Here is a 55,713-nt window from a genome sequence, read left to right as displayed (position 1 = left end):
ACGTACGGTGGTGTGAGAGGACGGCGGATGTGAATCCGCCTCCTACTCTATGCCTGACCGGTTCATCGGAAAAGTCCTGAGCCCCGGCGGGTAACGCACTGACATACATTGGGACGGAACGCGATGTTTAGCCCTGCCACTGAACAGGCCAGAGCCAGTCGGCTCGCTGAACCAGGGGTGAGGATATGTTGAGTTCACGATTACTGGCGCCGGGTGGCGCCATTGCGTACAGCGCGGTGGGGCAGGAACCACAGCCTGTCGAGGCGGTGTCTGGCAGCGCGGCCATCAAGCGGCTGCTTGAGGACTTGTTCGAGGCCCACCGGGACAACAAGCCCCAGACGGCCCGCGACCTGCGTGACACGTTGAATGGCCGCCGGGAAAACCAGGGCGATAGAGCCATCAAGGACGTCCTGGGTGAAATGATCGAAAACGCGGACACACCGCAAGCCCTGCGCGATTTTCTGCGCTGGTTGCTCACGCAGTTGTTCCCCGAGGATGATCCTGCCCCATCACCTTCGCCTGGCCTGGGGCCGCGGGCCAACCGAAGCGATTTCCCGCCAGGTGAGGTGATGAGCAACAAGCCCATCACCGAAGGGGCGAAGCATTTCAATTACACGCCCGATACCCGCAACCCTGGAAAGAAACCGGACAACATCTGGAGTGGCTTCAGCCAGGGCCCGGACGGCAATTGCGTGACCGTGTCGGCCATCAAGGCGGCCATGATGCGCTTTGGCCAGAAACCGACCGACGTGTTCCAGGAGGTCAAGGAAAACGGCAGCGGTTTTGACGTGACCCAGCGCGACGGTTTCAAGCTGCACCTGTCGGCCAACGAGCTGCAAATGGCCGCCCGTGAAGCGCGTTTCAAGGGCGATGACCCGGGCATGATGACCGACGCCAACTTCATGTACGCCGTCAGCGCCAAGCGGGCGCAACTGGAAAACAACGATGGCGTGGCCGGCCGCAGTTACAGCGCAGCGTTACGCAGCCTGAACGACGGCGAACACAGCCGCGAAGGCCTGGACCGCTTGGGGTTGCGCAACCATTACCGCGCCGCAACCCGTGCCGACTTGGCCAATGGAAGGTTGGGCACCGTGGAATACGGTGGTCACTCGATGGCGGTGATTGGCGGGCGCGTCGAGCTGTGGGGCACACGTGGCGGTGTGCCTGAGGAGGGGATCGCGACGGTGCTGTTTTAAGCGCGGGTTTTTTGCGGGCAAAAGAAAACCCCCGTTAAATCCGACGGTACGCCGGGTTTAACGGGGGTTTTTCGATCCCGGGCAATCAGGCCCGGGACCGGTTCAGCTTATTGGCACGCTTCGCAATCCGGCTCGTCGATCGCGCAGGCCTTTGGCACGGGGGCCGGGCCGGCCGGTGCGGCGAGCACCGAATCGTCACCGTGGTTGCCGCCAGCAGACACCGCGTTCAGCTTGCCGGTGTTGATGGTCGACTTCTCGGTGCTGGTCGCGGCCAGGGCACGGAGGTAGTACGTGGTTTTCAGGCCACGGTACCAGGCCATGCGGTAGGTCACGTCCAGTTTCTTGCCCGAAGCGCCCGCGATGTACAGGTTCAGCGACTGAGCCTGGTCGATCCACTTCTGGCGACGGCTGGCCGCGTCGACGATCCACTTGGTGTCCACTTCGAATGCGGTCGCGTAGAGCGCTTTGAGCTCTTGCGGGATGCGCTCGATCTGCTGCACCGAACCGTCGTAGTACTTAAGGTCATTGATCATGACCGAGTCCCACAGGCCACGGGCCTTGAGGTCGCGGACCAGGTACGGGTTGATCACGGTGAATTCGCCCGACAGGTTCGATTTCACATACAGGTTCTGGTAGGTCGGTTCGATCGACTGCGACACGCCGGTGATGTTGGCGATGGTGGCGGTCGGTGCGATGGCCATGATGTTGGAGTTACGGATGCCTTTTTGCACACGGGCACGGACCGGTGCCCAGTCCAGGGTTTCGTTCAGGTCAACATCGATGTACTTCTGGCCACGCGCCTCGATCAGGATCTGTTGCGAATCCAGCGGCAGGATGCCCTTGGACCACAGCGAACCTTGGAACGTGTCGTAGGCGCCACGCTCGTCAGCCAGGTCGCAAGAGGCCTGGATCGCGTAGTAGCTGACCGCTTCCATCGATTTGTCGGCGAACTCCACCGCAGCGTCGGAGCCGTAGGCGATGTGTTGCAGGTACAGCGCGTCCTGGAAGCCCATGATGCCCAGGCCAACCGGGCGGTGCTTGAAGTTGGAGTTCTGCGCCTGTGGCACCGAGTAGTAGTTGATGTCGATGACGTTATCGAGCATGCGCACGGCGGTGTTCACGGTGCGTTGCAGCTTGGCGGTGTCCAGCTTGCCGTTGACGATGTGGTTGGGCAGGTTGACCGAACCCAGGTTGCACACGGCGATCTCGTCCTTGTTGGTGTTCAAGGTGATCTCGGTGCACAGGTTCGAGCTGTGGACCACGCCCACGTGCTGCTGCGGGCTGCGCAGGTTGCACGGGTCTTTGAAGGTCAGCCATGGGTGGCCGGTTTCAAACAGCATGGACAGCATTTTGCGCCACAGGTCTTTGGCCTGGATGGTCTTGAACAGCTTGACCTTGCCCGGGTACTCGGTGAGGGCTTCGTAGTACTCGTAGCGCTCTTCGAAGGCCTTGCCGGTCAGGTCGTGCAGGTCCGGTACTTCGGACGGCGAGAACAGGGTCCACTTGCCGTCATCGAAGACGCGCTTCATGAACAGGTCCGGGATCCAGTTGGCGGTGTTCATGTCGTGGGTACGACGACGGTCATCACCGGTGTTCTTGCGCAGCTCGATGAACTCTTCGATGTCCATGTGCCAGGTTTCCAGGTAGGCACACACCGCGCCTTTGCGCTTGCCACCCTGGTTCACGGCCACAGCGGTGTCGTTCACCACTTTAAGGAACGGCACTACGCCCTGGGACTTGCCGTTGGTGCCCTTGATGTACGAACCCAATGCGCGCACCGGGGTCCAGTCGTTGCCCAGGCCGCCGGCGAATTTGGACAACATGGCGTTGTCGTGGATCGCGTGGTAAATGCCCGACAGGTCGTCCGGTACGGTGGTCAGGTAGCAGCTCGACAGCTGCGGACGCAGGGTGCCGGCGTTGAACAGGGTCGGAGTCGAGGCCATGTAGTCGAAGGACGACAACAGGTTGTAGAACTCGATGGCGCGGTCTTCTTTGTTCTTCTCTTCGATCGCCAGGCCCATGGCCACGCGCATGAAGAAGATCTGTGGCAGCTCGAAACGGATACCGTCCTTGTGGATGAAGTAACGGTCGTACAGGGTTTGCAGGCCCAGGTACGTGAACTGCTGGTCGCGCTCGTGGTTGATGGCCTTGCCGAGTTTTTCCAGGTCAAACGTCGCCAGCACCGGGTTCAACAGTTCGAACTCGATACCCTTGGCGATGTAGGCCGGCAGCGCCTTGGCGTACAGGTCGACCATTTCGTGGTGGGTGGCGCTTTGGGCGACGCCCAGGAAACCCAGGCCTTCGGCACGCAGGGTGTCCATCAGCAGGCGGGCGGTCACGAACGAGTAGTTCGGCTCGCGCTCAACCAGGGTACGGGCGGTCATCACCAGGGCGGTGTTGACGTCGTTCAGGGCCACGCCGTCGTACAGGTTTTTCAGGGTTTCACGCTGGATCAGCTCACCGTCGACTTCTTCCAGGCCCTCGCAGGCCTCGGTGACGATGGTGCTCAGGCGGCCCAGGTCCAGCGGCGCGAACGTGCCGTCAGCCAGGGTGATGCGGATCGACGGGTGAGCCTGCACGGTGGCTTCGGCCGGGGCGCGCACGGCACGCTCCTTGGAGCGGGCGTCACGGTAGATCACGTAGTCGCGTGCCACTTTCTGCTCGCCGGCGCGCATCAGGGCCAGTTCGACCTGGTCCTGGATTTCTTCGATGTGGATAGTGCCGCCCGACGGCATGCGACGCTTGAAGGTCGCGGTGACCTGTTCGGTCAGGCGGGCAACGGTGTCGTGGATGCGCGACGAGGCAGCAGCGGTGCCGCCTTCAACTGCAAGAAACGCTTTGGTGATGGCGACGGTGATTTTGTCATCGGTGTAAGGAACGACAGTGCCGTTACGCTTGATCACACGCAGTTGGCCGGGTGCAGTGGCGGACAGATCCAGGTTCGAATCGGCGGCCTGCGGCACGGAGCCTTGCGGGTTCTCGCGAGTTGTGTCGGTTTGCATGGGGGTTGTCTCCACGTTCTATATTTATTGGGGCACCATCAAGGCGCCCACCGTTCCGTCCTGAAGCACTTACAACAGACCAAGGCCTGGCATAACAACTTCGGGACAGGAGGAAGGGGGCTGTTCGCGCCGCTTCCATGCCGAAGTCTTCGGTAGAGCCTGCGCCCTTTACCGTATTCCTGATGGGTGACAGTTTGCGTGCCCTGGCTAAACACACGCTGTAACACCCGTACCGTTCTCTCCCGTCGGGCTTGAAAACGGCTGCCATCCGCGTGCGCGGTTTGGGCTTTCGAAAAAGGCTTTAGTTCAACCAAACGCGCGCAAGAAAGGGCTTGAGTTTCTTGTCTGACTTGTGTTTGGTATTTTCGCCTGAACCCCTACATGTAGGGTTTTTTTGGCGACAAGCTACAAGATAATGCGTTTTTGGCACCTTAGCAACGCATGACCTGTGGATAACGCTGTGGGTAAAATGTGTATGAAAGGTGGAACAGGCGTGTAGGCCGCAGTACTGCTGCATCGCACCGTTTGTCACTGAATATTCCAAGGTAAAAACCGGTGCGCCGGTTTTTGCGGGCGCGAACCCTATCACAAAAAAACACGATGTCCGAACGCATTTGCGCGCTTGTGCTACCGGGCTGGCGCATTGCTACAATCGGCGTCGATATGCCCCCCTGTAACGACAATAAAACTAAGGACATGGAGGTCTTCCGTGGAGCAAGAAGCCTGGCAGGTATTGATTGTCGAGGATGACCAGCGGTTGGCTGAGCTGACCCGGGATTACCTGGAAAGCCACGGCTTGAACGTGGCGGTGGAGGGCAACGGTGCGCGGGCGGCGCAACGCATCATTGCCGAGCAGCCGGACCTGGTAATCCTCGACCTGATGCTGCCCGGCGAAGACGGCCTGAGCATCTGCCGCAAGGTGCGCGCGCACTACGAGGGCGTGATCCTGATGCTGACCGCCCGCACTGATGACATGGACCAGGTCATGGGCCTTGATATGGGCGCCGACGACTACGTGTGCAAGCCCGTGCGCCCGCGCCTGTTACTGGCGCGCATTCAAGCGCTGCTGCGCCGCAGTGACAGCCCGGAGCCCGCCACGGCGGATAAACAACGGCGCTTGCAGTTCGGCCCGCTGGTGGTGGACAACGCCCTGCGCGAGGCATGGCTGCATGAGGCGGGCATCGAACTGACCAGCGCCGAGTTCGACCTGCTGTGGCTGTTGGTGGCCAATGCCGGGCGCATCCTGTCCCGGGAAGAACTCTTCACTGCCCTGCGCGGCGTCGGCTATGACGGCCAGGACCGCTCCATTGATGTGCGCATCTCCCGCATCCGCCCGAAAATCGGCGACGATCCGGACCACCCTCGACTGATCAAGACCATTCGCAGCAAAGGTTACCTGTTCGTCCCCGAAGCTGCCGCCGAACTGACGCCGTGAACTCCATCTTCCTGCGCATCTACGGCGGCATGTGCGCGGCGCTGGTGCTGGTCGCCCTGCTGGGCGTGCTGGCCTTGCACCTGCTTAACGAAGTGCGCAGCGGCCAGTACCGCGAGCGGCTGGCCCACGGCACCTTCGCGTTGATGGGCGACAACCTGCAACCCATGAGTGCCATCGAACGGCGCCGGGCCCTGGCGGTGTGGGAACGTTTGCTGGGCATCCCGCTGCAGCTGCGCCCGATGAGCGACGCCCATTTGGATTTGAGCCAGCGCAACCGCCTGCAACGCGGCCAGGTGCTGGTGGAACAGACCGGGCCCCATTCGGCGCGGGTGCTGCGTTTGATCAGTGAAGAGGAGCAACTGCTGCTGAGCGGAGAAGTGCAGCAGATCAGCGAGCAGTTGGCCCGTGCGACGATTTACCTGCTGGCTGACGAATTGGTGCGTTTCCCGGTAGCCGATCAGCCGCAAAGGCTTGCGTACTTAAAAGAGGCCAAGGGGTTTGGCTTCGATATGCACCTGATGACGCTCGACCAGGCCGACATGGACGACGACCAGCGCCGCCGCGTGGCGGAAGGCGACACGGTGATGGCCCTGGGCAAGGGCGGTGATTCGATCCGGGTGTTCGCGGGCATGGTCGGCACACCGTGGGTGCTGGAGATCGGCCCGCTGTACCAGATGAACCCCTACCCGGCGCAATGGCTGGTGCTGATCGCATTGATCGGCCTGACCCTGATCGGGCTGATCGTCTACTTCCTCGTGCGCCAGCTGGAGCGGCGCTTGAGCGGCCTGGAGGCAGCCGCAACGCGCATCGCCAAAGGCAGCCTGGAAGTGCGCGTGCCCGCCCGCGGCGCTGATTCGGTCGGGCGGCTGGCGGCGGCCTTTAATGGCATGGCTGAGCACCTGCAACGGCTGTTGGCGATTCAGCGCGAGCTGGTGCGGGCGGTTTCTCACGAGCTGCGCACACCGGTCGCACGCTTGCGTTTCGGCCTGGAAATGATCGGCGACGCCGCCACCCCCGAGGCCCGGCGCAAATACCTGGAGGGCATGGACAGCGATATTCAGGACCTCGACGGCCTGGTGGACGAGATGCTCACCTACGCGCGCCTGGAGCAAGGGGCGCCGGCGCTGAATTTCCAGCGGGTCGACCTCGATGCCTTGCTCGATCAGGTCATTGCCGAGCTGTCGCCGTTGCGCCCGCAGGTTCAGGTGGCGCGCGGGGTGTGCTTGTCTTCGGCGCATTGGGACGATGCCTGGGTCGAGGCCGAGCCGCGTTACCTGCACCGCGCCTTGCAGAACCTGGTGAGCAACGCCATGCGCCATGCCCAGGGGCAGGTGCTGATCAGCTATCAAGTGGGGCAGGTGCGTTGCCGCATCGATGTGGAAGACGACGGCCCTGGCGTGCCAGAAAGCGCCTGGGAGCGCATCTTCACGCCCTTCCTGCGCCTGGATGACAGCCGCACCCGCGCCTCGGGCGGGCATGGGTTGGGGTTGTCGATTGTGCGGCGGATCATCTATTGGCACGGCGGGCGGGCGTTGATCGGCAAGAGCAACAACCTGGGCGGCGCGTGTTTCAGCCTGAGTTGGCCGCGGGATCAAACCGAGCAATAGGGCGCTCAGGCGCTCACGGCCACCAGGCTCAACAATTGGCCGTCATTCACCGCAAACTGCGCCTGCAGCTCTTTGCCATGGCACCATTCATCGGACAGGTCCGTGAGCAGCCGCAGCGTGGCGTGGCCCGTGTCAGACCATTCCACCAGCTCGGCATGCTCGAAATAAAAGCGCTTTTGCACCAGCGGGTAGAGCGCCTTGAACAGGCTCTCTTTCGCCGAAAACGTCAGGGTGACCCACTGCGCGATATCACCGTTCATGCGCCGCATTTCGTCGGGCGTGAGAATCTCCCCGGCCAGCCGCTCGGCCCGCTCCAGCGGCAGCAGGTTTTCCAGGTCCATCCCCAACCCGCGCCACCGGGCCTTGTGCCCGACGATAGCGGCGGCTTGCCCGGTGCTGTGGGTGATCGAACCGCTGATATGCGCGGGCCAGACCGGCGCGCGATCCTCGCCAATGGCCGGCACGCAGTCGAGCCCGTCCAGCCGTTGCAACGCGGCCCGTGCGCACAGGCGCCCGGCCAGAAACTCCGCCTGGCGCTTGGGCACCGAGCGCTGGATGCTCGCGGGGGGCGCGATGGCGCAGTGCTGGAAGTCGCCCGCGGCCAACTGAGCAGGGTCGAAGTGGGTGCCGAAAAACACCGTGCCGGGCAGGGTATCGGGCAGCGACCAGTGGGTATCCAGTGGGGTGCAGCAAGCGGGTAGACGATTCATGCGCGCTAGTGTGCCGCGTTGGCCCCGGGCTGGATAGCCTGGCTGTCCCCTTATCTAAACAACTTGTTACACGGTAGCTTGCGCTGGTTCAGCCCCGGTTCAGAGAGCGTTCAGGGGGAGTTCAGGGGCGGCTCAGTAGTCTGGCCCGGTACTCAAAGCCCAACGCACAGAGGTATCACCATGTCTGCGATCAAGAACCTTGTGTTGGCCTTAACCATGCTCAGTGCCACTGCGGGCGCGCAGGCATCCGATGGCCCCTTTGCGGCGTTCGGCAACCAGAAGAGCAAAAAATCCAGCAGCCCGATTTATCGGGTGAGCATCGAGCACTTGCTCGCCCTGGGGGCGCCGTGGGGTGCGTCGTTGGGGCAGCAGGTGCCTAAACCGGCCTACCGCGTGGGCTATGAGAACCTGTCCGGCCATTTGAATGGCATAAAACTGCGCCAGCAAGACCTGCAGGGCCGCTATGATATACCCCAGTCGGAAAGTTGATTGCCTTGGAGAGCCTTATGAAATTGCTGGTTGTGGAAGATGAGGCGTTGCTGCGGCACCACCTGTTGACCCGCCTTACCGACAGCGGTCACGTGGTCGAAGCCGTGGGCAATGCCGAAGAGGCGCTGTACCAGACCGGCCAATTCAACCATGACCTGGCGATCATCGACTTGGGCCTGCCCGGCATGGGCGGCCTGGACCTGATCCGCCAACTGCGTGCCCAGGCCAAGACCTTTCCCATCCTGATCCTCACCGCCCGTGGCAACTGGCAGGACAAGGTCGAGGGCCTGGCCGCCGGTGCCGATGACTACGTGGTCAAGCCGTTCCAGTTTGAAGAGCTGGAAGCGCGCATGAACGCCTTGCTGCGTCGCTCCAGCGGCTTTACCCAGTCAACCATTGTGGCCGGCCCCTTGCTGCTGGACCTCAACCGCAAGCAAGCCTCGCTCGACGAGGCGCCGCTGGCGCTGACCGCCTACGAATACCGCATCCTGGAATACCTGATGCGCCATCACCAGCAGGTGGTCGCCAAGGACCGCCTGATGGAACAGCTCTACCCCGATGACGACGAGCGCGATCCAAATGTCATCGAAGTGTTGGTGGGGCGCCTGCGCCGCAAACTTGAAGGCCCCGGCGGCTTCAAGCCCATCGACACCGTGCGTGGCCTGGGCTACCTGTTTAACGAGCGCTGCCGTTGATCCGCTCGCTACGCGTACGCCTGATGCTGGCGGCCACCACCCTGGCCGTGTTGTTCATGCTGGCGTTGCTGCCCGCGATGCAGGGCGCCTTCAGCCTGGCCCTGCAGGACTCGATCGAGCAGCGCCTGGCGTCGGACGTCACCACGCTGATTTCTGCCGCCCGCGTCGATAACAATCGCTTGCTCATGCCGGCCCAACTGCCGGACGAGCGTTTCAACCTGACCGACAGCCGCCTGCTCGGGTACATCTACGACCGTGAAGGCCACCTGGTGTGGCGCTCGCGGGCCACCCAAGAAGAAAACATCAACTACAAACCGCGTTACGACGGGCGCGGCAACGAGTTCGCGCGCATTCGTGAGGCCAATGGCCAGGAATTCTTCGTCTACGACGTCGAGGTCAAGCTGCTGGGCGGCAAGAGCGCAGCGTTCAGCATCGTCGCGTTGCAGCCGGTACGCGAATACCAGCTGACCCTCGAAGGCCTGCGCGAAAACCTCTACCTGGGCTTCGGCGCGGCCCTGCTGGTGTTGCTGACCCTGTTGTGGCTCGGCCTGACGTGGGGCCTGCAAGCGTTGCGCCGGTTGAGCCAGGAGCTGGACCAGATCGAAGGCGGCACCCGTGAAAGCCTCAGCGAAGAACATCCCCGCGAATTGCTGCGCCTGACCGGCTCGCTCAACCGCTTGCTGCACAGCGAGCGCGAACAACGCACGCGCTACCGCGACTCCCTCGACGACCTGGCCCACAGCCTGAAAACACCCCTGGCGGTGTTGCAGGGGGTGAGCGAGGACATGGCCCTGCGCCCCGAGGACCGCGACCAGGCCTGGGTGCTGCAATCGCAGATCGAGCGGATGAGCCAGCAGATCAGCTACCAATTGCAGCGCGCCAGCTTGCGTAAAAGCGGGCTGGTCCGCCATCAGGTGCGGCTGGAGCCGGTGCTGCAAAGCCTGTGCGACACGTTGGGCAAGGTTTACCGCGACAAGGGGGTGCGGGTGTCCTTCGAGTTGCCGCCGGACTGCGATGTGCCCATCGAGAAGGGCGCCTTGCTGGAACTGCTGGGCAACCTGCTGGAAAACGCCTACCGGCTGTGCCTGAGTGAAGTGCGTATCACCTTGCACGAGAGCCTGGACGGGATCGAACTGTGCATCGAGGACGACGGCCCCGGCGTTCCACCCGACCAGCGCGCCCGCATTCTGCAACGCGGCGAACGGCTGGATCGCCAGCACCCGGGGCAGGGGATTGGCCTGGCGGTGGTCAAGGACATCATTGAAAGCTATGGCGCCCAGCTGACCCTCGGTGATTCGGTACTGGGCGGGGCGGCGTTCAGGATTCACTTTCCCGCGTTTTAAGCCCCCTCGACGGCCAGTGTGGCCGCCTGCATCGTTCCGGCAATAAGGCGGATATCCGCCACATTGCCGGACGAGATCCAGCCCCTAGGCGGAAACCCGCCACTGTCTGTAGGCCTTTGCCGAACCTGTAAAAACTCCCTACCACTCATGTCTAAAGGCCTTCAGCGCTTTTGCGTGGAAGTGGCACGGGCTTTGCGATAAGAAACGCAGATCTGCCCTGCGCAGCTCGCAAACAACAAATCCCTCCAAAGCAGGAGGGTTCGCAATTCAAGTGCCGTGGGCAATGGCGGATATTTGCCACGGGACGATTGAGGAACTTTGCAATGACGACTCGTCAGCCACTGTATAAATCCCTGTATTTCCAGGTGATCGTTGCAATCGTAATCGGTATCTTGCTCGGCCACTTCTACCCGCAGACCGGCGTGGCCCTCAAGCCGCTGGGTGACGGGTTCATCAAACTGATCAAAATGGTCATCGCTCCGATCATCTTCTGCACCGTTGTCAGCGGCATCGCTGGCATGCAAAGCATGAAGTCGGTGGGCAAGACCGGCGGCTACGCTCTCCTGTATTTCGAAATCGTCTCCACCATCGCCCTGCTGGTAGGCCTGGTCGTGGTGAACGTTGTGCAGCCGGGCGCCGGCATGCACGTCGATGTCACCAAGCTCGATGCGTCCAAAATTGCCACCTACGTGACTCAAGGTGCAGACCAGAGCGTGGTGGGCTTCATCCTCAACGTCATCCCGAACACCATCGTTGGTGCGTTCGCCAACGGTGACATCCTGCAAGTGCTGATGTTCTCGGTGATCTTCGGTTTCGCCCTGCATCGCCTGGGTGCCTACGGCAAGCCGGTGCTGGACTTCATCGACCGCTTCGCCCACGTGATGTTCAACATCATCAACATGATCATGAAGCTCGCGCCAATCGGTGCCCTGGGCGCCATGGCGTTCACCATCGGTGCCTACGGTGTGGGTTCGCTGGTGCAACTGGGCCAGCTGATGATCTGCTTCTACATCACCTGCGTCGTGTTTGTGGTGGTGGTACTGGGCGCCATCTGCCGCGCGCACGGTTTCAGCGTGTTGAAGCTGGTTCGCTACATCCGTGAAGAGCTGCTGATCGTACTGGGCACGTCCTCGTCCGAGTCCGCACTGCCACGCATGCTGGTAAAAATGGAGCGCCTGGGCGCGAAGAAGTCGGTTGTAGGCCTGGTGATTCCAACCGGCTACTCCTTCAACCTGGACGGCACCTCGATCTACCTGACCATGGCGGCCGTGTTCATCGCTCAAGCGACCGACACCCACATGGACATCACCCACCAGATCACCCTGCTGCTGGTGCTGCTGCTGTCCTCCAAGGGCGCTGCGGGCGTGACCGGTAGTGGCTTTATCGTACTGGCCGCTACCCTGTCGGCCGTTGGCCACCTGCCGGTTGCCGGCCTGGCGCTGATCCTGGGTATCGACCGTTTCATGTCCGAAGCCCGTGCACTGACCAACTTGGTGGGTAACGCAGTTGCCACCATCGTCGTGGCCAAGTGGGTCAAGGAACTGGACACCGACAAGCTGCACAGCGAGTTGGCTTCCGGCGGTACTGGCATCTCCGAAACCCGTCATGAAGATGACCTGGGTGTGGCTGAAGGCGCGGCCCCGGCCAACTTGAAGTAACCCGTCGATGGCGTGAAAAGCGCCGACGGTAACCGCAAACGCCCCGACTGGTTCGGGGCGTTTGCATTTGTGCGACACAGACACTCAGTGGTCGGGTATTTTTGGTTTACAGTAAGTGAATGTTTCATCAAAGGCCCGGTGAAGACCCCTCTTCACAAGAGAGCCTACAAGCCTGAGTCAATCTGTGCGTACGACCTGAGGCGACACCGCGTCACAGATGGCTCGACCCTATAACCGGATATATAGGCGAGCGTGCCCATGATTACCCTGAAACTCAACGGTCAAGACCATCCCCTGGATGTCACGGACGATATGCCGCTGCTGTGGGCGATCCGTGATGTGGCGGGGTACAACGGCACAAAATTCGGCTGCGGCATGGGCCTGTGCGGCGCGTGCACCATCCACATTGACGGCGCGCCAGCCCGTAGCTGCATCACCCCGATCGGCTCGGTGAAAGGCCAGAACGTCACCACCATCGACAACCTGCACGCCGACCCGATCGGCCAGGTGGTCCAGCAGGCCTGGCTGGACACAGCCGTGGCCCAGTGCGGTTATTGCCAGGGCGGGCAGATCATGTCGGCCACGGCCCTGCTGAAAACCAACCCCAACCCCAGCGACGAGCAAATCGAAGAGGCAATGGTCGGCAACATCTGCCGGTGCGGCACCTATAACCGCATCAAGACCGCCATCCGCCAGGCCGCCACCCACCTGCAGGGGAGCAAGCCATGAGCCATCTGCCTGCCGATTTCGTGCTGAACAACCTGAGCCGTCGCGGGTTTCTCAAAGGTCTGGGCGCCACCGGCGCGCTGGTGGTCGCTGCCAGCTGGGGGATACCTTCGGCGTTTGCCGCCGAGGCCAAGAAATACGGTGGCGACGCCATGCCCCATGGGGTGGTTGATGACCCCAAGGTGTACGTCAGCATCGCCACTGACGGCACGGTGACGGTGATCTGCAACCGCTCGGAAATGGGCCAGGGCGTGCGCACCAGCCTGAGCATGGTGGTGGCCGATGAGCTGGAGGCTGACTGGGCCCAAGTGAAGGTTCAGCAGGCCCCGGGCGACGAAGTGCGCTACGGCAACCAGGACACCGACGGTTCGCGCAGCATGCGCCACTGGTTTGAGCCGATGCGCCGCTGCGGTGCCAGTGTGCGCGCCATGCTGGAACAGGCCGCTGCCGAGCAGTGGAAAGTGCCCGTGGGCGAGTGCCGTGCCCAGCTGCACCAAGTGGTGCACCAGCCGTCCGGCCGCGCCCTGGGTTACGGCGCACTGGCCACGGCCGCCGGTGCACTGGCTGTACCGGCGCGTGACAGCCTGCGACTCAAGCAAGCATCCGAATTCCGCTACATCGGCAAAGAGGGCGTCAAGGCCATCGACGGTGCCGATATCGTCAACGGGCGTGCCGTCTACGGCGCCGATGTGCATTTTGACGGCATGCTCTATGCCACCATCGCCCGCCCAAAAGTGTATGGCGGCAAGGTCAAATCCTTTGATGCCAGCGCGGCGCTGAAGGTGCCGGGCGTGGTCAAGGTGCTGGAAATCCCAGGCCGGCCGCTGCCCTCCGAGTTCCAGCCACTGGGTGGCGTGGCCGTGGTGGCAAGCAACACGTGGGCGGCGATCAAGGGCCGCGAGGCGCTGAATATCGTCTGGGATGACGGCGCCAATGCCAGCTACAACTCCGTCGATTTCCGTAAAGCGCTTGAAGCGGCCGCGTTGAAACCCGGCAAAGTGGTGCGCAACACCGGCACAGTCGATGAAGCGTTCAAGGACGCCGACAGCACCCTGGAGGCGTCTTACTATTTGCCGCACCTGTCCCAGTCGCCCATGGAGCCGATGGTGGCCATCGCCCGTTATGACAAAGGCCAGTGCGAAGCCTGGGCTCCGAGCCAGGCGCCGCAGGTGACCCGTGAGCGCATCGCGGAGCGGCTGGGGCTGCCGTTCGATAACGTGACCTTTCATGTGACGCTATTGGGCGGTGGGTTCGGGCGCAAATCCAAGCCCGACTTCATCATCGAAGCCGCTGTGCTGGCCAAGGAGTTCCCCGGCAAGGCTGTGCGCGTGCAGTGGACCCGTGAAGATGACATCCACCATTCCTACTTCCATACCGTGTCTGCCGAGTACCTCAAGGCCGGGTTGAATAAAGACGGCCTGCCTGCCGCCTGGCTGCACCGCACCGTAGCGCCGAGCATTACCGCGCTGTTCGCGCCCAACATGACCCACGAGGCGCCGTTCGAGCTGGGCATGGGCTTTACCAACATGGCCTACGCAATTCCCAATGTGCGCCTGGAAAACCCCGAGGCGCCTGCGCACACCCGCGTGGGCTGGTATCGCTCGGTGTCGAACATCCCCCATGGTTTTGCGATTCAGAGCTTTATTGATGAGCTGGCGCACAAGGCCGGCAAGGACCCGCTCAAGTATCAGCTCGAACTGCTCGGGCCTGATCGTCAGATCGATCCGACCACCCTGAGCGATACCTGGAACTACGGCGAGTCCCCCGAGCGTTATCCCATTGACACCGCCCGCCTGCGCGGTGTGCTGGAAGCCGCCGCCAAGGCCGCCGGTTGGGGGCGCAGCTTGCCCAAAGGGCGTGGTCTGGGGCTGGCGGTGCATTACAGCTTCGTCACCTACGTGGCGGCAGTGATCGAGGTGGAGGTCAAGGACGACGGTACCCTGATCGTGCACAAGGCCGACATTGCCGTGGACTGCGGCCCGCAGATCAACCCCGAGCGCATTCGTTCGCAGTTCGAGGGCGCTTGTGTGATGGGCCTGGGGAACGCCGTGCTGGGCGAGATCAGCTTCAAGGACGGCAAGGTGCAGCAAGACAACTTCCACATGTACGAGGTGGCACGCCTGTCGCTCGCGCCCAAGGAAGTTGCCGTGCACCTGGTCACGCCCGCGGGCGAGGTGCCGTTGGGCGGGGTGGGTGAGCCGGGTGTGCCGCCGATTGCGCCAGCGCTGTGCAACGCGATCTTTGCCGCCACCGGCAAGCGTATCCGCAACCTGCCGGTGCGCTACCAGTTGCAAGGGTGGCAGGCTGGGGCGAAGGCCTGATGGACAGTGTGGATCTGAATGTCTTGCGCAGCGTGCTGGCGTGGCGCCGCGCAGGGCACCGGGTGGTGCTCTACAGCGTGGTGCAGACCTGGGGCAGCGCACCGCGCCCGCCCGGGGCAATGCTGGCGCTGCGTGGCGACGGGGTGGTGATCGGCTCGGTGTCGGGCGGTTGCATCGAGGACGATCTGATCGCCCGCGTGCAGGACGGTCGCTTGCCGCCCGACGGGCCGCCCGTGGCATGGGTGACCTATGGCGTGACCCGCGATGAAGCCGCCCGTTTCGGCCTGCCGTGTGGTGGCACGTTGCGCCTGGCCGAAGAGCAAGTGGGTGACCCGGCCTGGGTCGCCGAGTTGCTGGCGCGTTGCGAAGCCCATGAGATCGTTGCGCGGGAACTGGACCTGGCCACCGGCCAGGTCACCCTCAGTGGCGCTGACAAAAATGAGTCTTTGAGTGTCGACGAGACGCGCCTGCGCGCCATTTATGGCCCGCGTTGGCGCTTGTTGCTGATCGGTGCCGGGCAGCTTTCGCGGTATGTGGCTGAAATGGCGCGCCTGCTGGATTTCGAGGTCCTGATCTGCGACCCGCGAGAAGAGTTCGTGCAGGGCTGGGAGGACCAGCACGGGCGATTTGTGCCGGGCATGCCGGATGAGGCGGTGCTGAACATCCAGACCGACGAACGCACGGCCATCGTCGCACTGACCCACGATCCACGCCTGGACGATATGGCACTGCTGACGGCGCTGAACTCCAGGGCGTTTTACATCGGCGCCCTGGGGTCGCGGGCCAACAGCCAGAAGCGCCGGGAAAACCTCGCGACCTTGGGCTTGAGTGCGCAGGCGATTGCGCGTTTGCACGGGCCCATCGGGTTGTACATCGCCAGTCACACACCCGCCGAGATCGCGCTGTCGCTGATGGCGCAAATCGTCGCGATCAAGAACGGCGTGGAGCAGGTGCAAAAACAGTCGGTGCTGGAGGTGGCCGGTTGAGCGGCGCCATCACCGCGATCATCCTGGCGGCAGGGCAGGGCAGCCGGTTTAGGGCCGTGGCGGGTGCGGACAAGCTGCTGGCCCCTTGTGTGGGGCGGGACGGGGTGACTCGGCCTGTGATCGAGCAGGTGCTGTTGAATGTACCTGCGGGTATCGAGCGGCGATTGCTGGTGACGTTGCCCGGGCGCACCGAAGTGATTGGCCTGGCGCGTGCTGGTGGCTGTGAAGTGCTGTTGCTGGAGTCTGCGGGTATGGGCGACAGCCTGGCGGCCGCAGTGGCGGCGAGCGCGGCCTCGTCCGGGTGGCTGGTGGTGCTGGGGGATATGCCGTTTATCTTGCCGTCGAGCAGCGAGCAGGTACTGGCGGGGCTGGAGGAGGGTGAGATCAGCGTGCCGGTGCATGAAGGCCGGTTCGGTCATCCGGTCGGCTTTGGCCGTTCATTGTTGCCAGGGTTGCTGGCGTTGAGCGGGGATCGGGGGGCCAAGCCCCTGTTTGTGGGCGCGGATGTGCGGCAGGTGCCGGTGCATGACCCAGGCGTATTGTGGGACGTGGATGTGCCCGAGCGGCTGGTTTACCGCTGATCCATAAAAAAGCCCCGCCTGATCACTCAGGCGGGGCTTTTTAGTGGCCGATGGAATCAGGCGAGGGGTTTAGGCTCGTGCGCTTCTTCCAGGGCTTTGGGGCTGTGCTCGGTCACGGTTTCGTCGGAACGCGGGTTCTCGTCGATGACCGGGGCGGCGGGTTCAACCACCACCTCGGCAACCGGCACCGGCGCTTCGATGGCTTGCGCGACCACGGGCGCTGCAGCGGCGGCCTCTTCGGCTTCCTTCTGCAGGCGCTCGGCTTCACGCTTGCGGCGACGCACTTCACGGGGGTCGTTTGGTGCGCGACCGTTCTCGGTCAGGCCGCTGACCGGCGCGGCTGGAGCAACCGCTTCGGCAACCACCGGTGCTTCTACAACCGGTGCGGCTTCTACAACCGGCTCGGGTGCGATCACTTCAACGACAGGTGCCGGAGCTGGCTCTGCCTCGACAACCGGTGCCGGTGTTTCAGCAACAGGTGCAGGCTCTACATGCCACTGGAAGGCGGTTTGCTCTTCACGAACTTCACGCACGAATGGCGCAGGCTCGGCAACCGGCGTTTCGGCAACGGCTTCAACGACGGGCTGCGTTTCAACCACCACCGCAGGCTCTGCAACCGCAGGCACGTTCGGCTCGGCTTCACGAACCGGGGCGGCCAGTTCCACTTCTGGAACCACCGGTGCTTCGATTGGCGTGATGGCCTCTACCACTGGCGCTTCAACCACAGGCGCTTCAACGACCGGCGCTTCTACCGCGGGTGCTTCCACCACCGGGGCCTGCTCGACGGGCGCCTCTGCAACCTGCGTTTCTTCGACGGCAGCGGTGGCGCGCTCGGCTTGCTGATGGGCTTGCGCCTCGGCCGGTGCGCTGATCACGGTGCTGGCGACAGCCGCTGTCACGGCCAGGCCGGCAGCCAATTCGGCGCCGGTCGGTTCGCTGGCGGCGTGTTCAAAGGCTTCGCCGTTTTCGTCGGAACCTTCGATGACGTTGCCGTTGGCATCACGCTGACGCTCACGACGGTTGCTGCGACGACGCTGGCCACGGGAGCGGCGACGTGGACGATCGCCTTCGGCGTTGTCCTGGCCTTCTTCCTGTTGCTCGTCGTTGTTCAGCAGTTCTTCTTCGCTGGCAGCAGCGGCTTCTTCGGTGCGTGGTTGACGCTCTTCACGCGGTGGGCGTGGCGCACGCTCTTCGCGAGGCTGGCGCGCCGGGCGTTCTTCAGCCACCGCAGCCACGGCGGCCACTGCGACTTCTTCTGCAACCGGAGCGGCATCCAGCGGAGCACGCAGTTCACGTACGCGCTCTTCACGCTCGCCACGTGGCTTGCGGTCTTCGCGAGGGGCACGCGGTGCGCGCTCTTCACGAGGGGCGCGTGGTGCGCGTTCTTCGCGGGCTACGGCAGGTGTTTCTTCGCGGGTTTCACGGGCTTCGCGAGGCTGACGCTCTTCGCGAGGGGCGCGTTCTTCACGCGGAGCACGCTCTTCGCGCGGCTTGCGCTCTTCGTCGCGGCGACCGTTACGGTTGCGGCTCTGCTGGCGACCGTTACGGCGCTCGTCATTGCGCGCCGGGCGTTCGGCAGCAGGCTTTTCAGCCACCACTGGCGCAGCGGCGGGTTCTTCTTTGGCGGCGAACAGGCTGACCAGCGACTTCACCAGGCCCTTGAACAGGCTTGGCTCAGGCAGTGCGGCCGGTGCGGCAACCGGAGCGGCGGCAGCTTCGGTCGGAACCGGTGCGTTGCCCCGCGGCGGCGCGGTCTTCACCGCGGCTTCCTGGCGAACCAGGGTGCGGGTCGCAGCGGCTGGCTGGACTTCTTCCACTTCGGCGGCGGCCGCAGCGATTTCATAGCTGGACTGGCTGTTGTGGGCTTCCGGGCTGTCATCACGCAGGCGCTGCACTTCAAAGTGCGGCGTCTCCAGGTGATCGTTCGGCAGGATCACGATGCGGGCGCGGGTGCGCAGTTCGATTTTGGTGATCGAGTTGCGTTTTTCGTTGAGCAGGAAAGCGGCCACCGGGATCGGCACTTGGGCGCGGACTTCGGCGGTGCGGTCTTTCAGGGCTTCTTCTTCGATCAGGCGCAGGATCGCCAGCGACAGCGACTCGACATCACGGATGATGCCGGTGCCGTTGCAGCGTGGGCAAACGATGCCGCTGCTTTCGCCCAGGGAGGGACGCAGGCGCTGACGGGACATTTCCAGCAGGCCAAAACGCGAGATACGGCCCACTTGCACGCGGGCGCGGTCGGCTTCCAGGCACTCGCGGACTTTCTCTTCCACGGCGCGCTGGTTCTTGGCTGGGGTCATGTCGATGAAGTCGATCACGATCAGGCCGCCGATGTCACGCAGGCGCAGCTGGCGGGCGATTTCTTCAGCCGCTTCCAGGTTGGTCTGCAGGGCGGTTTCTTCGATGTCGCTGCCTTTGGTCGCACGCGCCGAGTTGATGTCGATGGACACCAGGGCTTCAGTCGGGTCGATCACGATGGAGCCGCCGGAAGGCAGTTCGACCACGCGCTGGAAGGCGGTTTCGATCTGGCTTTCGATCTGGAAACGGTTGAACAGCGGCACGCTGTCTTCGTACAGCTTGATTTTGCTGGCGTACTGCGGCATCACCTGGCGGATGAAGGTCAGGGCTTCGTCCTGGGCTTCGACGCTGTCGATCAGCACTTCGCCGATGTCCTGGCGCAGGTAGTCGCGGATCGCGCGGATGATCACGTTGCTTTCCTGGTAGATCAGGAATGGCGCGGAACGGTCCAGGGACGCTTCTTTGATGGCGGTCCACAGTTGCAGCAGGTAGTCGAGGTCCCACTGCATTTCTTCGCTGCTGCGGCCAAGGCCGGCCGTGCGCACGATCAGGCCCATGTCGGCAGGTGCCACCAGGCCGTTCAGCGCTTCACGCAGTTCGTTGCGCTCTTCGCCTTCGATGCGGCGCGAAATGCCACCGGCACGCGGGTTGTTCGGCATCAGGACCAGGTAGCGGCCCGCCAGGCTGATGAAGGTGGTGAGGGCGGCGCCCTTGTTGCCACGTTCTTCTTTTTCCACTTGAACGATGACTTCCTGGCCTTCGCTCAGGACGTCCTTGATGTTCACGCGGCCTTCGGGGGCTTTCTTGAAGTATTCGCGGGAGATTTCCTTGAGTGGCAGGAAGCCGTGGCGCTCGGAGCCGAAATCGACAAACGCGGCCTCAAGGCTTGGCTCGATGCGAGTGATTCGGCCTTTATAGATGTTGGCCTTCTTCTGCTCGCGTGCACCGGACTCGATGTCCAGGTCGTAGAGGCGCTGGCCATCTACCAGTGCAACACGCAACTCTTCGGGTTGAGTTGCGTTAATCAGCATTCTTTTCATGTTGTACCGTCGGTTTCCGGGCTGCCGGAAACGGCGTTCGGCACACACGACTTCTCACGGTCGGTGTCAGGTGCGTCAAGAGTGGTTGGCCACTCCAGTGTCCAGCAATGCCTGCCAAGTGGGCGGGCATCGCGACGTACGCGTCCTGCTTGCTGTGGTGACTTAATAAGCACTCAGTCAGGAGGAGGAATCAACCGGCGGCCGTGGACGAGATGAAGCGTCTGAATATAAGCCTAGTGCTACACGGTCCGACGGTTGTGCATCTCCACCCTACACGTATCCCTGATAATTCGGGTGCTGCCGCGCGCAGAATCCGCAGCGGGTTGGCATTTACCGTGTTCTCCAACGGGGAGTCCACGCTCATGGCTAATTACAGGCGTTGTTTCCGAAGCATTCGCCGTGGTCTGGCTCAAAACTGACTGCACTTTGTGAACTGGCCGTAAATATCGGCGCAAAAGGCGAGTGGTCACTCTGCGTTTTTGCGCTCGCTTCAGGCCTCATGTCACCTGCGCTTGTTACAATCTTGAGCCTTCCAGGGTGGCGAAAGCCCCGTAGGACGGCCTTGCGTCCTGATGAATTGCGATGGTCAGGGCCGGCAGTTTGCCGTTAGTCCTCTGTCCAGGCCGCTTTTGGCGGCGTTCGCGACTATAGCAGCAATGATTAAGTGCTTCAATTCCATAAAAAATTGTTATCATCGCCGCCTATGACGACTACCGCCCCCCAGACCCCCAGCGTCCAGCTGCTCGAGGTCTCGCCGGAATATGCCGGCCAACGCATCGATAATTTTCTACTCGCCAGGCTCAAGGGTGTGCCCAAGACCTTGATTTACCGCATCTTGCGTAAAGGCGAAGTGCGCGTGAACAAAGGCCGCATCAAGCCCGAGTACAAGCTGCAGGCGGGCGATATCGTCCGGGTGCCGCCGGTGCGCGTGCCTGAGCGCGATGAGCCCGTGCCGGTGGCGCAGGGGCTGCTGCAGCGCCTTGAGGCCTCGATTGTCTATGAAGACAAGGCGCTGATCGTGATCAACAAGCCGTGCGGCATTGCCGTGCACGGTGGCAGCGGCCTGAATTTCGGCGTGATCGAAGCCTTTCGCCAGTTGCGCCCGGATGCCAAGGAGCTGGAGTTGGTCCATCGCCTGGACCGCGACACCTCCGGCCTGCTGATGATCGCCAAAAAGCGCAGCATGTTGCGTCACCTGCACACCGCCTTGCGCGGTGATGGGGTCGACAAGCGCTACATGGCCCTTGTGCGCGGCAACTGGGCCAGTTCGGTCAAGAGCGTGCGGGCGCCGTTGCAGAAGAGCAATCTGCGCTCCGGCGAACGCATGGTCGAAGTGGACGACGAGGGCAAGGAGGCGCTGACCCTGTTCAAGGTGCTGCGCCGCTTCGGCGACTTCGCCACCCTGGTCGAGGCCAAGCCGGTGACTGGCCGCACCCACCAGATTCGGGTGCACACGCTGCACGCGGGGCATTGCATTGCCGGTGACACCAAGTACGGCGAGGAAAATTTCTCCAAGGAAATTCGCGACCTGGGCGGCAAGCGCCTGTTCTTGCACGCCTACATGCTGACCGTGCCGCTGCCCGACGGCGGCGAACTCAAGCTGCAAGCGCCCGTCGACGAGATGTGGGCCAAGACCGTGGAGCGCCTGAGTGTCGCACCCTGATTACAAACTGCTGATTTTTGACTGGGACGGCACCTTGTGCGATTCCATTGGCCGGATTGTCGAGTCGATGCACACGGCATCGACCCGCGCAGGGTTTGCGTTGTGCGACGACCTGGCGATCAAGGGCATCATCGGCCTGGCCTTGCCGGAAGCCATTCGCACCTTGTACCCGCAGATTGGCGACGCTGAGTTGGTGGCGTTTCGTCAGTACTATGCCGATCACTACATGGCCCTCGATGCCCAGCCCTCGCCGCTGTTTGAGGGCGTGGTGCAGACGATGGACGCGTTCCGCGCCGAGGGGTATTACCTGGCAGTCGCCACCGGCAAGGCCCGGCGCGGCCTGGACCGGGTGCTCAAGGCGCACGGCTGGGCTGATTATTTCGACGCCACCCGCGCGGCGGATGAAACCGCCGGCAAGCCTCACCCGCTGATGCTGGAGCAGATTCTCGCCCATTGTGGTGTGTCTGCCCGTGAAGCGTTGATGGTGGGGGATGCGTCGTTTGATCTGATGATGGCGCGCAATGCGGGCATGGACTCGGTGGCGGTCAGCTATGGCGCCCAGTCGGCCCAGGCGTTGCAGGCTTACGAGCCACGACTGACCATTGATCGTTTTTCTCAATTGCAGGCCTGGCTGAGCCGGGCCCATTAAGCCTTTGCTGGGGTAAGTGGTATGACCGACGAGTGGAAAGCGCCTGAAAAGGCCAGTGCCGATAGCGGCGATGCAAAGAGCTGGAAGCTGTTGGAGAAAACCCTGCTGGCGGGTGTGCAGGAACAGCGCCGCGCACGACGCTGGGGGATCTTTTTCAAGCTGCTGACCTTTGCCTACCTGTTGGGCATGCTGGTGTTGTTCAGCCCGCTGGTGGACATGGAAAAAACCGCCACCCGTGGCACCGGCTACACCGCATTGATCGATGTGCGCGGGGTGATCGCCGACAAGGAATCGGCCAGCGCCGACAATATCGTCAGCAGCTTGCGAGCGGCCTTTGACGACCCCAAGGTCAAGGGCGTGATCCTGCGTATCAACAGCCCGGGTGGCAGCCCGGTGCAGTCCGGTTATGTGTATGACGAGATCCGCCGTCTGCGCGGGCTGCACCCGAACACCAAGCTGTACGCGGTGATTTCCGATCTGGGCGCCTCGGGTGCCTATTACATCGCCAGCGCCGCCGACCAGATTTACGCAGACAAGGCCAGCCTGGTGGGCTCCATTGGTGTGACGGCGGCCGGTTACGGGTTTGTCGGCGCCATGGAAAAGCTGGGGGTTGAGCGCCGCACGTACACGTCGGGCGAGCACAAGTCGTTCCTGGACCCGTTCCAGCCGCAAAAGGCCGATGAAACGCAGTTCTGGCAGGGCGTGCTGGACACCACGCACCAGCAGTTCATCAACAGTGTGAAGAAGGGGCGCGGCGAGCGGCTCAAGGATAAAGACCATCCAGAGCTGTTTTCTGGCCTGGTCTGGTCTGGCGAGCAGGCGTTGCCGCTGGGCCTGATCGACGGCCTGGGCAATGCCAGTTCGGTGGCGCGGGACGTGATTGGCGAAAAAGAGCTGGTGGATTTCACCGTTCAGGAATCGCCGTTTGATCGTTTCTCGAAAAAACTGGGCGCCAGTGTTGCCGAGCACTTGGCGATGTGGATGGGCTTTCAGGGCCCCACCCTGCGCTGAGCCTGAGGGGCGACACACCTCCACGTGTGGCGGCGGGCAATCCCGCCCGCCCATGGTTTTTGCAGGGCTTTAAGGAACCTGTACGCCTTCGGCCAGCAGCATGTCCACCAGGCGAATCAGCGGCAGGCCCACCAGGCTGGTGGCGTCCGGCCCTTGCGTGCTCTGGAACAGGCTCACACCCAGGCCTTCGGCCTTGAAGCTGCCTGCGCAGTCGTAGGGTTGCTCCATGTGCAAGTAGCGCTCGATGCGGGCTTCGTCCAGCACCCGCATGTGCACGGTGAACGCAACGCAATCGACCTGGCACTGGCCTGTTTCAGTGTTCAGCAGTGCCAGCCCGGTCAGAAAGCTCACCGATTTGCCGCTTGCCAGTAGCAACTGCTCCCGCGCCTTTTCAAAGGTGTGAGGCTTGCCGATGATCCGGCCTTCCAGCGTTGCAACCTGATCTGAGCCAATGATCAGGTGCGCTGGGTGGCGACTGGCCAGGGCCCGGGCTTTTTCTTCGGCCAGGCGCCTGACCAGCGCTTCGCCGGGTTCGCCCGGGCGGTGGCTTTCGTCGATGTCTGGCGAGCTGCAGGTGAATGGCAGGTGCAGTCGGCTCAGCAATTGGCGCCGATAAACCGAACTGGAAGCGAGTAATAAAGGCAGCATGGGCGTCTCCTCAAGGCAGTCGCGGATTCTAGCGGGGCGACCGGCTGACGCACAGGGCTGAATTTCCTTTGACATGGCCCGGTGCATCCCTATAATGCTGCGCCTATGTTGAATGACCCGATTCCACCTCACGTTGACCCGCGCAAATTGGCTGATCGTGGCACCACCCTTCAAGGTGAGCTGCTGCTGGCTAATTTGGAGAGACTCTGCGACCCGCTTTCCGACGATGTCGGTACGGTGCAGGCTAAATTCGTTTTTGAGCGAGATGAACGTAAATCTGTGGTGATCCACAGTTTTATCGACACCGAAGTCAAAATGGTTTGCCAGCGTTGTCTTGAGCTGGTCACCCTGCCGATCCACAGCGAATGCAGTTACGCGGTGGTGAAGGAGGGTGCGAATACCCAGTCGTTACCGAAAGGTTATGACGTGCTGGAACTGGGCGAAGATCCTTTGGATCTGCATGCACTGATCGAGGAGGAGCTGTTGCTCGCCTTGCCCATTGTGCCTGCTCATCATCCGGAAGAATGCCAGCAGCCGGCGGGCCTCGATGACGAGCCCGAACCGAGCGAGGACGAGGTAACGCGGTCCAACCCGTTCAGTGTATTGGCGCAGTTAAAGCGTGACCCAAACGTTTAGGAGTTAATCAATTATGGCTGTTCAGCAGAACAAAAAATCCCGCTCCGCCCGTGACATGCGCCGTTCGCACGACGCTCTCGAGGCAAGCACCCTGTCCGTAGAAAAGACCACCGGTGAAGTTCACCTGCGTCACCACGTATCGCCAGAAGGCGTATACCGTGGCCGTAAAGTGATCGACAAGGGCGCTGACGAGTAATCACTTGTCCGCTCAAGTCATCGCGATTGACGCAATGGGCGGGGACTTCGGTCCCCGCAGCATTGTTCAGGCCAGCATTGCCTGCCTGTCTGCTACGCCCTCGCTGCACCTGACCCTTGTCGGTCAACCCTCCCTCCTTGAAGAACTGATTGCTAGCCATCCGGCGGTGGATCGCGCGCGCCTGACGGTTACCCCGGCCAGCCAAGCCATCACCATGGATGAAAAGCCTGCGCAGGCCTTGCGCGGCAAGCCGGACTCTTCGATGCGGGTGGCGCTCGAGCTGCTGCGTGACGGCAAGGTGCAAGCCTGCGTGAGTGCGGGCAACACCGGCGCGTTGATGGCCTTGTCCCGCCATGTGCTCAAGACCCTGCCGGGCATTGACCGGCCGGCGATGGTCGCGGCCATCCCGACCCAGCAGGGCTACTGCCAGTTGCTGGACTTGGGCGCGAATGTCGATTGCAGCGCCGAGCACCTGCTGCAGTTCGCGGTGATGGGCTCGGTGGCGGCCGAGGCGCTGGGTGTGGCCCGGCCCCGGGTGGCCTTGCTGAATATCGGCACCGAAGACATCAAGGGCAACCAGCAGGTCAAGCTGGCGGCGACGCTGTTGCAGGGCGCGCGGGGCTTGAACTACATCGGCTTTGTCGAAGGTGACGGCCTGTACCGCGGCGAAGCGGATGTGGTGGTGTGTGACGGCTTTGTCGGCAACATTTTGCTCAAGTCCAGCGAAGGCCTGGCGACGATGATCGCGACCCGTGTCGAGGCGTTGTTCAAGCAGAGCCTTGCGTCGCGGCTGGTGGGCGCCCTGGCCTTGCCGTTGATGCGGCGCTTACAGGCCGACCTGGCCCCGGCGCGGCACAACGGCGCGAGTTTTCTGGGGTTGCAGGGCATTGTGATAAAAAGCCACGGCTCGGCCGGTGTGCAGGGGTTTCAAAGCGCCATTCAACGCGCCTTGATCGAGATCCAGGAAAACCTGCCACAGCGCCTGCACGGGCGCCTCGAGGACCTGTTGCCTTAGGCGGATCGGCCCGGGAATGCTTAAATGTGACCGGCCGGTTCAATTGACCATCCAACCTGTCAGTTTCTTGCGCTCCCATCCGTGGGGTGCCAATTCTCCGACGACAAGATCATTAGGGGCTTGTTACATGTCTACATCCCTCGCATTCGTCTTTCCAGGGCAGGGTTCGCAGTCCCTCGGCATGCTGGCCGAGCTGGGCGCGCAACATCCAGTCGTCCTGGAAACGTTCAAGGAAGCCTCCGACGCCCTGGGTTACGACCTGTGGGCGCTGACCCAGCAAGGGCCGGAAGAGCGGCTTAACCAAACCGACAAGACCCAACCGGCCATCCTGACCGCCTCCATCGCCCTGTGGCGCCTGTGGCTGGCCGAAGGCGGCGCGCGGCCTGCGTATGTGGCCGGTCACAGCCTGGGTGAGTACAGCGCATTGGTCGCCGCTGGCAGCCTGACCCTTGGCGAAGCCGTCAAGCTGGTCGAGCGCCGTGGCCAGTTGATGCAAGAAGCTGTTCCGGCCGGGCAGGGCGGCATGGCTGCCATCCTGGGCCTGGACGATGCCGACGTGATCGCCGCCTGTGCCGAAGCGGCCGAAGGCGAGGTGGTCAGCGCGGTCAATTTCAACTCCCCGGGCCAAGTGGTCATCGCCGGTGCCAAGGCGGCGGTGGAACGCGCCATCGAAGGCTGCAAGGCGCGCGGCGCCAAGCGCGCCATGCCGCTGCCGGTCAGCGTGCCGTCGCATTGCGAACTGATGCGCCCGGCCGCCGAGCGCTTTGCCGAGTCGATCGCGGCCATCAACTGGCAGGCCCCGCAGATTCCGCTGGTGCAAAACGTCAGTGCCGCCGTGGCGGCCGACCTGGAAACCCTCAAGCGTGACCTGCTGGAACAACTGTACAAGCCGGTACGCTGGGTCGAGTCGGTCCAGGCCCTGGCCGCCCACGGCGCCACGCAGCTGGTAGAGTGCGGGCCAGGCAAAGTACTGGCAGGCCTGAACAAGCGCTGCGCCGAAGGCGTATCGACTGCCAACCTCAATACCCCGGATGCCTTCGCTGCCGCGCGTGCGGCGCTGGTCTGACCTTTATTTGCGAACCTAGGAGAAGCCTGCATGAGTCTGCAAGGTAAAGTTGCACTGGTTACCGGCGCAAGCCGTGGCATTGGCCAGGCGATCGCCCTGGAACTGGGCCGTCAAGGCGCCGTGGTCATCGGCACCGCCACTTCCGCCTCGGGCGCCGAGCGTATCGCCGCCACCTTGAAGGAAAACGGCGTTCAAGGCACCGGCCTTGAGCTGAACGTGACCAGTGACGAGTCCGTGGCTGCCGTGTTGGCCCAGATCACTGCGCAGTTCGGCGCACCGGCGATCCTGGTCAACAACGCTGGCATCACCCGTGACAACCTGATGATGCGTATGAAAGACGACGAGTGGTACGACGTTGTCGATACCAACTTGAACAGTCTGTTCCGCCTGTCCAAGGGCGTGTTGCGCGGCATGACCAAGGCCCGTTGGGGCCGAATTATCAATATTGGCTCGGTAGTGGGTGCCATGGGCAACGCAGGCCAAGTAAACTACGCCTCCGCCAAGGCCGGTCTGGAAGGTTTCAGCCGTGCGCTGGCCCGTGAAGTCGGTTCGCGTTCGATTACGGTCAACTCGGTGGCCCCAGGGTTCATCGACACCGACATGACGCGCGAGCTGCCAGAAACGCAGCGCGAAGCCTTGCTGACACAAATTCCGCTGGGCCGCCTGGGCCAGGCTCAAGAGATCGCCAATGTGGTTTCTTTCCTGGCATCGGACGGTGCGGCATACGTGACCGGGGCTACAATCCCGGTGAACGGCGGGATGTACATGAGTTAAATTGTGACGGATCGCTTCAAAAAAATGTCATACGAGCTGTCTAAAATCCGTTATAAAGCTGCAACTTAATTTATAGGCAGAGGGCGACAGGGTAAGCGGGTGAAGCTTTCAGTTGAAAAGCTGAAAAGCCTTTCTATACACTTACCCACTGGCCAGCTGCCTGAATTTGTCCATTAGGAGTGAAAACAAGGTATGAGCACCATCGAAGAGCGCGTCAAGAAAATCGTTGCCGAGCAACTGGGCGTTAAAGAAGAAGAAGTGACCAACACTGCTTCCTTCGTAGAAGACCTGGGTGCCGACTCCCTTGACACCGTTGAGCTGGTGATGGCTCTGGAAGAGGAATTCGAGACCGAAATCCCGGACGAAGAAGCTGAAAAAATCACTACCGTTCAAGCTGCTATCGATTACGTTAACGCCCACCAGGGTTAATCGTTCGTAATCGTTGCACGCTGTCAGGGAAAAACCGCACTGCTGTTACAGCGTGCGGTTTTTTCTTTAGGCCTGATGCAAAGTCGTCATTAGAAAAAGGAGAGTGCTGTGTCGCGTAGACGCGTCGTAGTCACCGGTATGGGTATGTTGTCGCCACTGGGTACGGATGTGCCGAGCAGTTGGCAGGGCATTCTGGCTGGCCACAGTGGTATCGGTCTGATCGAGCATACGGACCTTAGTGCCTATTCCACCCGTTTTGGCGGCTCGGTAAAGGGCTTCAACGTTGGGGATTACCTCGACCCCAAAGAGTCGCGCAGACTCGACCTGTTCATTCAATACGGCCTGGCAGCCGGTTTCCAGGCGGTGCGTAACGCAGGCCTTGAAGTCACCGACGCCAACCGTGAACGCATCGGCGTGGCCATGGGCTCGGGCATTGGCGGTTTGACCAATATCGAAGAAACCAGCCGCATCCTGCACGAAACCGGCCCGCGCAAGATCTCGCCGTTCTTCGTGCCCGGTTCGATCATCAATATGATTTCCGGCTTCCTGTCCATCCATCTGGGTGCCCAGGGGCCTAACTACGCCATCGCCACGGCGTGCACCACGGGCACGCACTGCATCGGCATGGCGGCGCGCAACATCGCTTATGACGAAGCGGACGTGATGATCGCTGGCGGCGCCGAAATGGCCGCTTGCGGCCTGGGCATGGGCGGCTTTGGCGCGTCCCGTGCGCTGTCCACCCGCAATGACGAGCCGACCCGTGCCAGCCGTCCATGGGACAAGGGCCGCGACGGCTTCGTGCTGTCCGACGGTGCAGGTGCCCTGGTGCTTGAAGAACTCGAGCACGCCAAGGCCCGTGGCGCGACCATCTACGCCGAAATCATCGGTTTTGGCATGAGCGGTGACGCCTACCACATGACCTCGCCACCGGCCGACGGCGCAGGCGCTGCGCGTTGCATCACCAACGCCTTGCGCGATGCCAAGGTCAATATCGAGCAGGTCCAGTACATCAACGCCCACGGCACCTCGACCCCCACCGGCGACCTGGCGGAAGCCCAGGCGATCAAGTCGGTGTTTGGCGCGCACGCCTACCAACTGGCGGTCAGCTCCACCAAGTCCATGACCGGTCACCTGTTGGGTGCGGCGGGCGCGGTCGAGGCGATCTTCAGCGTGCTGGCCATCAAGGATCAGGTCGCCCCGCCGACCATCAACCTCGATGAGCCGGACGAAGGCTGCGACCTGAACTTCGTGCCTCACCAAGCGCAGCCCATGGCGATCGACGTGGCGGTGTCCAACTCCTTCGGGTTTGGCGGCACCAACGGTTCCCTGGTGTTCCGCCGGTTCACCGAGTGATGGACAGCTGGGTCGACGGTCAACCAGCGCACGCGGTGCCCTTGAAAGACCGCGGCCTGGCCTATGGCGATGGTCTGTTTGAAACCATCGCCATCAGGGCCGGGCAGCCCGTGCTGCTCGATCGTCACCTGCAACGCCTGGCGCACAGCTGCACGCGCCTGGCGATCGTCGCGGATTACGGGTTGATCCGCCGCGAATTGCTCACCTACGCCGCCGAGCTGGGTGAGGGCATCCTCAAATTGATCCTCACCCGTGGCGACAGCCTGCGCGGATATGGGCTGAACCCTGGCGCCCCGGCGCGACGTATCCTGCAGGGCAGCCCGCCTGCCACTTATCCCCCGGCGCATGCCGACGCGGGCATTCGCCTGTTTGCGTGCGCTACCCGTTTGTCCGAGCAACCCTTGCTGGCCGGCATGAAACACCTCAACCGCCTGGAGCAGGTACTGGCCCGCGCCGAGTGGCAAGATGCCGAGCACGCCGAAGGCTTGATGCTGGATATGTCCGGGCGCGTCATCGAGGGCGTATTCAGCAACCTGTTTGTGGTGCGTGACGGCACCTTGCTGACCGCTGATCTGAATCGTTGCGGCGTGGCCGGCGTGATGCGCGCCGAGCTGCTGGCCCAGGCGCAGGCCCTGGGCATCCCGGCGGCCGTGGCCGATATCCACCTCGAGCAGTTGCAGCAGGCCGACGAAGTGTTCATGTGCAACAGCGTTTATGGCATTTGGCCGGTGCGCGAGTATGGGGAGATGCGCTGGCCGGTTGGTCCGCTCACCCGTAAACTGCAGGCCATTGTTCGCGCGCTATTGGGTAATTGATTTGATCCGTAAATGTATATTGCTGCTCCAGGTGGGTCTGGTTCTGGTCGGCCTGGCGCTGGGTTTTTCTGCCTGGAAGCTGGACGCGGCCATCAACCAGCCGTTGAACCTGACCCAAGAGCAATTGCTGGACGTGCCCGTCGGTGCGACCCCTTCCGGCACCTTCAATCGCCTGGAAAACGATGGCGTGATCAAGGACGCCTTCTGGTTGCGCCTCTACTGGCGCTTCAACCTCGACGGCCAACCGCTGCACAGCGGCGAATACCGCATGACCCCGGGCCTGACCGCCCAAGGGTTGATCGGGCTGTGGCAGCGCGGCGAAGTGGTGCAATACAGCCTCACGTTGGTGGAAGGCTGGAACTTTCGCCAGGTGCGCGCCGCGCTGGGCAAGCACGAAAAAATCGAGCAGACCCTGGCGGGGCTCAGTGACAGCGAGGTGATGGAAAAGCTCGGCCACCCGGGCGTGTTCCCGGAAGGGCGTTTTTTCCCCGACACCTACCGCTTCGTGCGCGGCATGACCGATGTCGAGCTGCTGAAGAAATCCTACAACCGCCTGGACGATGTCCTCGCGCAGGAGTGGAGCAAGCGCGCGCCTGATGCGCCTTATACCGACCCCTATCAAGCCTTGATCATGGCCTCGCTGGTCGAGAAAGAAACCGGCGTGCCAGAAGAGCGCGGCCAGATTGCCGGTGTGTTCGTGCGCCGCCTGCAAGTGGGCATGTTGCTGCAAACCGACCCCACGGTGATCTACGGCCTGGGCGAGCGCTACAACGGAAAGCTGACCCGCGCCCATCTCAAAGAAGCCAACCCCTACAACACTTACATGGTGGCCGGGCTGCCGCCTACGCCGATTGCAATGGTGGGGCGCGAGGCGATCCATGCCGCCTTGAACCCGGTGCCGGGCAGCAGCCTTTACTTCGTTGCCCGGGGCGATGGCAGCCATCTGTTTTCCGACAACCTGGACGCCCATAACGCGGCCGTGCGCGAGTTTCAGCTCAAGCGCCGCGCCGACTATCGTTCCAGCCCCGCTCCGGTTGTGAAACCTACACAAGGCACGGCGCCCGCGCCCGATGCCGACGCACCGCAAAGCCCGCCCAACTCTGACTAAGGACTGCCTGTGACTGGCTTGTTTATTACCCTGGAAGGCCCGGAAGGCGCCGGTAAAAGCACCAACCGCGAATACCTCGCCGAGCGCCTGCGCGCCGAAGGCGTCGAGGTGGTGCTCACCCGTGAGCCGGGCGGTACGCCGCTGGCCGAGCGCATCCGCGACGTGCTGCTGGCTCCGGGCGACGAACAGATGAACCCGGACACCGAGCTGCTGTTGGTCTTCGCCGCCCGGGCCCAGCACCTTGCCGAAGTCATTCGCCCGGCGCTGGCCCGTGGCGCCGTGGTGATTTGCGACCGTTTTACCGATTCGACCTACGCCTACCAGGGCGGCGGTCGTGGCCTGTCCCTGGCCCGCATCGCCAGCCTTGAAACCTTCGTCCAGGGCGACTTGCGCCCCGACCTGACGCTGGTGTTCGACCTGCCAGTGGACATCGGCCTGGCCCGCGCCAGTGCCCGGGGCCGACTGGACCGTTTCGAGCTTGAAGGCCGAGTGTTTTTTGACGCCGTACGCAGCGCCTTTCTCCAGCGCGCCGCGGCGGACCCTGCGCGCTACTGCCTGCTGGATGCGGCCCAGCCGTTGGCCCAGGTTCAGCAGGCCATCGATGCCTTGTTGCCCTCCCTGCTGGAGCGTATCCGTGGCTGAAGCCTACCCGTGGCAGGAGAGTCTCTGGCAACAGTTGGCCGGCCGTCGCCAGCACGCCCACGCTTACCTGCTGCACGGGCCGGTCGGTATCGGCAAGCGCGCATTGGCCGAGCGCTTGATGGCCAGCCTGCTGTGCCAGCGGCCCGTGGCGCTTGAGGCGTGCGGTGAGTGCAAGGCCTGCCTGCTGCTCAAAGCGGGCAGCCACCCGGATAACTACGTGCTGGAACCGGAAGAGGCCGACAAGGCGATCAAGGTCGACCAGGTGCGCGACCTGGTCAGCTTCGTGGTGCAGACCGCGCAATTGGGCGGGCGCAAAGTGGTGCTGATCGAGCCGGTGGAGGCGATGAATATCAACGCCGCCAACGCCTTGCTCAAAAGCCTGGAAGAACCGTCCGGCGACACCGTGTTGTTGCTGGTCAGCCATCAGTCCAGCCGCCTGCTGCCGACCATTCGCAGCCGCTGCGTGCAACAGGCCTGCCCGTTGCCGGGCGAGGCGATGAGCTTGCAGTGGCTGGCCCAGGCGCTACCCGAGTGCAGCGAAGCCGAGCGGGTCGAACTGCTGACCCTGGCTGCCGGTTCGCCCCTGGCGGCCGTCAAATTGCAGGCCCAGGGCGTTCGCGAACAACGTGCGCTGGTGGTGGACGGGGTTAAAAAACTGCTCAAGCAAGAGCAGTCTGCCACCCAACTGGCTGAAACCGCGTGGAAAGACATTCCGCTGCTGCTGCTGTTCGACTGGTTCTGCGACTGGTCCAGCCTGATCCTGCGCTACCAACTGACCCAGGACGAAAACGGCCTGGGCCTGGCCGACATGCGCAAGGTCGTGCAATACCTGGCGCAAAAGAGCGCGCAGGACAAAGTGCTGAACATTCAGGACTGGATCCTCGCCCAGCGCCAGAAAATCCTCGGCAAGGCCAACCTCAATCGCGTCTTGCTGCTGGAGGCCCTGTTGGTGCAATGGGTCGGGTTGCTCGGCCGTCGTTAATTTCCGTGGCCGACGGGTGTATCGTCGGTCAGACTTTTCCCGTGACTCAAGTTGTAACTTCCTATGCTCGTAGACTCCCATTGCCACCTTGACCGCCTCGACCTGGCCCAGCACAACGGCTCCCTGGACGCCGCCCTCGACGCCGCACGCCAGCGCGGCGTCGGGCACTTTTTGTGCATTGGCGTGAGCGCGCAAAACGCCGCCGACGTCAAAGCCCTGGCCGAGCGTTACGCCGATGTGGACTGCTCGGTGGGCATCCACCCGCTGGACCTCACGCCCGGCGAAGCCCCGGCCCTCGACTGGCTGTTGAGTGAACTCAACCATCCACGGGTGGTGGCGATCGGCGAAACCGGCCTGGACTACCACTACGAACCCGAAGCCGCCCACTTGCAGCAGGCCTCGTTCCGCCTGCACCTGCAAGCTGCCGCGCAAACCGCCAAGCCGGTTATCGTCCACACCCGTGGCGCCCGTGCCGACACCCTGACCCTGCTGCGCGAAGCCGCATTGCCCCACGCCGGTGTGCTGCATTGCTTCACCGAAGACTGGGACATGGCCAAGGCCGCCCTCGACTTGGGCTTTTACATCTCGCTGTCGGGGATCGTCACCTTTCGCAACGCCGACGCCCTGCGCGACGTGGCCCGCCAGGTGCCCGCCGATCGCCTGCTGGTGGAAACCGACTCGCCGTATCTGGCGCCCATCCCCCATCGCGGCAAGCCAAACCTGCCGGAATACGTGCGCGACGTGGCGGAGTATCTGGCGATGCTGCGAGGCGTGCCCTACGAGCGTTTCGCCGAGCAGACCACCGAAAACTTCAAGCGCCTGTTCCCGCTGGCTCACGTGGCCTGAATCGCAGGCAAAAAAAAACCCGGGTTCTGGGGGGTGAATCCGGGCTAAGACCATTAGGAGTAAAACAAGGGCACACAGTCCGTCGGTACCCAGGTCGACGCGCCACTTGGGGGAGATGCCACGCCGACAGTTGAAGTATTGATCAGGATTGGATTCAGTCCAGTGCACATCTGGTCGTTTTTTAAACAGATTTGGAATACGCGCGCTTCGCTTGAGTTCTCATTGTGCCGCGCCAGGCGGTGTCATTTTCTGACCCGAATGCCCCCATTCGTTGGCGGACTGTCAGTTAACTGCAAAGTTTGTTCACATAGACGTTGCCCGGCGACCGTTCAGTCGGGATAATCCCGCGCACCGGGTAAAACGTTCCGCCAGGCCACGCCTGGGTCACGTTGCCCTCCCTCTATCGACCTCGGCAGACCTGTTCCCCATGCAAAAAGAACCCCGCAAGGTCCGTGAGTTTCGCCGCCGCGAGCAGGAAATTCTCGACACCGCACTCAAGTTATTCCTTGAACAAGGCGAAGACAGCGTCACCGTCGAGATGATCGCGGACGCCGTGGGTATCGGCAAAGGCACGATCTACAAGCACTTCAAGTCCAAGGCCGAGATCTACTTGCGCCTGATGCTCGACTACGAGCGCGACCTGAACGAGTTGCTGCATTCGGCCGATGTCGACAAGGACAAGGAGGCGCTGTCGCGCGCTTACTTCGAGTTCCGCATGCGTGACCCCCAGCGCTATCGCCTGTTCGACCGCCTGGAAGAAAAAGTGGTAAAAGGCCATCAGGTGCCGGAGATGGTCGAGGAGCTGCACAAGATCCGCGCCTCGAACTTCGAGCGCCTCACGCTGCTGATCAAGGGCCGCATCAGCGAAGGCAAGTTGGAAGATGTACCGCCGTATTTCCACTATTGCGCGGCCTGGGCCCTGGTGCACGGCGCCGTGGCGTTGTATCACTCGCCATTCTGGAGCAATGTGTTGGAAGATCAGGAAGGCTTTTTCCAGTTCTTGATGGACATTGGCGTGCGCATGGGCAACAAGCGCAAGCACAGCGGTGAAACCCCCGCCGTTCAATGATGGGCGGCTAGTTGTGTTAACCCGGGAATATACTCAGGCAAGGATCTTGCCAAAATCTGATTTTTAAGTCAGGTTCTGGTGCGCCCGATTTATCCTCTGCCGGAGTGATCCATGATCGTTGATCGTCAAGGCAGGCGCTTTCGCAATTTGCGGATCAGCCTGACCTCAGCCTGCAATTACGCTTGTACCTACTGCGTGCCCAATGGCAAGCGGCTGGTGGCTGCGCAGGACGAGCTGTCGGCAGAAGCGATGGCGCGGGGCGTCGAGTACTTGATCGAAGCCGCCGGTATCGAGCGCTTGCGCATCACGGGCGGCGAGCCGCTGGTGAGCCCCAAGCTCGAGGCGTTCATGCGGGCCGTGGGGCGCATGGGTTTGCATGACATCAGCCTGACCACCAACGGCCAATTATTGACACGCAAGTTGCCGTTGCTGGTGGACGCCGGGATTCGCCGGATCAACGTGTCCCTCGACACCCTCGACGCCGACGCTTTCCGGAGCATCGCCCGGGGCGGCGACTTGGCCAGCGTGCTCGACGGCATGGACCGCGCCAGCGCCGCCGGTATCAAGATCAAGGTCAACATGGTGCCCCTGCGCGGGCAGAACCTGGACCAGGTGATGCCGCTGCTCGATTACTGCCTGGAGCGGGGGTTCGAGCTGCGCTTCATTGAATTGATGCGCATGGGCCACCTGGCCAGCGACGCCAACAGCTTCCTGCAACAGTTCGTCAGCCTCCAGCAGCTGCTGAGCCTGATTGGCGACGCCCACGACTACCTGCAAGCCGACGCCCCGGTGGACGCCACCGCCGTGCGTTATCAAATCCCCGGTAAAGGCTTCTTTGGCGTGATTGCCAACGAAAGCGTGCCGTTCTGCCGGACGTGTTCACGCCTGCGCCTGTCATCCACCGGCTGGTTGCACGGCTGCCTGTCGTCGAGCAACCGCCATTATGTGGGCGACTTGCTCGACAAGCCCCGCCACCAGGCGCTGCCAGCGCTGCAGCGTTTGCTGGTCAAGGCGTTGGGCGACAAGCAGGAAGTGGCGTTCTCCGGCGGCGCCACCGTGATGAAGATCATCGGCGGCTGACACGCTGGCGAACTGGCGCAGAACCTGCATCTCGTGGCCATTCGCCGGTTTTCCGTCACCGGCCTCGGGAGGAACAGGATGCGTAGTCTGGTGTTGGTGCTGGCGTCGTTGGCGCTGGGTGGCTGCATGACCGTCAGCGATATGGCCGAAGGCACCCGCTATCAAATGAGCGATGCCGGGTTGCTGGACCACAGCGATACCCGTCGCACCGCGTCTATTCGCATACAGCCGGACTCCTTCGTCTACATTGCCCAGGGCGCGTTCACCCCGCCCGGCAGCGCTTACCCACGGCCCAACGTGGTGGCCGAAGAAGCCTTCAACGGGTTTGTCGAATACTTCCCCATGGTCCGCCGCGCCCGTGCGCCCGAAGGCCTGGAACAAGCCATGGCCGAAGCGCGGGCCGCCGGGGCGCATTACTTGCTGTACTGCCGGTTTGCCAAGGCAGACGACCGCATCGGCAACGCCGACGAGTGGGCCGACCAACAAGCCGTGGACCGCCTGGGGGTGGACAGCGGCGTGATTCAGATCATGCTGATCGAAACCAGCACCCAGTATTTGATCGATACTGCACGCATTCGCAGCCGTGGCGGTTTACTGACCTTCCACGACACCAAACCTGAAGACCTGATCGCCAAGCCCTTGGCGCAATACGCGCGGGGCCTGCTGGGCATGAGCGATCAGTGAGTGAAAAGGAGAGCCGCATGAGCGATTCGGCCAAGGCAGGCGACCTGCTGGCGCAACTGCCCAAAGGCAAGGGACCGGCCCCGGTGCACCTGTGGAACCCGGACTTTTGCGGCGACATCGACATGCGCATCGCCCGCGACGGCACCTGGTATTACCAAGGCACGCCGATTGGTCGCAAACCCATGGTCAAGCTGTTCTCCAACATCCTGCGCCGCGACGGCGATGATTATTTTCTGATCACGCCGGTGGAAAAAGTCGGGATCATCGTTGATGACGCCCCGTTCGTGGCCGTGATGCTGGAGGTGCAAGGGCAGGGCACAAGCCAGGTCCTGCGCTTCACCACCCAGGTGGATGAACAGGTCGAGGCCGGCCCGGCCCACGCGTTGCGGGTGCACATCGACCCGCTTACCCAGGAGCCCGCGCCTTACCTGTTGGTGCGCAACAACCTGGAAGCCCTGGTGCACCGCAACGTTTTTTACCAACTGGTCGAGTTGGCGGTGAGCCATCCGATCGACGGTCAAACGTGGCTCGGCGTGTGGAGCGCCGGGGTGTTTTTCCCTATCGGCCTTGAACCCTGACCCGGCTTTCCCTTACACAAACCGAATAATTCGCTTGCTGTAACGACAGCCTTCGATTATCAATTTGTACATGATTAAACATGTCCGATTTGATAAGAAAAAACGCGTCGTCGACGAAATGATCCGCCGTATCGAAGGTGGAGAAATGGCCGACGGCTTCCTGTTGCCGGGCGAGCACCAACTGGCCGAAGAGTTTGCCGTGAGCCGCGGCACGCTGCGTGAAGCCCTGGCCGAACTCAAGCGGCGCAGCTACATCGCGACCCAGAGCGGGGTGGGCTCCATCGTCACGTTTGACGGCATGGTGCTCGACCAGCGCAGCGGTTGGGCCCAGGCCCTGGCCGACAGCGGTGCCCGGGTGAGTACCGAGGTCCTGTGCCTGCAGGCCATCACCCGGCCGGACCTGCTCAGCCGCTACGGCAGCGACCAGTTCATCACCCTCGACCGCCTGCGTCGCCTGCCGGACGGCGTTGCCGTGTCGCTGGAGCGCTCGCTGATGCCCGCTTCCGGAGGCCTGGAAAGCCTGCCCGAGGTCGGCCTGATCGATAACTCCCTGACCATTACGCTGGCGGCCTACGGCTACGTGGGCGCCACCGGCGATCAGTGGATCGGCGCCGAACCCTTGAACGAAGCCGACGCCGCCTTGCTCGGCCGTCCGGTCGGCACGGTGTTTCTCAAGGCCCAACGCACCACCTACGACCGGCAGGACCGCTTCATGGAGCACGTCGAAAGCCTGCTCGACCCTGTGCACTTTCGCCTGCACCTTCAATTTGGAACGCCGACATGACCGCCCACACCCGCGCCCTCGGCGCCTTCTATGGCCTGGCCCTGGGCGATGCGCTCGGCATGCCCACCCAATCGCTGAGTCGCGAACAGGTGCGTGCGCGTTTTGGCTCGATCACCACCTTGCACGACGCCGGTGCCGACCAACCCATTGCGCCAGGCATGCCCAAGGGCTCGATTACCGATGACACCGAACAGGCGATCCTGGTGGGCCAGTTATTGGTGGACGGCCACGGCCACATCGAACCCAAGGTGCTGGCCCAGCGCCTGATCGACTGGGAAGCGGCGATGCGCGCCAAGGGGTCCCAGGACCTGCTGGGCCCTTCGACCAAACGCGCCATCGACCTGATCCTGGCCGGTCACACCCCCGAGGAATCCGGGCGCTACGGCACCACCAATGGCGCGGCCATGCGCATTACGCCGGTGGGCATTGCCGCGGATGTGAGCGACCCGGCGCGCTTTCTTCAGGCGGTGATCCAGGCTTGCCAGGTGACCCACAACACCAGCCTGGGCATCTCCAGCGCCGCGGCCGTGGCGGCGGTGATTTCCGCCGGTATCAACGGCGCCGACCTGGGCGAGGCGCTGAACCTGGGCGTACAGGTGGCACAACAGGCCGAAGGCCACGGGCACTGGGTGGCGGGCGGGCGCATTGCCACGCGCATCAGTTGGGCGCGCACGTTGAGCGTGGCCAGTGGCGACAAGGCGCTGTTCGCCGAGTTGCTTTACGAGTTGATCGGCACCTCGGTGGCGTCCCAGGAATCGGTGGTGGTGTCGTTCGCCCTGGCGCAACAAGTGGCCGTGGAGGAGATGGACGCGTTTGAAGCCGTGTGCCTGGCCGCGAGCCTGGGCGGCGACACCGACACCATCGCCGCGATCCTGGGCGCAATGCTCGGCGCGTGCCTGGGGCTGGCGTGCTGGCCAACGACGCTGATCGAGCAGGTCAAACAGGTCAACGGGCTCGACTTGCAGCCGCTGGTCGAGGGCCTGCTCAGGTTGCGCTGAAGGCCACCCAAAAAAATGTGGGAGGGGCGTCAGGCCCGCTCCCACAGGATCTTGATTGGGTCAGGAGGACCTAGCGTCGACTGCCACTCCCACAAGAAAAACAAGCGTCAGGAGCACACCCCATGAGTACGACTTCTTCCGGCCAAAGCGCCGGGCAATTGGAAACACGCGGCATCGAACCCGTCCCGGAGGCCGAGTGTAACGGCCACCCGCTGCAACTGTTCTGGGTGTGGTTCGCCGCCAACATCAGCATCCTCGGCTTGCCGCTGGGCGCGACCCTGGTGGCGTTTCGCGGCCTGGCCATTTGGCAGGCGATTATCGTCGCTATCTTGGGCGCGGCCGGTTCGTTCGCCGTGGTGGGGATCATCTCCATCGCAGGCCGTCGTGGCCGTGCGCCGAGCCTGACCCTGTCACGGGCGATTTTCGGCGTGCGCGGCAATATCGGTCCTACGCTGGTGTCGCTGATGTCCCGCCTGGGCTGGGAAACCGTCAACACCACCACGGCCGCTTTCGTACTGTTGTCGCTGTGCTCGATCCTGTTCAACTCGCCGGTAGAGGCCAAAAGCGCGCCGCTGTTGACCCTGCTGTTCATCGGCATTTTTGTATTGCTGACCTTGTCTGTGTCGGGCCTGGGCCATGCCACGTTGCTGGTGATCCAGAAGTGGGCCACCTACGTGTTCGGCGCGCTGAACATCCTGGTGGGCGGTTTTCTGTGTGCCACCATCGACTGGAGCGCCGTGTTCAACGCCACCCCGGCGCCGCTGAGCGCGATGATCATCGGCGTTGGCACCATGGCTGCTGGCACGGGGATCGGTTGGGCCAACGCCGGTGCCGACATGTCCCGTTACCAGCATCGCAGCGTCAAGGCCGCACGGTTGGTGGCGTCGGCCGCGTTTGGCGCAGGCATTCCGCTGGTGCTGTTGATTACCCTGGGCGGCCTGTTGTCGGTGGGCAACCATGACCTGGCCTCGGCCACCGACCCGATCATCGCGATCCGCGACATGCTGCCCACCTGGATGGCCGTGCCGTACCTGATCACCGCATTTGGCGGGCTGCTGTTGTCCAACAACCTGTCGGTGTACTCGGCAGGCCTCACCACCTTGACCCTGGGCCTCAAGGTCAAGCGCGTGCACGCGGTGATCGTCGACATCGTCGCGATCTTCGCCGGTTCCATTTATTTCATGCTGATCGCCGACAGTTTCTACGGGCCGTTCATCACCTTTATCTCCCTGCTGGCGGTGCCGATCACCGCGTGGGTCGGCATCTTTGTGGTCGACCTGATCCATCGCCATTACTACAGCCCCACCGACCTCCTGGACGTGAGCCCAGCCAGCGCTTATTGGTATCGCGGCGGGGTGGAATGGCGGGCGTTCGGCGCATGGGCGGTTGCGATCGCGCTGGGATTCAGTTTCACCACCATTGGCACCACCGCCGACAACATCTGGTTTGCCGGGCCGCTGTCCGATTCCTGGCTGGGCCATAACGGCCTGGGCTGGATCGTCACCTTTGTGGTGGGCGGCGGCCTTTATGCACTGCTGGGTGGCGCGACCGACCGTCGCCCGGCGTTGGTCGAGCGTGCTCATGTCTAGATTGCTGCACACCGGCCAGGTCATCGTTGACCTGGTCATGGCCCTGGACACCCTGCCCGCGAGCGGCGGCGACGTGCTGGCGCGATCTGCGAGCTTTGAGGCCGGTGGCGGCTTTAATGTGATGGCCGCCGCCCGGCGCAACGGATTGCCGGTGGTGTATCTGGGGCGACATGGCACTGGGCGTTTTGGCGACCTGGCCCGCGCGGCCATGCAGGCCGAGGGCATTGAAATGGCGCTGGCCGCCAGCGCAGGCAAGGACACCGGCCTGTGCGTGTCGCTGACCGAAGCCAGCACCGAGCGCACGTTTATTTCCCACCTGGGCGCCGAAGGCGAGTTGGGCGCCCAGGACCTGGCCAACAGCGCGCCACGTGGCGACGACTATGTGTATGTCAGCGGCTACAGCCTGCTCCTGGAGGGCAAGGCCCAGCCGTTGATCGACTGGTTATTGGCGTTGCCACGGGCGATCAGCGTGGTGTTCGACCCGGGCCCGCTGGTAAAGGCGCCGGACTCGGCCTTGATGCAAGCCTTGCTGCCGCGCATCGACATCTGGACCAGCAACGGCCCGGAAACCCTGGCGTTCACCGGGGCGAGCACACTGGCCAGCGCCTTGCCGTCGCTGCGCGCCCACCTGCCCGCCGAGGCGTTGATGGTGGTGCGCGACGGCCCCAACGGCTGCTGGGTGAGCCAGCACGGGCAGGTCGAGCACGTGCCAGGCTTCAAGGTGCAGGCGGTGGACAGCAACGGTGCGGGCGATGCCCATGCCGGTGTGTTCATCGCCGCGTTGGCGGGCGGCCTGCCCGTGCTCGCCGCCGCGCGACGGGCAAATGCTGCGGCCGCCTTGGCGGTCACCCGTTGGGGCCCGGCCACCTCGCCCGGCACCGCAGAAGTGGACGCCCTGTTGCACACCAGCGAGCGCTGACCAATGCATGAAAAACCCTGAGGGAGCAGGCGCCCTCAGGGTTTTTTTTGCGCTTGAAACCCGCGCGTCGACGCCTTACTCGCTGTCCAGCCTGCGCGCCGCGTCCACGCCCGAAGCTGTCAGTTTGATCGGCAGGTTGAGCGCGTGTTCGCCCGCATCGTTGCAGGTGACGTGGCCGTTCTGAATCAAGCCCCGTTCCTGCAAGCCAGCCAGGGCGCTGACCACCACTTTTTCACCCCGATAGTTGTCCAGCACCTCCTTGCCCAAGCCGCTGGGGTGGGCATGCAACAGGCGGGTGAGGACTTCTTTTTCCAGGTTCTTGTCGACGTTCATGCGTACCTCTTCATGGGGAAATGATCGGGTGGGTGTGCGTCTGCCAGTGGCTTACGGCGCGGGCTGCTTGGGCGCGCCCGGGATGTTGGAGTCATCGCCTGGGGTCTTGATGGCGCCAGGGCCCATCTTGCCGTTCGGCACGGCGCCGCCACCGCGGTTGGTGTCGTTGCCTTGGGTGCGCGGGTCTTTGCTGTTGTCGATGAGGGCGCCGCCATTGGTGTCCATGCCGGTGCCCATGGAGCCTTTGGATTCTTCGGTGGCCGGGTTGGGCGGGCTGCCGATGGGGTCGGTCTTGCCGGTGGAACTGGTGGCCGCAAAGGCGCTGAGGGAGGCCGCAGACAGCAGGCCGGTGAGGGCGAGGGCGGCAAGCTTGGAAGTTTTCATGAGGTGTCTCCTTATGATTAAAGTCCGTACCTGATATTGGTCCGCCCCTGTTTGCGGTTGGTGCCGGGGCAACGACGAACGGTCGAAGGTGACGTGTAAGTTTTTGTGTTGCGACCAACGGTCAAGGCGCTCGGCTTTGTTCAAGTGCCGTACAGCTGGCAGGCCTTTGGCGGGGCGCGTCTCTTGCCCGGGCACGCCTGTGGCTGGCGGGCTACCCGGCACCGGGGTTGTCCATCAGCCATGAGGCCGGTTTTTGCGTGGCGGCGGTGAACCTGCATGGCCCGGTCGGGGTTGACGTGATGGCCCTGCAACAGATCCCAGACTGGCAGGCAGTGGCGCTGGATTACCTGGGGCCTGGCGTGGCTGCCCAAGTGAATGCCGCTCCCCAGGCGCATCGCGCGGCGCTGTTCGCACAGGCCTGGTGCGGGCGTGAAGCACGGCTTAAATGTGCGGGGATAGGGCTTGCGGAGTGGTCGGACGAGGCCGCGCCAGCCTGTCACGTATTTGAACTGGTCTTGCCCGGCGGATGGGTGGGGGCATTGGCCTTGCCAGCACCCTGCGGGTTGATGGGTCAGGCGGTTTCGCCCAGCCCGCCGATTTCGTCGACGAACGTGTCCATGAAGTCCTTCAGGCGCTCGTGGCGGACCTGCGCCAGATGCTGGCCCGTCGGCGTCTGAAAACCTTGGGCCAGGTGCAGCAGCTTGGCCTGGAAGTGGTCCAGGGCGAAGCGCTTGTCGTCGAGTTCGCGGTGCTGGGCCAGCGGGTCTGCCGGGTCGTAGAGCGCGCTGCGCATGCGCCCCGCTGTGTAGAACGTACGCACCACGCCCAGCAGGCCCAAGGAGTCGAGGCGGTCGGCGTCCTGTATGATCCTGGCTTCCAGCGAGGTGGGCACGAGGCCTGCCGAAAAGCTGTGCGTTTCGATCGCGTGGGTAATCGCGCCGATTCGCGCCGTTGCCCAGTTCAGTTCCTGCAGGATTTGCCCGGCCTTTGCCGCCGCCAGCACCGAGGCCTTGGAGCGCAGAGGCGAGTTCTTCTCCACCGCCACGCAGTCATGCAGCAACACGGCGGCCAGTAGCACTTCGAGATCGCCGCCTTCCTCGGCCTGGATCAGTCGCGCGTTGTGCCATACCCGCTGCAGGTGGGACAGGTCGTGGGCGCCGTCCTCCGAAGGCTCGAGGGCGTAAGGCATAAGCGTGGCGGCGAGGTCGGACAAGGGAGCGAAAGACATGAATATTCTCAATGGGTGAAAGCCGCCTAAGATATCCGTGAAAGAAATTGCACTGCAATCGTTTATCAAACCCTCTTAGTATGTGCGCTTTGCGTCATCACAAGGCCCGCTCATGACCATCGAGATTCGCCCCGCCGTGCCCAGCGATGCTGCGCAGATCCTGACGTTTATCACCGAACTGGCCGACTACGAGAAAGCCCGCCACGAAGTGATCGCCAGCGTCGCCGACATCGAACGCAGCCTGTTCAGTGAGGGTGCCACCGCCCACGGCCTGATCTGCCTGCGTGACGGGTTGCCCATCGGGTTCGCGGTGTTTTTCTTCAGCTATTCCACCTGGCTGGGCAGCAATTGCCTGTACCTCGAAGACCTGTATATCAACCCCGAGCAACGGGGTGGCGGGGCGGGCAAGAAGTTGCTGCGCCACCTGGCCCGGATCGCCTGCGACAACGGTTGCGGGCGTTTCGAGTGGAGCGTGCTGGACTGGAACGAACCGGCGATTGCCTTCTACAAATCCATCGGCGCCCAGCCTCAGGAAGAGTGGGTGCGCTACCGCATGGAAGGGGACGCCCTGCGCGAGTTCGCTCAGGGTTGAGGTCATCGCGGGCCCGCCCGCTCACCTATTTTCTGGCGGTGTGAACTCCTTTAAGGCCCGGCACGGTTGTCGGGTTTTTTACATCTTCTCTCAAAATATGGGATGCAAATTTATATATTGAGATATTTCAAGGTCTGGGTTTATAGTCGCCTGCATCGGCTTTCACTACCAAAAATAAAACAGGTGACGCGATGCAGGCACAACCGTTGTCTTTACCTGCGGTGCCCGAGCCAACGTACGGCGAGCGGCTAAAGAACAAAGTGGTGGTCATCACCGGCGCGGCGCAGGGGATTGGCGAGGCGATCGTCGCCTGCTTCCAGGCCCAGCAGGCGCGGTTGGTGATCGGCGATATCCAGGCCGAGAAGGTCGAGCACGTCGCCGCCCACTGGCGTGAACGCGGCGCCGAGGTTTACGCGCAAGCGGTCGACATCACCTCGCAGGACCAGTGGCGCAGCCTGGTGGACGTGGCCATTGAGCGCTTTGGCCGGGTGGATGTGCTGGTCAACTGCGCGGGCGTCAATGTGTTCCGCGACCCGCTGCAAATGACCGAGGAAGACTGGCGCCGCTGCTTTGCCATCGACCTGGACGGCGCCTGGTACGGCTGCCGCGCGGTGCTCCCGCACATGATCGAGCAGGGCATCGGCAACATCATCAACATTGCGTCCACCCATTCCAGCCACATCATTCCCGGCTGCTTTCCGTACCCGGTGGCCAAGCACGGCCTGCTGGGCCTCACCCGCGCGCTGGGCATCGAGTACGCGCCCAAGGGCGTTCGCGTCAACGCCATCGCCCCGGGTTATATCGAAACCCAGCTCAACGTCGATTACTGGAACGGCTTCCCCGACCCCCACGCCGAGCGCCAGCGCGCGTTCGACCTGCACCCGCCCAAGCGCATCGGCCAGCCTGTGGAGGTGGCGATGACCGCGCTGTTTTTGGCGACCGACGAGGCGCCCTTCATCAATGCCACCTGCCTGATGATCGATGGCGGGCGCTCGGTGATGTACCACGACTAAACCTATAACGCTCCATAACAAGAGGTGGTTTATGTTCAACAAGACCCTGCGTACCCTGGTTGCCGCCGCCGCTCTGGGCAGCCTTAGCACCCTGGCCTCGGCCGAAGACGTGAAGATCGGGTTTCTGGTGAAACAGGCTGAAGAGCCGTGGTTCCAGACCGAATGGGCGTTTGCCGAAAAAGCCGGCAAGGACCATGGCTTCACCGTGATCAAGATCGCCGTGCCCGACGGCGAAAAAACCCTCTCGGCCATCGACACCCTGGCCGCCAACGGCGCCAAGGGCTTTGTGATTTGCCCGCCGGACGTGTCCCTGGGCCCGGCGATCATGGCCAAGGCCAAGCTCAATAACCTCAAAGTGCTGGCCGTGGACGACCGCTTCGTCGATGCCAAGGGCAAGCCCATGGAAGACGTGCCTTACGTAGGCCTGGACGCCTACAAGATCGGCCAGAAGCAAGGCGAGGCGATGGCCGCCGAAGCGAAAAAACGCGGCTGGGACTGGAAAGAAACCTACGCGGTCATCAACACCTTCGACGAGCTGGAAACCGGCAAGAAACGCACCGACGGTTCGGTCGAAGGGCTCAAGGCCGCCGGCCTGCCCGCCGACCATATCCTGTTCAACGCCCAGAAAACCCTCGACGTGCCGGGGGCCATGGACTCCACCAACTCGGCCCTGGTGAAACTGCCCGGCGGCGCGAAAAACCTGATCATCGGCGGCATGAACGACAGCACCGTGCTGGGCGGCGTGCGCGCCACCGAAAGCGCAGGCTTCAAGGCCGCCAACGTGATCGGCGTGGGCATCAATGGCACTGACGCCATCGAAGAGCTTAAAAAGGCGGACACCGGCTTTTACGGCTCCATGCTGCTGAGCCCCGACGCGTCCGGCTACAAGACCGCCACGGCGATGTATGAGTGGGTGACCCACGGCACCGAGCCTGCCAAGTTCACCGCACTGGACAATGTCACGTTGATCACCCGCGCCAACTTCAAGGACGAGTTGAGCAAGATCGGCCTGTGGAAATGAACGGCGCGGCCCTGCGTTTCAACGGTATCGGCAAGGAGTTCCCCGGCGTAAAGGCGCTGGCGCAGATCAGCTTTGAAGCGCGGCCCGCCTCGGTGCATGCGCTGATGGGCGAGAACGGCGCGGGCAAGTCCACGCTGCTAAAGATCCTCGGCGGGTTTTACCCGCCCAACAGCGGCAGCCTGCACTTGGGCGAGCAGCCGGTGAGCTTCAAGTCGGCGGCCGACAGCATCGCCAGCGGCATTGCGGTGATCCACCAGGAACTGCAACTGGTACCGGAGATGACCGTCGCCGAAAACCTGCTGCTGGGGCACATGCCCACACGGTGGGGCGTGGTCAACCGGGGCGCGATGCTGCGCAAGGCGCGGGACTTGCTCAAGGGCCTGGCGGACGAAATCGACCCCTCGGCGCGCCTGGGCAGCCTGTCCCTGGGCCAGCGCCAACTGGTGGAAATCGCCAAGGCCATGTCGCGCAATGCCCATGTGATCGCCTTTGACGAGCCCACCAGCAGCCTGTCGGCGCGGGAGATCGAGCGGCTGATGGTGATCATCGCCCGGTTGCGGGACGAGGGCCGGGTGATTTTGTACGTGTCCCATCGCATGGAAGAGGTGTTTCGCATTTGTGATGCGGTCACGGTGTTCAAGGACGGGCGCTACGTGCGTACGTTCGAGGACATGGCCCAGTTGAGCGTCGATCAATTGGTGAGTTGCATGGTTGGGCGCGACATCCAGGACATCTACAACTACCGCCCGCGCGAGCACCAGGGGCAAGCTTTGCGCGTCGAGGGTTTGCTCGGGCCGGGGTTGCAGGAACCGGTGAGCCTTGCGGTGAACAAGGGCGAGATTCTTGGGTTGTTCGGGCTGGTGGGGGCCGGGCGCACGGAGCTGTTGCGCCTGTTGGCCGGGCTGTCGCGCAGCACCCAGGGGACGCTGGTGTTGCACGGGCAAACGCAGGCGTTCAAGTCGCCGCGCGATGCCATCGCGGCGGGTGTGTTGCTGTGCCCCGAGGACCGCAAGAAAGAAGGCATCGTGCCCCGCGCCAGCGTGGCAGAGAACATCAACATCAGCGCGCGCCGCGAGCATGCGCGGTTTGGCTGGCTGATCCAGGGCGGCTGGGAGCGGGCCAACGCCCGGCGCCAGATCAGCGCGTTGAACATCCGCACACCGTCGCCGCAGCAGCCGATTCTGTTCTTGTCGGGCGGCAACCAGCAAAAGGCGATTCTGGGGCGCTGGCTGTCGATGCCCATGAAAGTGCTGCTGCTGGACGAGCCGACCCGTGGCATCGACATCGGGGCCAAGTCCGAGATCTACCAGATCATCCACACCCTGGCTGCCAGCGGCATCGCGGTGATTGTGGTGTCCAGCGACCTGATGGAAGTGATGGGCATCAGCGACCGCATCCTGGTGATGAGCGAGGGCGCCCTGACCGGCGAATTGACCCGTGAGCAGGCCGACGAAGCGCGGCTGTTGCAATTGGCGCTCCCGCGTTTGCGGGACTGAATACAACGAGGTGGGTATGTCACAGGTAAAAACCGCGAGAAGCGTCTGGCCGGGGTTCAACGCACGCAGGTTTCTCGACGACTGGGTGATGCTGCTGGCGGCCTTGGGCATCTTTGTGCTGAGCGCCGTGTTTATCGACAACTTCCTCTCGCCGCTGAACATGCGTGGCCTGGGCCTGGCGATTTCCACCGTGGGCATTGCGGCGTGCACCATGCTGTTCTGCCTGGCGTCGGGGCATTTCGACCTGTCGGTGGGCTCGGTGATCGCCTGTTCCGGGGTGGTGGCGGGCATTGTGATCCGCGACACCGACAGCGTGGTATTCGGCGTGGCGGCGGCGCTGGCCATGGGGCTGGTGGTGGGGTTGATCAACGGCATCGTGATCGCCAAGTTGCGCATCAATGCGTTGATCACCACGCTGGCGACCATGCAGATCGTGCGGGGGCTGGCGTACATCTTTTCCAACGGCAAGGCCGTGGGCGTGATGGACGAAGGTTTTTTTGTGTTTGGCAACGGCCAGCTGTTTGGCGTACCGGTGCCGATTGTCATCACCGTGCTGTGCTTTGTGTTTTTTGGCTGGCTGCTGAACTACACGACGTACGGGCGCAACACCATGGCCATTGGCGGCAACCCGGAAGCCGCGCTGCTGGCCGGGGTGAATGTGGACCGCACCAAGATCATCATTTTTGCCGTGCACGGGGTGATCGGGGCGCTGGCCGGGGTGATCCTGGCCTCGCGGATGACGTCGGGCCAGCCGATGATCGGGCAAGGGTTCGAGTTGACGGTGATCTCGGCGTGCGTGCTGGGCGGGGTGTCGCTCAGTGGCGGGATCGGGATGATCCGGCATGTGATCGCCGGGGTGCTGATTTTGGCGATCATCGAAAACGCGATGAACCTGAAAAACATCGACACCTTCTACCAGTACGTGATTCGCGGCTCGATCCTGCTGCTGGCAGTGATCATCGACCGCCTGAAACAACGCTGAGCGGTGTGTGCCGGCAGGCGGTATGCGCCATAATGCCGCGGTTTTCGTACCTCCCAATAGGCCCGATATGCAGGAAAACGTTGCGAACCCCGCCAAAGACGCCGCCCCCACCGGCACCCAGACCCTGCTGCGTGGCCTGGGCGTGGTGCACGCCGTGGCCGCTGGCGCGCGGGACCTCAAGGAAATCGCCCGGCGCATCGGCACCACCCGCAGCACCACGCACCGCCTGGCCAGTTGCCTGGTGGACGAGCGTTACCTGCGCGTAGTGCCGCAAGTGGGTTACCTGCTGGGGCCCAAGCTGATCGAGCTGGGGTTCCAGGCGCGTGAAGAGTTGCCGTTGGTGAGCCTGGCCATGCCGTACCTGGACGAGTTGTCGGCCCTGACCGGCGACACCGTGCACCTGGCCATTCGCGAATACGACGAGGTGCTGTACCTGCACAAGAACCCGGGGCGAAACGGCCCAGAAATGCGCTCGCGGGTCGGCCACCGTATGCCGCTGGCGCGCACGGGAATCGGCAAGGCCTTGCTGCTCGATGACACGCCGCAAGAGTGGCAACGCCTGTATGAGGTGAGCCTGCCGGCGGGCGGGAAAAACCCGCAATGGCCGCAGCACACCGAGCAGTCCTGGGCGCAGTTCGAGCAGCGCATGCAGGAATACGTCGCGGGCGGTTATGCGTTCGACCTGGAAGACAACGAACCGTCGATCCGTTGCGTGGCGGCCCCGGTGCGCGATGCCAGTCGGCGCATTGTCGCCGGTATCAGCATCGCCAGCACCGTGCCCTACATGCCGCTTGCGAAAATGGCCGAGCTGATTCCCGTGATCAAACAGGTCACCGCCCGGCTGTCTGCGGAGTTGGGCGCCAAAGGCTGATCAGGCCTTGAGGGTGGCCATGTCGATCACGAAGCGGTACTTCACGTCGCCCGCGATCATGCGGCTGTAGGCTTCGTTGATGTGGCGGATGTCGAGCATTTCGATGTCGCAGGTGATGGCGTGTTCGGCGCAGAAATCCAGGACTTCCTGGGTTTCGGCAATGCCGCCGATCAACGAGCCGGCCAGCACTTTGCGGCCCATCACCAGCTTGGTGGCGTTGACGGGCGGGTCTACCGGCTCGATCAGGCCCACCAGGATATGCACGCCGTCAAAGCGCAGGGTGTCCAGGTAGGGGTTCAAATCGTGCTGGACCGGGATGGTGTCCAGCAGGAAGTCGAAATACCCGGCCGCGGCGGCCATCTGTTCGGCATCGGTGGACACGATCACCCGGTCGGCGCCCTGGCGGCGGCCTTCTTCGGCCTTGCTGGCCGAGCGGGTGAACAGCGTGACTTCAGCGCCCATGGCCTTGGCGAACTTGATGCCCATGTGCCCCAGGCCGCCCATGCCCAGTACGCCGACCTTGTCACCGGGCTTGACGCCGTAGTGCTTGAGCGGCGAGTAGGTGGTGATGCCCGCGCACAAAATGGGCGCGGCGCTGGCCGGGTCCAGGGCGGCGGGGATTTTCACCACGAAATGTTCGCTGACCACGATGCTGTCGGAGTAGCCGCCCATGGTGTTGCTGCCGTCTACACGGTCGGGGGTGGCGTAGGTCATGGTCGGGCCCTGCAGGCAATATTGCTCCAGGTTCGCCTCGCAGGCGTCGCAGTGGCGGCACGAGTCGACCATGCAACCCACACCGACCAGGTCGCCCACCTTATGGGCGGTGACCGCCGCGCCGATCTCGGTGACCCGCCCGACGATCTCGTGGCCGGGCATCAGCGGGTACACGGCAATGCCCCATTCGTTGCGGGCCTGATGGATGTCGGAGTGGCAGACGCCGCAGTAGAGGATCTCGATGGCCACGTCATCGGCGCGCGGGCTGCGGCGCTGGAATGACAGGGGGGCGAGGGGAGTAGTGGCCGACTGGGCGGCGTAACCGATGGCGGTGTACATGGCAAAACCTCGTAAGCGCTTTAATAGCAGAGGCGGCGAATTTTGCGTACCCGCTCCCGGTGCGAACATGGCGAATGCTCCGAGTCTCATGCCTATTCGTCCGGGAGTGCCGGTGGATTGGATCCCTCTGGCGCCAGACCTGCGATGATGCTGGCATCCCCTTTTTGCGAAGTTTTTTTGCCATGTTGTTGACCCGTCATCTTGATGCCAACGCCGCGATGGTCGAGCTGATTGACGCCCTGGCCCCCGCCGACGGTTTTTCCCCCACGCACCTGCCGGGTGTGCAGGTGCTGCGCGCCAGTTGCGATGTGGCGCGTGGGCCGCAGATCTACGAGCCGAGCCTGATGATCGTCGCGCAGGGCGGCAAGGTGGCGTACCTGGGCCCGCGCACGCTGGAGTACGGCGCCGGGCATTACCTGATCCAGGCCATGCCGGTGCCTTTTGAATGCGAGACGTTTGCCAGGCCCAACGCGCCGTTGCTGGGGGTGACCGTGGGCATCGACCGGGTGGTGCTGGGCGAACTGGTGATGGCCATGGGCATTCAGGCCGGGCCACCGCCCGCGGCGCAAACACTGGAGTCGATGAGCTCAGTGGTGCTCGACGACGCGATGCGCGGGTGCGTGGAGCGGCTGTTGCAGTGCCTGCAGGACCCGCTGGAGAGCCAGATTCTGGGGCCTGCGCGGGTGCGTGAATTGCTGTTTGCCGCACTGCGCGGGCCACAGGCGGACGTGTTGCGTGCGCTGGTGGAGCAGCAGGGGCAGTTTTCCCGGGTGGCGACGTCGCTCCATCACTTGCATGCCCATTACGCCGAGCCGTTGAACATCGAGACGCTGGCGGGCTATGCGCACATGAGCGCGTCCACGTTTCATGAGCATTTCAAGCGCTGCACGTTGTTGTCGCCGGTGCAGTACCTGAAGCGATTGCGCTTGCTCAAGGCCCAGCAGTTGCTGCTGGTGGACGGCATGGGCGTGGCGCAGGCGGCGCACAGCGTGGGGTATCAGAGCACGTCGCAGTTCAGCCGCGAGTACAAGCGTTACTTCGAGCGCAGCCCCGGGGAGGAGCGGGCGGCCTAGGGCTGCCATCACGCGCCATGAAAAAGGCCCCCGTTCGGGGGCCTTCATCGGCTTACATGTTCGGGTAGGTCGGCCCGCCCGCGCCTTCGGGCGTTACCCAGGTGATGTTCTGCGAAGGGTCCTTGATGTCACAGGTCTTGCAGTGCACGCAGTTCTGGGCGTTGATCTGGAAGCGCTTTTCGCCGTCTTCCTGGGTGATCACCTCGTACACGCCCGCCGGGCAGTAGCGCTGCGCCGGTTCATCGTAGAGCGGCAGGTTAGTGCCGATCGGGATGCTTGCGTCCTTGAGCTTGAGGTGGCACGGCTGCTCTTCTTCATGGTTGGTGCTGGAGAGGAACACCGAGCTCAGCTTGTCGAAACTCAACTTGCCGTCGGGTTTGGGGTACTGGATCTTCTGGCTGTCTTTGGCGAGCTTGAGGCACGCGTAGTCTGGCGTGGTGTCGTGCAGGGTGAACGGCAGTTTGCCGCCCAGAATGTTCTGGTCGAGCCAGTTGAAGCCTGCGCCGAGGATCGGGCCGAACTTGTGCATCGCCGGGCCGAAGTTACGGCTGGCGAAGAGTTCTTCGTACAGCCAGCTGTTCTTGAAGCTGTCGACGTAGGCGGTCAGTTCGTCACCGCCTTCGGACTCGGCGAACAGGCGATCGGCCACGGCCTCGGCAGCGAGCATGCCGGACTTCATGGCGGTGTGGCTGCCCTTGATCTTGGCGAAGTTCAGCGTGCCCAGGTCGCACCCGATCAGCGCGCCACCCTTGAACACCATCTTGGGCAGCGAGTTCAGGCCGCCTTTGCAGATGGCGCGCGCGCCGTAGCTGATGCGCTTGCCGCCTTCCAGGTACTGCTTGAGCACCGGGTGGTGCTTGAGGCGCTGGAACTCGTCGAACGGCGACAGGAAGGTGTTGCGGTAGGACAGGTCCACGATCAGGCCGACCACCACTTGGTTGTTTTCCAGGTGATAGAGGAACGAGCCACCGGTGTTTTCGGCGCGCAGGATGTCCAGCGGCCAGCCCGCGGTGTGCACCACCAGGCCGGGTTGGTGCTTGGCCGGGTCGATTTCCCAGATTTCCTTGAGGCCGATGCCGTAGTGCTGGGCGTCGGCGTCGCTGTCCAGGTTGAAGCGCTGGATCAGTTGCTTGCCGATGTGGCCACGGCAGCCTTCGGCGAACAGGGTGTACTTGCCGCGCAGTTCCATGCCGGGGGTGTACAGGCCCTCTTTCGGGTGGCCTTCGCGGTCGACGCCCAGGTCCCCGGTGATGATCCCGCGCACCACGCCGTTTTCGTCGATCAGCGCTTGCTGGGCAGCAAAGCCTGGGTAGATCTCCACGCCCAGGTTTTCGGCCTGCTGGGCGAGCCAGCGGCACAGGTTGCCCAGGGAAATGATGTAGTTGCCTTCGTTGTGCATGGTCTTGGGCACAAAGAAGTCAGGCACCTTGGTGGAGGTTTGCTCGCCACGCAGTACATAGATGTCATCGCGCACCACCGGGGTGTTGAGCGGGGCGCCGAGTTCTTTCCAGTCGGGGAACAATTCGTTCAGGGCCCGTGGCTCGAATACGGCACCGGACAGGATATGTGCGCCGACTTCGGAGCCTTTTTCGACCACGCAGACGCTGATTTCCTTACCGGCTTCGGCGGCCTTCTGCTTCAATCGGCAGGCGGCGGACAGTCCCGCCGGGCCAGCGCCGACGATGACCACGTCGAATTCCATGTATTCGCGTTCCACAGGCTATCTCCTACTCAAGGCTCAACGGCTTTTTTCTAATGGGTGGAGTTCGGTAATTAGTCCGGCCTTACTTGCAGAAATCTCCCGCAAGGAATAGGGAAGGACCCACCTTTCTCTCTAGGCGGCGCATTATATCTACACCACTCCCAGCGTCCAATACAAACGTTTGTTTGAATTGCTCGCACGCTAGGAAAATCAAAGCAGCGCGGCATGTCACGGACCTTTTTGCCGTATTGACCAGAATAGGCGTTCCGGTCAAGATACGGTCGGTTTTGCGCATACCGTAGGCAGACTGCTGCTTTCAAGAGCACGTCCAAAGGCACGATAAAGGCAAAAAGGGTGACGTGTGCGCAGGCAATGGCGCGCAGTTTACACGCCGCGATAAAGAATGACCTCTCAGTCACGACTGACGAACGGTCATCATTCCCGTGAGCAAGACACCCGGCCGTCGATTACCGGCGTTTTTGGAGGTGCCCTTGTGTGCCGATGAGCATCAACCGCCAGGTTCGCCTAGGCGACTTTCTTTTCACCGGAGAGTAACGAGGAATCCATGAAGGTTCTTGTAGCTGTCAAACGCGTTGTCGATTACAACGTGAAAGTTCGCGTCAAGGCGGACAATTCCGGCGTCGACCTCGCTAACGTCAAAATGTCGATGAACCCGTTCTGCGAAATCGCCGTAGAAGAAGCCGTACGCCTGAAAGAGAAAGGCGTTGCGACTGAAATCGTCGTCGTGTCCATCGGTCCGACCACTGCCCAAGAGCAGCTGCGTACCGCCCTGGCACTGGGGGCTGACCGCGCCATTCTCGTCGAGTCGGCTGAAGACCTGACCTCGCTGGCCGTGGCCAAGCTGCTCAAGGCCGTTGTCGACAAGGAACAGCCTCAGCTGGTGATCCTGGGCAAGCAAGCCATCGACAGCGACAACAACCAGACCGGCCAGATGCTGGCTGCACTGACCGGTTACGGCCAGGGCACGTTCGCGTCCAAGGTTGAAGTGAGCGGCGACAGCGTTGCCGTGACCCGCGAAATCGACGGCGGCGCACAGACCGTTTCGTTGAAACTGCCGGCCATCGTCACCACCGACCTGCGTTTGAACGAGCCGCGCTACGCGTCCCTGCCAAACATCATGAAAGCCAAGAAGAAGCCGCTCGAGTCGGTGACGCCGGACGCGTTGGGCGTTTCCACGGCCTCCACCAACAAGACCGTCAAAGTCGAAGCGCCTGCGGCACGCAGCGCGGGTATCAAGGTCAAGTCGGTGGCTGAACTGGTCGAGAAACTGAAAAACGAAGCGAAGGTAATCTGATCATGACTATCTTGGTAATCGCTGAACACGACAACAAGGTGCTGGCCCCGGCCACCCTGAACACCGTGGCCGCCGCTGCAAAAATCGGTGGCGACATTCACGTGCTGGTCGCAGGTCAGGGCGCAGGCGCCGTGGCTGAAGCCGCCGCCAATGTGGCAGGCGTGAGCAAAGTACTGCTGGCCGACAACGCCGCTTACGCGCACCAGTTGCCGGAAAACGTGGCCCCTCTGGTGGCCGAACTGGGCGCTGGCTACAGCCACATCCTGGCGGCCGCCACCTCCAACGGCAAAAACATCCTGCCACGCGTTGCCGCGCAGCTGGACGTTGACCAGATCTCCGAGATCGTCTCGGTCGAAAGCGCTGACACCTTCAAGCGCCCGATCTACGCCGGTAACGCCATTGCCACCGTGCAATCGACGGCGTCGGTCAAAGTGATCACCGTGCGTGCCACCGGTTTCGACCCGGTCGCCGCTCAAGGCGGTTCGGCGGCTGTTGAAGCGGTGGGCGCTGCCCACGACGCGGGCACGTCCAGCTTTGTGGGCGAAGAGCTGGCCAAGTCGGACCGTCCTGAGCTGACCGCCGCCAAGATCGTCGTGTCGGGCGGTCGTGGCATGCAGAACGGTGACAACTTCAAGCACCTGTACACCCTGGCCGACAAGCTGGGCGCTGCGGTGGGCGCTTCGCGCGCGGCCGTCGATGCAGGCTTCGTACCCAACGACATGCAGGTCGGCCAGACCGGCAAGATCGTTGCGCCACAGCTGTACATCGCCGTCGGTATTTCCGGCGCGATCCAGCACCTGGCCGGTATGAAAGACTCCAAAGTGATCGTCGCGATCAACAAGGACGAAGAAGCACCGATCTTCCAGGTGGCCGACTACGGCCTGGTGGCCGACCTGTTCGAAGCCGTACCTGAGCTGTCGACGCTGGTCTAATCCGGCGGCTTCACTTATAAAGAGCCCGGTCCTGTGACCGGGCTTTTTTTTGGTTCTTCACGGATTACCGGGAAAGTCATTCTTGATCTTCATGAAA

At 62.8% G+C, this 55,713-nt stretch carries 53 protein-coding genes; 44 read left to right on the top strand and 9 right to left on the bottom strand.

Annotation, left to right across the window (positions count from 1 at the left end; translation table 11 throughout):
- Positions 1-185 precede the first annotated feature (185 nt).
- Positions 186-1,196 (top strand): hypothetical protein, encoded by a 1,011-nt coding sequence (locus ACW9H9_RS20565; protein WP_457344932.1) that lies wholly within the window; start codon positions 186-188, stop codon positions 1,194-1,196.
- Between the two features lie 107 nt (positions 1,197-1,303).
- Here the strand turns inward: ACW9H9_RS20565 and ACW9H9_RS20560 are convergent, their stop codons facing one another.
- Positions 1,304-4,198, bottom strand: a complete 2,895-nt coding sequence (locus ACW9H9_RS20560) for a ribonucleoside-diphosphate reductase subunit alpha (RefSeq protein WP_457344933.1) — start codon at positions 4,196-4,198, stop codon at positions 1,304-1,306.
- Between the two features lie 709 nt (positions 4,199-4,907).
- Between ACW9H9_RS20560 and ACW9H9_RS20555 the strand changes: the two genes are divergently transcribed.
- Positions 4,908-5,633: a response regulator gene (locus ACW9H9_RS20555; RefSeq protein WP_457344934.1), complete on the top strand. Its 726-nt coding sequence runs from the start codon at positions 4,908-4,910 to the stop codon at positions 5,631-5,633.
- Entirely contained in the window at positions 5,630-7,240 is a 1,611-nt protein-coding gene (locus ACW9H9_RS20550; protein WP_457344935.1) for an ATP-binding protein, read from the top strand. The genes ACW9H9_RS20555 and ACW9H9_RS20550 overlap by 4 nt, the downstream gene beginning before the upstream one ends.
- A 5-nt stretch (positions 7,241-7,245) precedes the next feature.
- Here the strand turns inward: ACW9H9_RS20550 and ACW9H9_RS20545 are convergent, their stop codons facing one another.
- Positions 7,246-7,950 carry a 4'-phosphopantetheinyl transferase family protein gene (locus tag ACW9H9_RS20545; protein ID WP_457344936.1) on the bottom strand — a complete coding sequence of 235 codons (705 nt, stop codon included), beginning with the start codon at positions 7,948-7,950 and terminating at the stop codon, positions 7,246-7,248.
- A gap of 180 nt (positions 7,951-8,130) precedes the next feature.
- Here ACW9H9_RS20545 and ACW9H9_RS20540 point away from each other — a divergent pair, with 180 nt between their 5' ends.
- From ACW9H9_RS20540 to ACW9H9_RS20505, 8 genes are all read left to right on the top strand, one after another.
- Positions 8,131-8,439 carry a hypothetical protein gene (locus tag ACW9H9_RS20540; protein WP_457344937.1) on the top strand — a complete coding sequence of 103 codons (309 nt, stop codon included), beginning with the start codon at positions 8,131-8,133 and terminating at the stop codon, positions 8,437-8,439.
- Positions 8,440-8,456: 17 nt separating this feature from the next.
- Positions 8,457-9,134 (top strand): response regulator, encoded by a 678-nt coding sequence (locus ACW9H9_RS20535; protein ID WP_457344938.1) that lies wholly within the window; start codon positions 8,457-8,459, stop codon positions 9,132-9,134.
- Positions 9,131-10,477 (top strand): ATP-binding protein, encoded by a 1,347-nt coding sequence (locus ACW9H9_RS20530; protein WP_457344939.1) that lies wholly within the window; start codon positions 9,131-9,133, stop codon positions 10,475-10,477. Before ACW9H9_RS20535 ends, ACW9H9_RS20530 begins: the two co-directional genes overlap by 4 nt.
- 323 nt (positions 10,478-10,800) lie before the next feature.
- Positions 10,801-12,135, top strand: a complete 1,335-nt coding sequence (locus ACW9H9_RS20525) for a dicarboxylate/amino acid:cation symporter (RefSeq protein ID WP_457344940.1) — start codon at positions 10,801-10,803, stop codon at positions 12,133-12,135.
- A 258-nt stretch (positions 12,136-12,393) separates the two neighbouring features.
- On the top strand, positions 12,394-12,864 hold the full coding sequence (locus ACW9H9_RS20520) for a (2Fe-2S)-binding protein (protein ID WP_457344941.1): 471 nt from the start codon (positions 12,394-12,396) through the stop codon (positions 12,862-12,864).
- On the top strand, positions 12,861-15,182 hold the full coding sequence (locus tag ACW9H9_RS20515) for a molybdopterin cofactor-binding domain-containing protein (protein ID WP_457344942.1): 2,322 nt from the start codon (positions 12,861-12,863) through the stop codon (positions 15,180-15,182). The genes ACW9H9_RS20520 and ACW9H9_RS20515 overlap by 4 nt, the downstream gene beginning before the upstream one ends.
- Complete coding sequence (locus ACW9H9_RS20510) at positions 15,182-16,168, top strand: XdhC family protein (RefSeq protein ID WP_457344943.1); 987 nt, start codon at positions 15,182-15,184, stop codon at positions 16,166-16,168. The genes ACW9H9_RS20515 and ACW9H9_RS20510 overlap by 1 nt, the downstream gene beginning before the upstream one ends.
- Entirely contained in the window at positions 16,165-16,749 is a 585-nt protein-coding gene (locus ACW9H9_RS20505) for a nucleotidyltransferase family protein (protein ID WP_457344944.1), read from the top strand. Before ACW9H9_RS20510 ends, ACW9H9_RS20505 begins: the two co-directional genes overlap by 4 nt.
- 56 nt (positions 16,750-16,805) lie before the next feature.
- Here the strand turns inward: ACW9H9_RS20505 and rne are convergent, their stop codons facing one another.
- Positions 16,806-20,087: a ribonuclease E gene (gene rne / locus ACW9H9_RS20500; protein WP_457344945.1), complete on the bottom strand. Its 3,282-nt coding sequence runs from the start codon at positions 20,085-20,087 to the stop codon at positions 16,806-16,808.
- A 703-nt stretch (positions 20,088-20,790) separates the two neighbouring features.
- Here rne and rluC point away from each other — a divergent pair.
- From rluC to ACW9H9_RS20485, 3 genes are read left to right on the top strand one after another with little or no spacing between them, the layout of a single operon-like run.
- Positions 20,791-21,750 (top strand): 23S rRNA pseudouridine(955/2504/2580) synthase RluC, encoded by a 960-nt coding sequence (gene rluC / locus ACW9H9_RS20495; RefSeq protein ID WP_457344946.1) that lies wholly within the window; start codon positions 20,791-20,793, stop codon positions 21,748-21,750.
- The gene (locus ACW9H9_RS20490; RefSeq protein WP_457344947.1) at positions 21,737-22,399 is read left to right on the top strand and encodes an HAD-IA family hydrolase; all 663 of its coding nucleotides are present in this window, start codon (positions 21,737-21,739) and stop codon (positions 22,397-22,399) included. Before rluC ends, ACW9H9_RS20490 begins: the two co-directional genes overlap by 14 nt.
- 21 nt (positions 22,400-22,420) lie before the next feature.
- Entirely contained in the window at positions 22,421-23,410 is a 990-nt protein-coding gene (locus ACW9H9_RS20485; RefSeq protein WP_457344948.1) for a S49 family peptidase, read from the top strand.
- A 69-nt stretch (positions 23,411-23,479) separates the two neighbouring features.
- Here ACW9H9_RS20485 and ACW9H9_RS20480 read toward each other — a convergent pair whose 3' ends face one another.
- Complete coding sequence (locus ACW9H9_RS20480; protein ID WP_457344949.1) at positions 23,480-24,058, bottom strand: Maf family protein; 579 nt, start codon at positions 24,056-24,058, stop codon at positions 23,480-23,482.
- A gap of 105 nt (positions 24,059-24,163) precedes the next feature.
- Between ACW9H9_RS20480 and ACW9H9_RS20475 the strand changes: the two genes are divergently transcribed.
- From ACW9H9_RS20475 to ACW9H9_RS20380, 20 genes are all read left to right on the top strand, one after another.
- Positions 24,164-24,694, top strand: coding sequence for a YceD family protein (locus ACW9H9_RS20475; protein ID WP_457344950.1), 531 nt, complete (start codon positions 24,164-24,166; stop codon positions 24,692-24,694).
- 13 nt (positions 24,695-24,707) lie between these two features.
- Positions 24,708-24,890: a 50S ribosomal protein L32 gene (rpmF, locus tag ACW9H9_RS20470; protein ID WP_003179396.1), complete on the top strand. Its 183-nt coding sequence runs from the start codon at positions 24,708-24,710 to the stop codon at positions 24,888-24,890.
- Between the two features lie 4 nt (positions 24,891-24,894).
- A complete protein-coding gene (gene plsX, locus ACW9H9_RS20465; RefSeq protein WP_457344951.1) occupies positions 24,895-25,905 on the top strand; it encodes a phosphate acyltransferase PlsX in 1,011 nt (336 codons plus the stop codon).
- Between the two features lie 127 nt (positions 25,906-26,032).
- A complete protein-coding gene (gene fabD / locus ACW9H9_RS20460) occupies positions 26,033-26,971 on the top strand; it encodes an ACP S-malonyltransferase (protein WP_457344952.1) in 939 nt (312 codons plus the stop codon).
- Between the two features lie 30 nt (positions 26,972-27,001).
- Positions 27,002-27,745 carry a 3-oxoacyl-ACP reductase FabG gene (gene fabG / locus ACW9H9_RS20455; protein WP_457344953.1) on the top strand — a complete coding sequence of 248 codons (744 nt, stop codon included), beginning with the start codon at positions 27,002-27,004 and terminating at the stop codon, positions 27,743-27,745.
- A 192-nt stretch (positions 27,746-27,937) separates the two neighbouring features.
- Positions 27,938-28,174 (top strand): acyl carrier protein, encoded by a 237-nt coding sequence (gene acpP / locus ACW9H9_RS20450; RefSeq protein ID WP_457344954.1) that lies wholly within the window; start codon positions 27,938-27,940, stop codon positions 28,172-28,174.
- A gap of 108 nt (positions 28,175-28,282) precedes the next feature.
- Complete coding sequence (fabF, locus tag ACW9H9_RS20445; protein ID WP_457344955.1) at positions 28,283-29,527, top strand: beta-ketoacyl-ACP synthase II; 1,245 nt, start codon at positions 28,283-28,285, stop codon at positions 29,525-29,527.
- The gene (gene pabC / locus ACW9H9_RS20440; protein WP_457344956.1) at positions 29,527-30,342 is read left to right on the top strand and encodes an aminodeoxychorismate lyase; all 816 of its coding nucleotides are present in this window, start codon (positions 29,527-29,529) and stop codon (positions 30,340-30,342) included. Before fabF ends, pabC begins: the two co-directional genes overlap by 1 nt.
- Position 30,343: 1 nt before the next feature.
- Positions 30,344-31,450, top strand: coding sequence for an endolytic transglycosylase MltG (mltG, locus tag ACW9H9_RS20435; RefSeq protein ID WP_457344957.1), 1,107 nt, complete (start codon positions 30,344-30,346; stop codon positions 31,448-31,450).
- Between the two features lie 9 nt (positions 31,451-31,459).
- A complete protein-coding gene (gene tmk / locus ACW9H9_RS20430) occupies positions 31,460-32,092 on the top strand; it encodes a dTMP kinase (protein ID WP_457344958.1) in 633 nt (210 codons plus the stop codon).
- Positions 32,085-33,074: a DNA polymerase III subunit delta' gene (locus tag ACW9H9_RS20425; RefSeq protein ID WP_457344959.1), complete on the top strand. Its 990-nt coding sequence runs from the start codon at positions 32,085-32,087 to the stop codon at positions 33,072-33,074. Before tmk ends, ACW9H9_RS20425 begins: the two co-directional genes overlap by 8 nt.
- A 63-nt stretch (positions 33,075-33,137) precedes the next feature.
- Positions 33,138-33,920 (top strand): TatD family hydrolase, encoded by a 783-nt coding sequence (locus tag ACW9H9_RS20420; protein ID WP_457344960.1) that lies wholly within the window; start codon positions 33,138-33,140, stop codon positions 33,918-33,920.
- 427 nt (positions 33,921-34,347) lie between these two features.
- A complete protein-coding gene (locus ACW9H9_RS20415) occupies positions 34,348-34,989 on the top strand; it encodes a TetR/AcrR family transcriptional regulator (RefSeq protein WP_457344961.1) in 642 nt (213 codons plus the stop codon).
- A gap of 111 nt (positions 34,990-35,100) precedes the next feature.
- A complete protein-coding gene (locus tag ACW9H9_RS20410) occupies positions 35,101-36,069 on the top strand; it encodes a GTP 3',8-cyclase MoaA (protein ID WP_457344962.1) in 969 nt (322 codons plus the stop codon).
- 78 nt (positions 36,070-36,147) lie between these two features.
- The gene (locus ACW9H9_RS20405; RefSeq protein WP_457344963.1) at positions 36,148-36,753 is read left to right on the top strand and encodes a DUF4823 domain-containing protein; all 606 of its coding nucleotides are present in this window, start codon (positions 36,148-36,150) and stop codon (positions 36,751-36,753) included.
- 17 nt (positions 36,754-36,770) lie between these two features.
- Complete coding sequence (locus ACW9H9_RS20400) at positions 36,771-37,331, top strand: DUF1285 domain-containing protein (RefSeq protein ID WP_457344964.1); 561 nt, start codon at positions 36,771-36,773, stop codon at positions 37,329-37,331.
- Positions 37,332-37,401: 70 nt separating this feature from the next.
- Complete coding sequence (locus tag ACW9H9_RS20395; protein WP_457344965.1) at positions 37,402-38,115, top strand: GntR family transcriptional regulator; 714 nt, start codon at positions 37,402-37,404, stop codon at positions 38,113-38,115.
- Positions 38,112-39,113 (top strand): ADP-ribosylglycohydrolase family protein, encoded by a 1,002-nt coding sequence (locus ACW9H9_RS20390; RefSeq protein ID WP_457344966.1) that lies wholly within the window; start codon positions 38,112-38,114, stop codon positions 39,111-39,113. Before ACW9H9_RS20395 ends, ACW9H9_RS20390 begins: the two co-directional genes overlap by 4 nt.
- A gap of 122 nt (positions 39,114-39,235) precedes the next feature.
- Positions 39,236-40,702 (top strand): purine-cytosine permease family protein, encoded by a 1,467-nt coding sequence (locus ACW9H9_RS20385; RefSeq protein ID WP_457344967.1) that lies wholly within the window; start codon positions 39,236-39,238, stop codon positions 40,700-40,702.
- Positions 40,695-41,621: a PfkB family carbohydrate kinase gene (locus tag ACW9H9_RS20380; RefSeq protein ID WP_457344968.1), complete on the top strand. Its 927-nt coding sequence runs from the start codon at positions 40,695-40,697 to the stop codon at positions 41,619-41,621. The genes ACW9H9_RS20385 and ACW9H9_RS20380 overlap by 8 nt, the downstream gene beginning before the upstream one ends.
- A gap of 75 nt (positions 41,622-41,696) precedes the next feature.
- Here ACW9H9_RS20380 and ACW9H9_RS20375 read toward each other — a convergent pair whose 3' ends face one another.
- On the bottom strand, positions 41,697-41,954 hold the full coding sequence (locus ACW9H9_RS20375; protein ID WP_457344969.1) for a hypothetical protein: 258 nt from the start codon (positions 41,952-41,954) through the stop codon (positions 41,697-41,699).
- Positions 41,955-42,005: 51 nt separating this feature from the next.
- Entirely contained in the window at positions 42,006-42,338 is a 333-nt protein-coding gene (locus ACW9H9_RS20370; protein ID WP_457344970.1) for a hypothetical protein, read from the bottom strand.
- A gap of 257 nt (positions 42,339-42,595) precedes the next feature.
- Here ACW9H9_RS20370 and ACW9H9_RS20365 point away from each other — a divergent pair, with 257 nt between their 5' ends.
- On the top strand, positions 42,596-43,015 hold the full coding sequence (locus ACW9H9_RS20365) for a 4'-phosphopantetheinyl transferase superfamily protein (RefSeq protein WP_457370531.1): 420 nt from the start codon (positions 42,596-42,598) through the stop codon (positions 43,013-43,015).
- On the opposite strand, the gene ACW9H9_RS20360 is transcribed toward ACW9H9_RS20365, so the two are convergent.
- Positions 42,910-43,566 carry an HD domain-containing protein gene (locus tag ACW9H9_RS20360; protein WP_457344971.1) on the bottom strand — a complete coding sequence of 219 codons (657 nt, stop codon included), beginning with the start codon at positions 43,564-43,566 and terminating at the stop codon, positions 42,910-42,912. The two genes, ACW9H9_RS20365 and ACW9H9_RS20360, sit on opposite strands and share 106 nt — an antisense overlap.
- Positions 43,567-43,678: 112 nt before the next feature.
- Between ACW9H9_RS20360 and ACW9H9_RS20355 the strand changes: the two genes are divergently transcribed.
- From ACW9H9_RS20355 to ACW9H9_RS20330, 6 genes are all read left to right on the top strand, one after another.
- On the top strand, positions 43,679-44,158 hold the full coding sequence (locus ACW9H9_RS20355) for an N-acetyltransferase family protein (RefSeq protein WP_457344972.1): 480 nt from the start codon (positions 43,679-43,681) through the stop codon (positions 44,156-44,158).
- Positions 44,159-44,349: 191 nt separating this feature from the next.
- Positions 44,350-45,171: an SDR family oxidoreductase gene (locus ACW9H9_RS20350; RefSeq protein ID WP_457344973.1), complete on the top strand. Its 822-nt coding sequence runs from the start codon at positions 44,350-44,352 to the stop codon at positions 45,169-45,171.
- A 31-nt stretch (positions 45,172-45,202) separates the two neighbouring features.
- Positions 45,203-46,192, top strand: coding sequence for a substrate-binding domain-containing protein (locus ACW9H9_RS20345; protein WP_457344974.1), 990 nt, complete (start codon positions 45,203-45,205; stop codon positions 46,190-46,192).
- On the top strand, positions 46,189-47,688 hold the full coding sequence (gene araG / locus ACW9H9_RS20340) for an L-arabinose ABC transporter ATP-binding protein AraG (protein WP_457344982.1): 1,500 nt from the start codon (positions 46,189-46,191) through the stop codon (positions 47,686-47,688). The genes ACW9H9_RS20345 and araG overlap by 4 nt, the downstream gene beginning before the upstream one ends.
- Positions 47,689-47,704: 16 nt before the next feature.
- Positions 47,705-48,670, top strand: a complete 966-nt coding sequence (araH, locus tag ACW9H9_RS20335; RefSeq protein WP_457344975.1) for an L-arabinose ABC transporter permease AraH — start codon at positions 47,705-47,707, stop codon at positions 48,668-48,670.
- Positions 48,671-48,737: 67 nt separating this feature from the next.
- The gene (locus ACW9H9_RS20330) at positions 48,738-49,541 is read left to right on the top strand and encodes an IclR family transcriptional regulator (protein WP_457344976.1); all 804 of its coding nucleotides are present in this window, start codon (positions 48,738-48,740) and stop codon (positions 49,539-49,541) included.
- Here ACW9H9_RS20330 and ACW9H9_RS20325 read toward each other — a convergent pair whose 3' ends face one another.
- On the bottom strand, positions 49,542-50,594 hold the full coding sequence (locus ACW9H9_RS20325) for an NAD(P)-dependent alcohol dehydrogenase (protein ID WP_457344977.1): 1,053 nt from the start codon (positions 50,592-50,594) through the stop codon (positions 49,542-49,544).
- 182 nt (positions 50,595-50,776) lie between these two features.
- Between ACW9H9_RS20325 and ACW9H9_RS20320 the strand changes: the two genes are divergently transcribed.
- Positions 50,777-51,667, top strand: coding sequence for an AraC family transcriptional regulator N-terminal domain-containing protein (locus tag ACW9H9_RS20320; protein ID WP_457344978.1), 891 nt, complete (start codon positions 50,777-50,779; stop codon positions 51,665-51,667).
- Positions 51,668-51,719: 52 nt separating this feature from the next.
- On the opposite strand, the gene ACW9H9_RS20315 is transcribed toward ACW9H9_RS20320, so the two are convergent.
- Positions 51,720-53,384: an electron transfer flavoprotein-ubiquinone oxidoreductase gene (locus ACW9H9_RS20315; RefSeq protein WP_457344979.1), complete on the bottom strand. Its 1,665-nt coding sequence runs from the start codon at positions 53,382-53,384 to the stop codon at positions 51,720-51,722.
- Between the two features lie 550 nt (positions 53,385-53,934).
- Here ACW9H9_RS20315 and ACW9H9_RS20310 point away from each other — a divergent pair.
- Positions 53,935-54,684, top strand: a complete 750-nt coding sequence (locus tag ACW9H9_RS20310) for an electron transfer flavoprotein subunit beta/FixA family protein (RefSeq protein WP_105697633.1) — start codon at positions 53,935-53,937, stop codon at positions 54,682-54,684.
- Positions 54,685-54,686: 2 nt separating this feature from the next.
- Complete coding sequence (locus tag ACW9H9_RS20305) at positions 54,687-55,616, top strand: electron transfer flavoprotein subunit alpha/FixB family protein (RefSeq protein WP_457344980.1); 930 nt, start codon at positions 54,687-54,689, stop codon at positions 55,614-55,616.
- Positions 55,617-55,713: the final 97 nt, after the last annotated feature.

This window comes from Pseudomonas sp. SDO5215_S409 (assembly GCF_054071325.1).
Note: the sequence above shows the minus strand (reverse complement) of the source record. Positions and strands in the feature narration are given on the sequence as shown.

Excerpts from the sequence above, each read along its gene's own strand:
- ACW9H9_RS20485 (WP_457344948.1), top strand. The coding sequence starts at position 22,421 with ATGACCGACGAGTGGAAAGCGCCTGAAAAGGCCAGTGCCGATAGCGGC.
- ACW9H9_RS20400 (WP_457344964.1), top strand. The coding sequence starts at position 36,771 with ATGAGCGATTCGGCCAAGGCAGGCGACCTGCTGGCGCAACTGCCCAAA.
- rluC (WP_457344946.1), top strand. The coding sequence starts at position 20,791 with ATGACGACTACCGCCCCCCAGACCCCCAGCGTCCAGCTGCTCGAGGTC.
- ACW9H9_RS20475 (WP_457344950.1), top strand. The coding sequence starts at position 24,164 with ATGTTGAATGACCCGATTCCACCTCACGTTGACCCGCGCAAATTGGCT.
- ACW9H9_RS20390 (WP_457344966.1), top strand. The coding sequence starts at position 38,112 with ATGACCGCCCACACCCGCGCCCTCGGCGCCTTCTATGGCCTGGCCCTG.
- ACW9H9_RS20410 (WP_457344962.1), top strand. The coding sequence starts at position 35,101 with ATGATCGTTGATCGTCAAGGCAGGCGCTTTCGCAATTTGCGGATCAGC.
- ACW9H9_RS20320 (WP_457344978.1), top strand. The coding sequence starts at position 50,777 with ATGTTGTTGACCCGTCATCTTGATGCCAACGCCGCGATGGTCGAGCTG.
- araG (WP_457344982.1), top strand. The coding sequence starts at position 46,189 with ATGAACGGCGCGGCCCTGCGTTTCAACGGTATCGGCAAGGAGTTCCCC.
- ACW9H9_RS20330 (WP_457344976.1), top strand. The coding sequence starts at position 48,738 with ATGCAGGAAAACGTTGCGAACCCCGCCAAAGACGCCGCCCCCACCGGC.
- ACW9H9_RS20395 (WP_457344965.1), top strand. The coding sequence starts at position 37,402 with ATGATTAAACATGTCCGATTTGATAAGAAAAAACGCGTCGTCGACGAA.
- araH (WP_457344975.1), top strand. The coding sequence starts at position 47,705 with ATGTCACAGGTAAAAACCGCGAGAAGCGTCTGGCCGGGGTTCAACGCA.
- ACW9H9_RS20405 (WP_457344963.1), top strand. The coding sequence starts at position 36,148 with ATGCGTAGTCTGGTGTTGGTGCTGGCGTCGTTGGCGCTGGGTGGCTGC.
- ACW9H9_RS20325 (WP_457344977.1), bottom strand. The coding sequence starts at position 50,594 with ATGTACACCGCCATCGGTTACGCCGCCCAGTCGGCCACTACTCCCCTC.
- ACW9H9_RS20380 (WP_457344968.1), top strand. The coding sequence starts at position 40,695 with ATGTCTAGATTGCTGCACACCGGCCAGGTCATCGTTGACCTGGTCATG.
- pabC (WP_457344956.1), top strand. The coding sequence starts at position 29,527 with ATGGACAGCTGGGTCGACGGTCAACCAGCGCACGCGGTGCCCTTGAAA.
- ACW9H9_RS20480 (WP_457344949.1), bottom strand. The coding sequence starts at position 24,058 with ATGCTGCCTTTATTACTCGCTTCCAGTTCGGTTTATCGGCGCCAATTG.
- ACW9H9_RS20305 (WP_457344980.1), top strand. The coding sequence starts at position 54,687 with ATGACTATCTTGGTAATCGCTGAACACGACAACAAGGTGCTGGCCCCG.
- ACW9H9_RS20355 (WP_457344972.1), top strand. The coding sequence starts at position 43,679 with ATGACCATCGAGATTCGCCCCGCCGTGCCCAGCGATGCTGCGCAGATC.
- ACW9H9_RS20520 (WP_457344941.1), top strand. The coding sequence starts at position 12,394 with ATGATTACCCTGAAACTCAACGGTCAAGACCATCCCCTGGATGTCACG.
- ACW9H9_RS20420 (WP_457344960.1), top strand. The coding sequence starts at position 33,138 with ATGCTCGTAGACTCCCATTGCCACCTTGACCGCCTCGACCTGGCCCAG.
- ACW9H9_RS20385 (WP_457344967.1), top strand. The coding sequence starts at position 39,236 with ATGAGTACGACTTCTTCCGGCCAAAGCGCCGGGCAATTGGAAACACGC.
- ACW9H9_RS20310 (WP_105697633.1), top strand. The coding sequence starts at position 53,935 with ATGAAGGTTCTTGTAGCTGTCAAACGCGTTGTCGATTACAACGTGAAA.
- ACW9H9_RS20350 (WP_457344973.1), top strand. The coding sequence starts at position 44,350 with ATGCAGGCACAACCGTTGTCTTTACCTGCGGTGCCCGAGCCAACGTAC.
- ACW9H9_RS20415 (WP_457344961.1), top strand. The coding sequence starts at position 34,348 with ATGCAAAAAGAACCCCGCAAGGTCCGTGAGTTTCGCCGCCGCGAGCAG.
- ACW9H9_RS20560 (WP_457344933.1), bottom strand. The coding sequence starts at position 4,198 with ATGCAAACCGACACAACTCGCGAGAACCCGCAAGGCTCCGTGCCGCAG.
- ACW9H9_RS20370 (WP_457344970.1), bottom strand. The coding sequence starts at position 42,338 with ATGAAAACTTCCAAGCTTGCCGCCCTCGCCCTCACCGGCCTGCTGTCT.
- ACW9H9_RS20540 (WP_457344937.1), top strand. The coding sequence starts at position 8,131 with ATGTCTGCGATCAAGAACCTTGTGTTGGCCTTAACCATGCTCAGTGCC.
- ACW9H9_RS20345 (WP_457344974.1), top strand. The coding sequence starts at position 45,203 with ATGTTCAACAAGACCCTGCGTACCCTGGTTGCCGCCGCCGCTCTGGGC.
- ACW9H9_RS20360 (WP_457344971.1), bottom strand. The coding sequence starts at position 43,566 with ATGTCTTTCGCTCCCTTGTCCGACCTCGCCGCCACGCTTATGCCTTAC.
- ACW9H9_RS20510 (WP_457344943.1), top strand. The coding sequence starts at position 15,182 with ATGGACAGTGTGGATCTGAATGTCTTGCGCAGCGTGCTGGCGTGGCGC.
- fabG (WP_457344953.1), top strand. The coding sequence starts at position 27,002 with ATGAGTCTGCAAGGTAAAGTTGCACTGGTTACCGGCGCAAGCCGTGGC.
- fabD (WP_457344952.1), top strand. The coding sequence starts at position 26,033 with ATGTCTACATCCCTCGCATTCGTCTTTCCAGGGCAGGGTTCGCAGTCC.
- ACW9H9_RS20565 (WP_457344932.1), top strand. The coding sequence starts at position 186 with ATGTTGAGTTCACGATTACTGGCGCCGGGTGGCGCCATTGCGTACAGC.
- ACW9H9_RS20535 (WP_457344938.1), top strand. The coding sequence starts at position 8,457 with ATGAAATTGCTGGTTGTGGAAGATGAGGCGTTGCTGCGGCACCACCTG.
- ACW9H9_RS20525 (WP_457344940.1), top strand. The coding sequence starts at position 10,801 with ATGACGACTCGTCAGCCACTGTATAAATCCCTGTATTTCCAGGTGATC.
- ACW9H9_RS20515 (WP_457344942.1), top strand. The coding sequence starts at position 12,861 with ATGAGCCATCTGCCTGCCGATTTCGTGCTGAACAACCTGAGCCGTCGC.
- rpmF (WP_003179396.1), top strand. The coding sequence starts at position 24,708 with ATGGCTGTTCAGCAGAACAAAAAATCCCGCTCCGCCCGTGACATGCGC.
- rne (WP_457344945.1), bottom strand. The coding sequence starts at position 20,087 with ATGAAAAGAATGCTGATTAACGCAACTCAACCCGAAGAGTTGCGTGTT.
- acpP (WP_457344954.1), top strand. The coding sequence starts at position 27,938 with ATGAGCACCATCGAAGAGCGCGTCAAGAAAATCGTTGCCGAGCAACTG.
- ACW9H9_RS20545 (WP_457344936.1), bottom strand. The coding sequence starts at position 7,950 with ATGAATCGTCTACCCGCTTGCTGCACCCCACTGGATACCCACTGGTCG.
- ACW9H9_RS20375 (WP_457344969.1), bottom strand. The coding sequence starts at position 41,954 with ATGAACGTCGACAAGAACCTGGAAAAAGAAGTCCTCACCCGCCTGTTG.